The sequence below is a fragment of the Helicobacter sp. 13S00401-1 genome, from assembly GCF_002272925.1.
Lineage (GTDB): Bacteria > Campylobacterota > Campylobacteria > Campylobacterales > Helicobacteraceae > Helicobacter_I.
Genome location: NZ_MLAR01000003.1, coordinates 115,344 through 172,783 on the forward strand (window position 1 = coordinate 115,344; position 57,440 = coordinate 172,783).

The 57,440-nt window shown below is 35.0% G+C and carries 64 protein-coding genes (2 of these 64 cut by a window edge); 14 read left to right on the plus strand and 50 right to left on the minus strand.

Going from position 1 to position 57,440, the window contains the following annotated elements:
* The 17 genes in view from rplF to rpsJ are tightly spaced (at most 13 nt apart) and all read right to left on the minus strand, a layout consistent with a single transcriptional unit that may run on beyond the window.
* On the minus strand, positions 1-54 hold the start of the coding sequence (gene rplF, locus BKH43_RS02815) for a 50S ribosomal protein L6 (protein ID WP_095228331.1). Its footprint begins 483 nt before the window's first position; the window shows 54 of its 537 coding nt (coding positions 1-54); its start codon is at positions 52-54; its stop codon lies beyond the left edge, outside the window.
* 9 nt (positions 55-63) lie between these two features.
* The gene (gene rpsH / locus BKH43_RS02820; RefSeq protein ID WP_095228333.1) at positions 64-459 is read right to left on the minus strand and encodes a 30S ribosomal protein S8; all 396 of its coding nucleotides are present in this window, start codon (positions 457-459) and stop codon (positions 64-66) included.
* A gap of 9 nt (positions 460-468) precedes the next feature.
* On the minus strand, positions 469-654 hold the full coding sequence (locus BKH43_RS02825) for a type Z 30S ribosomal protein S14 (protein ID WP_095228335.1): 186 nt from the start codon (positions 652-654) through the stop codon (positions 469-471).
* Positions 654-1,199, minus strand: coding sequence for a 50S ribosomal protein L5 (gene rplE / locus BKH43_RS02830; protein WP_095228337.1), 546 nt, complete (start codon positions 1,197-1,199; stop codon positions 654-656). Before rplE ends, BKH43_RS02825 begins: the two co-directional genes overlap by 1 nt.
* Positions 1,199-1,432: a 50S ribosomal protein L24 gene (gene rplX, locus BKH43_RS02835; RefSeq protein WP_095228339.1), complete on the minus strand. Its 234-nt coding sequence runs from the start codon at positions 1,430-1,432 to the stop codon at positions 1,199-1,201. Before rplX ends, rplE begins: the two co-directional genes overlap by 1 nt.
* Positions 1,433-1,801, minus strand: a complete 369-nt coding sequence (gene rplN, locus BKH43_RS02840) for a 50S ribosomal protein L14 (protein ID WP_095228341.1) — start codon at positions 1,799-1,801, stop codon at positions 1,433-1,435.
* Positions 1,798-2,064 (minus strand): 30S ribosomal protein S17, encoded by a 267-nt coding sequence (gene rpsQ / locus BKH43_RS02845; protein ID WP_095228343.1) that lies wholly within the window; start codon positions 2,062-2,064, stop codon positions 1,798-1,800. Before rpsQ ends, rplN begins: the two co-directional genes overlap by 4 nt.
* On the minus strand, positions 2,064-2,282 hold the full coding sequence (gene rpmC, locus BKH43_RS02850; RefSeq protein ID WP_095228345.1) for a 50S ribosomal protein L29: 219 nt from the start codon (positions 2,280-2,282) through the stop codon (positions 2,064-2,066). Before rpmC ends, rpsQ begins: the two co-directional genes overlap by 1 nt.
* Complete coding sequence (rplP, locus tag BKH43_RS02855) at positions 2,269-2,694, minus strand: 50S ribosomal protein L16 (protein WP_095228347.1); 426 nt, start codon at positions 2,692-2,694, stop codon at positions 2,269-2,271. The genes rpmC and rplP overlap by 14 nt, the downstream gene beginning before the upstream one ends.
* A gap of 2 nt (positions 2,695-2,696) precedes the next feature.
* Entirely contained in the window at positions 2,697-3,395 is a 699-nt protein-coding gene (gene rpsC, locus BKH43_RS02860; RefSeq protein WP_095228349.1) for a 30S ribosomal protein S3, read from the minus strand.
* Entirely contained in the window at positions 3,396-3,755 is a 360-nt protein-coding gene (gene rplV / locus BKH43_RS02865; RefSeq protein ID WP_095228351.1) for a 50S ribosomal protein L22, read from the minus strand.
* Between the two features lie 10 nt (positions 3,756-3,765).
* Positions 3,766-4,047 carry a 30S ribosomal protein S19 gene (rpsS, locus tag BKH43_RS02870; protein WP_095228353.1) on the minus strand — a complete coding sequence of 94 codons (282 nt, stop codon included), beginning with the start codon at positions 4,045-4,047 and terminating at the stop codon, positions 3,766-3,768.
* Between the two features lie 9 nt (positions 4,048-4,056).
* A complete protein-coding gene (gene rplB / locus BKH43_RS02875; RefSeq protein ID WP_095228356.1) occupies positions 4,057-4,884 on the minus strand; it encodes a 50S ribosomal protein L2 in 828 nt (275 codons plus the stop codon).
* A gap of 12 nt (positions 4,885-4,896) precedes the next feature.
* Entirely contained in the window at positions 4,897-5,193 is a 297-nt protein-coding gene (locus BKH43_RS02880; RefSeq protein WP_095228358.1) for a 50S ribosomal protein L23, read from the minus strand.
* Between the two features lie 3 nt (positions 5,194-5,196).
* On the minus strand, positions 5,197-5,811 hold the full coding sequence (gene rplD / locus BKH43_RS02885; RefSeq protein WP_095228360.1) for a 50S ribosomal protein L4: 615 nt from the start codon (positions 5,809-5,811) through the stop codon (positions 5,197-5,199).
* 13 nt (positions 5,812-5,824) lie between these two features.
* On the minus strand, positions 5,825-6,397 hold the full coding sequence (gene rplC / locus BKH43_RS02890; protein WP_095228362.1) for a 50S ribosomal protein L3: 573 nt from the start codon (positions 6,395-6,397) through the stop codon (positions 5,825-5,827).
* Between the two features lie 12 nt (positions 6,398-6,409).
* Entirely contained in the window at positions 6,410-6,718 is a 309-nt protein-coding gene (rpsJ, locus tag BKH43_RS02895; RefSeq protein WP_095228365.1) for a 30S ribosomal protein S10, read from the minus strand.
* A gap of 303 nt (positions 6,719-7,021) precedes the next feature.
* Between rpsJ and BKH43_RS02900 the strand changes: the two genes are divergently transcribed.
* Positions 7,022-7,891, plus strand: a complete 870-nt coding sequence (locus BKH43_RS02900) for a hypothetical protein (RefSeq protein ID WP_095228367.1) — start codon at positions 7,022-7,024, stop codon at positions 7,889-7,891.
* Between the two features lie 196 nt (positions 7,892-8,087).
* Positions 8,088-9,233: a methyl-accepting chemotaxis protein gene (locus BKH43_RS08705; protein WP_275542195.1), complete on the plus strand. Its 1,146-nt coding sequence runs from the start codon at positions 8,088-8,090 to the stop codon at positions 9,231-9,233.
* Positions 9,234-9,367: 134 nt separating this feature from the next.
* On the opposite strand, the gene recO is transcribed toward BKH43_RS08705, so the two are convergent.
* The 3 genes from recO to BKH43_RS02920 are packed head-to-tail and all read right to left on the minus strand — an operon-like array spanning position 9,368 to position 12,402.
* Positions 9,368-9,985, minus strand: coding sequence for a recombination protein RecO (gene recO, locus BKH43_RS02910; protein WP_095228372.1), 618 nt, complete (start codon positions 9,983-9,985; stop codon positions 9,368-9,370).
* A 15-nt stretch (positions 9,986-10,000) separates the two neighbouring features.
* Positions 10,001-11,788, minus strand: a complete 1,788-nt coding sequence (gene glmS / locus BKH43_RS02915; RefSeq protein WP_095228374.1) for a glutamine--fructose-6-phosphate transaminase (isomerizing) — start codon at positions 11,786-11,788, stop codon at positions 10,001-10,003.
* A 53-nt stretch (positions 11,789-11,841) separates the two neighbouring features.
* On the minus strand, positions 11,842-12,402 hold the full coding sequence (locus BKH43_RS02920) for a hypothetical protein (protein WP_095228376.1): 561 nt from the start codon (positions 12,400-12,402) through the stop codon (positions 11,842-11,844).
* A gap of 74 nt (positions 12,403-12,476) precedes the next feature.
* Here BKH43_RS02920 and dapF point away from each other — a divergent pair, with 74 nt between their 5' ends.
* Both dapF and BKH43_RS02930 read left to right on the plus strand, forming a co-directional pair.
* The gene (gene dapF / locus BKH43_RS02925; RefSeq protein WP_095228379.1) at positions 12,477-13,250 is read left to right on the plus strand and encodes a diaminopimelate epimerase; all 774 of its coding nucleotides are present in this window, start codon (positions 12,477-12,479) and stop codon (positions 13,248-13,250) included.
* 37 nt (positions 13,251-13,287) lie between these two features.
* Positions 13,288-14,412 (plus strand): metallophosphoesterase, encoded by a 1,125-nt coding sequence (locus BKH43_RS02930; RefSeq protein ID WP_095228381.1) that lies wholly within the window; start codon positions 13,288-13,290, stop codon positions 14,410-14,412.
* 12 nt (positions 14,413-14,424) lie between these two features.
* Here the strand turns inward: BKH43_RS02930 and BKH43_RS02935 are convergent, their stop codons facing one another.
* From BKH43_RS02935 to hisC, 8 genes are all read right to left on the minus strand, one after another.
* Entirely contained in the window at positions 14,425-15,345 is a 921-nt protein-coding gene (locus tag BKH43_RS02935; RefSeq protein ID WP_095228383.1) for a methionyl-tRNA formyltransferase, read from the minus strand.
* Between the two features lie 124 nt (positions 15,346-15,469).
* A complete protein-coding gene (gene dtpA / locus BKH43_RS02940) occupies positions 15,470-16,939 on the minus strand; it encodes a dipeptide/tripeptide permease DtpA (protein WP_095228386.1) in 1,470 nt (489 codons plus the stop codon).
* Between the two features lie 451 nt (positions 16,940-17,390).
* Entirely contained in the window at positions 17,391-18,434 is a 1,044-nt protein-coding gene (gene recA / locus BKH43_RS02945; RefSeq protein WP_095228388.1) for a recombinase RecA, read from the minus strand.
* Entirely contained in the window at positions 18,435-20,327 is a 1,893-nt protein-coding gene (gene dxs, locus BKH43_RS02950) for a 1-deoxy-D-xylulose-5-phosphate synthase (protein WP_253248031.1), read from the minus strand.
* 126 nt (positions 20,328-20,453) lie between these two features.
* The gene (gene fliH, locus BKH43_RS02955; protein WP_095228390.1) at positions 20,454-21,248 is read right to left on the minus strand and encodes a flagellar assembly protein FliH; all 795 of its coding nucleotides are present in this window, start codon (positions 21,246-21,248) and stop codon (positions 20,454-20,456) included.
* Positions 21,235-22,266 (minus strand): flagellar motor switch protein FliG, encoded by a 1,032-nt coding sequence (gene fliG / locus BKH43_RS02960; RefSeq protein WP_095228394.1) that lies wholly within the window; start codon positions 22,264-22,266, stop codon positions 21,235-21,237. The genes fliH and fliG overlap by 14 nt, the downstream gene beginning before the upstream one ends.
* A gap of 41 nt (positions 22,267-22,307) precedes the next feature.
* Complete coding sequence (gene fliF, locus BKH43_RS02965) at positions 22,308-23,999, minus strand: flagellar basal-body MS-ring/collar protein FliF (protein ID WP_095228396.1); 1,692 nt, start codon at positions 23,997-23,999, stop codon at positions 22,308-22,310.
* A 13-nt stretch (positions 24,000-24,012) separates the two neighbouring features.
* Positions 24,013-25,110 (minus strand): histidinol-phosphate transaminase, encoded by a 1,098-nt coding sequence (gene hisC / locus BKH43_RS02970; RefSeq protein ID WP_095228398.1) that lies wholly within the window; start codon positions 25,108-25,110, stop codon positions 24,013-24,015.
* 259 nt (positions 25,111-25,369) lie between these two features.
* Here hisC and BKH43_RS02975 point away from each other — a divergent pair, with 259 nt between their 5' ends.
* Positions 25,370-25,621 carry a FeoA family protein gene (locus tag BKH43_RS02975; RefSeq protein ID WP_095228400.1) on the plus strand — a complete coding sequence of 84 codons (252 nt, stop codon included), beginning with the start codon at positions 25,370-25,372 and terminating at the stop codon, positions 25,619-25,621.
* Positions 25,622-25,738: 117 nt separating this feature from the next.
* Complete coding sequence (nth, locus tag BKH43_RS02980; protein ID WP_172402299.1) at positions 25,739-26,371, plus strand: endonuclease III; 633 nt, start codon at positions 25,739-25,741, stop codon at positions 26,369-26,371.
* 155 nt (positions 26,372-26,526) lie between these two features.
* Here the strand turns inward: nth and BKH43_RS02985 are convergent, their stop codons facing one another.
* The 15 genes from BKH43_RS02985 to glyS all read right to left on the minus strand — a co-directional run bounded on the left by BKH43_RS02985 (position 26,527) and on the right by glyS (position 40,417).
* Entirely contained in the window at positions 26,527-26,820 is a 294-nt protein-coding gene (locus BKH43_RS02985; RefSeq protein WP_095228402.1) for an SEL1-like repeat protein, read from the minus strand.
* A gap of 34 nt (positions 26,821-26,854) precedes the next feature.
* Positions 26,855-27,547, minus strand: a complete 693-nt coding sequence (locus BKH43_RS02990; RefSeq protein ID WP_095228404.1) for an MqnA/MqnD/SBP family protein — start codon at positions 27,545-27,547, stop codon at positions 26,855-26,857.
* A 1-nt stretch (position 27,548) separates the two neighbouring features.
* Positions 27,549-28,742: an MFS transporter gene (locus BKH43_RS02995; protein WP_095228406.1), complete on the minus strand. Its 1,194-nt coding sequence runs from the start codon at positions 28,740-28,742 to the stop codon at positions 27,549-27,551.
* A gap of 89 nt (positions 28,743-28,831) precedes the next feature.
* Positions 28,832-29,302 carry a cyclic pyranopterin monophosphate synthase MoaC gene (gene moaC / locus BKH43_RS03000; protein ID WP_095228408.1) on the minus strand — a complete coding sequence of 157 codons (471 nt, stop codon included), beginning with the start codon at positions 29,300-29,302 and terminating at the stop codon, positions 28,832-28,834.
* Between the two features lie 18 nt (positions 29,303-29,320).
* Positions 29,321-30,934: an anthranilate phosphoribosyltransferase gene (gene trpD, locus BKH43_RS03005; RefSeq protein ID WP_095228410.1), complete on the minus strand. Its 1,614-nt coding sequence runs from the start codon at positions 30,932-30,934 to the stop codon at positions 29,321-29,323.
* Entirely contained in the window at positions 30,934-32,391 is a 1,458-nt protein-coding gene (locus BKH43_RS08650; protein ID WP_253248029.1) for a L,D-transpeptidase family protein, read from the minus strand. The genes trpD and BKH43_RS08650 overlap by 1 nt, the downstream gene beginning before the upstream one ends.
* Before the next feature lie 31 nt (positions 32,392-32,422).
* Positions 32,423-33,355, minus strand: coding sequence for a GTPase Era (era, locus tag BKH43_RS03015; protein WP_095228413.1), 933 nt, complete (start codon positions 33,353-33,355; stop codon positions 32,423-32,425).
* Positions 33,356-33,385: 30 nt separating this feature from the next.
* Positions 33,386-34,837 (minus strand): cytochrome c oxidase accessory protein CcoG, encoded by a 1,452-nt coding sequence (gene ccoG / locus BKH43_RS03020; RefSeq protein WP_095228415.1) that lies wholly within the window; start codon positions 34,835-34,837, stop codon positions 33,386-33,388.
* A gap of 474 nt (positions 34,838-35,311) precedes the next feature.
* On the minus strand, positions 35,312-35,662 hold the full coding sequence (rplQ, locus tag BKH43_RS03025; RefSeq protein ID WP_095228417.1) for a 50S ribosomal protein L17: 351 nt from the start codon (positions 35,660-35,662) through the stop codon (positions 35,312-35,314).
* Between the two features lie 10 nt (positions 35,663-35,672).
* Positions 35,673-36,671, minus strand: coding sequence for a DNA-directed RNA polymerase subunit alpha (locus tag BKH43_RS03030; protein ID WP_095228419.1), 999 nt, complete (start codon positions 36,669-36,671; stop codon positions 35,673-35,675).
* Positions 36,672-36,682: 11 nt separating this feature from the next.
* Positions 36,683-37,309 (minus strand): 30S ribosomal protein S4, encoded by a 627-nt coding sequence (gene rpsD, locus BKH43_RS03035; RefSeq protein ID WP_095228421.1) that lies wholly within the window; start codon positions 37,307-37,309, stop codon positions 36,683-36,685.
* A 9-nt stretch (positions 37,310-37,318) separates the two neighbouring features.
* A complete protein-coding gene (gene rpsK / locus BKH43_RS03040) occupies positions 37,319-37,714 on the minus strand; it encodes a 30S ribosomal protein S11 (protein WP_095228423.1) in 396 nt (131 codons plus the stop codon).
* Positions 37,715-37,724: 10 nt separating this feature from the next.
* Positions 37,725-38,087: a 30S ribosomal protein S13 gene (gene rpsM / locus BKH43_RS03045; protein ID WP_095228425.1), complete on the minus strand. Its 363-nt coding sequence runs from the start codon at positions 38,085-38,087 to the stop codon at positions 37,725-37,727.
* 3 nt (positions 38,088-38,090) lie between these two features.
* The gene (rpmJ, locus tag BKH43_RS03050; RefSeq protein WP_095228427.1) at positions 38,091-38,204 is read right to left on the minus strand and encodes a 50S ribosomal protein L36; all 114 of its coding nucleotides are present in this window, start codon (positions 38,202-38,204) and stop codon (positions 38,091-38,093) included.
* Positions 38,205-38,443: 239 nt separating this feature from the next.
* Complete coding sequence (gene glyS / locus BKH43_RS03055; protein WP_095228432.1) at positions 38,444-40,417, minus strand: glycine--tRNA ligase subunit beta; 1,974 nt, start codon at positions 40,415-40,417, stop codon at positions 38,444-38,446.
* Between the two features lie 77 nt (positions 40,418-40,494).
* On the opposite strand from glyS, the gene BKH43_RS03060 reads away from it, so the two are divergent.
* The 4 genes from BKH43_RS03060 to BKH43_RS03075 all read left to right on the plus strand — a co-directional run bounded on the left by BKH43_RS03060 (position 40,495) and on the right by BKH43_RS03075 (position 44,974).
* Positions 40,495-41,139 carry a hypothetical protein gene (locus BKH43_RS03060; protein WP_143429018.1) on the plus strand — a complete coding sequence of 215 codons (645 nt, stop codon included), beginning with the start codon at positions 40,495-40,497 and terminating at the stop codon, positions 41,137-41,139.
* 80 nt (positions 41,140-41,219) lie between these two features.
* Positions 41,220-43,754 carry a DNA gyrase subunit A gene (gyrA, locus tag BKH43_RS03065; RefSeq protein WP_095228436.1) on the plus strand — a complete coding sequence of 845 codons (2,535 nt, stop codon included), beginning with the start codon at positions 41,220-41,222 and terminating at the stop codon, positions 43,752-43,754.
* Between the two features lie 49 nt (positions 43,755-43,803).
* On the plus strand, positions 43,804-44,517 hold the full coding sequence (locus tag BKH43_RS03070; RefSeq protein WP_095228438.1) for a tetratricopeptide repeat protein: 714 nt from the start codon (positions 43,804-43,806) through the stop codon (positions 44,515-44,517).
* Between the two features lie 31 nt (positions 44,518-44,548).
* On the plus strand, positions 44,549-44,974 hold the full coding sequence (locus BKH43_RS03075) for a tetratricopeptide repeat protein (protein ID WP_095228440.1): 426 nt from the start codon (positions 44,549-44,551) through the stop codon (positions 44,972-44,974).
* 81 nt (positions 44,975-45,055) lie between these two features.
* Here BKH43_RS03075 and BKH43_RS03080 read toward each other — a convergent pair whose 3' ends face one another.
* Positions 45,056-45,781 carry a rhodanese-like domain-containing protein gene (locus tag BKH43_RS03080; RefSeq protein WP_253248032.1) on the minus strand — a complete coding sequence of 242 codons (726 nt, stop codon included), beginning with the start codon at positions 45,779-45,781 and terminating at the stop codon, positions 45,056-45,058.
* Between the two features lie 153 nt (positions 45,782-45,934).
* On the opposite strand from BKH43_RS03080, the gene BKH43_RS03085 reads away from it, so the two are divergent.
* Entirely contained in the window at positions 45,935-46,405 is a 471-nt protein-coding gene (locus BKH43_RS03085; protein WP_095228445.1) for a tetratricopeptide repeat protein, read from the plus strand.
* Between the two features lie 79 nt (positions 46,406-46,484).
* On the plus strand, positions 46,485-46,835 hold the full coding sequence (locus tag BKH43_RS03090) for a sel1 repeat family protein (protein WP_095228447.1): 351 nt from the start codon (positions 46,485-46,487) through the stop codon (positions 46,833-46,835).
* A gap of 34 nt (positions 46,836-46,869) precedes the next feature.
* On the opposite strand, the gene BKH43_RS03095 is transcribed toward BKH43_RS03090, so the two are convergent.
* A complete protein-coding gene (locus tag BKH43_RS03095; protein WP_143429019.1) occupies positions 46,870-49,167 on the minus strand; it encodes a Smr/MutS family protein in 2,298 nt (765 codons plus the stop codon).
* A 473-nt stretch (positions 49,168-49,640) separates the two neighbouring features.
* Between BKH43_RS03095 and BKH43_RS03100 the strand changes: the two genes are divergently transcribed.
* Complete coding sequence (locus tag BKH43_RS03100) at positions 49,641-52,517, plus strand: autotransporter outer membrane beta-barrel domain-containing protein (RefSeq protein WP_095228451.1); 2,877 nt, start codon at positions 49,641-49,643, stop codon at positions 52,515-52,517.
* A gap of 178 nt (positions 52,518-52,695) precedes the next feature.
* Here the strand turns inward: BKH43_RS03100 and galE are convergent, their stop codons facing one another.
* Positions 52,696-53,724, minus strand: coding sequence for a UDP-glucose 4-epimerase GalE (gene galE, locus BKH43_RS03105; RefSeq protein ID WP_095228453.1), 1,029 nt, complete (start codon positions 53,722-53,724; stop codon positions 52,696-52,698).
* An 84-nt stretch (positions 53,725-53,808) separates the two neighbouring features.
* On the opposite strand from galE, the gene BKH43_RS03110 reads away from it, so the two are divergent.
* Positions 53,809-54,279 (plus strand): acyl-CoA thioesterase, encoded by a 471-nt coding sequence (locus BKH43_RS03110; RefSeq protein ID WP_095228455.1) that lies wholly within the window; start codon positions 53,809-53,811, stop codon positions 54,277-54,279.
* A 102-nt stretch (positions 54,280-54,381) separates the two neighbouring features.
* Here BKH43_RS03110 and BKH43_RS03115 read toward each other — a convergent pair whose 3' ends face one another.
* The 4 genes from BKH43_RS03115 to BKH43_RS03130 form a co-directional block, all read right to left on the minus strand.
* Positions 54,382-55,125, minus strand: coding sequence for an acylneuraminate cytidylyltransferase family protein (locus BKH43_RS03115; RefSeq protein WP_095228457.1), 744 nt, complete (start codon positions 55,123-55,125; stop codon positions 54,382-54,384).
* Complete coding sequence (neuC, locus tag BKH43_RS03120) at positions 55,074-56,213, minus strand: UDP-N-acetylglucosamine 2-epimerase (RefSeq protein ID WP_095228459.1); 1,140 nt, start codon at positions 56,211-56,213, stop codon at positions 55,074-55,076. The genes BKH43_RS03115 and neuC overlap by 52 nt, the downstream gene beginning before the upstream one ends.
* 65 nt (positions 56,214-56,278) lie before the next feature.
* Positions 56,279-56,611: a hypothetical protein gene (locus BKH43_RS03125; RefSeq protein ID WP_095228461.1), complete on the minus strand. Its 333-nt coding sequence runs from the start codon at positions 56,609-56,611 to the stop codon at positions 56,279-56,281.
* 10 nt (positions 56,612-56,621) lie between these two features.
* On the minus strand, positions 56,622-57,440 hold the 3' portion of the coding sequence (locus BKH43_RS03130) for a DUF814 domain-containing protein (protein WP_095228463.1). 444 nt of this gene lie beyond the right edge of the window; the window shows 819 of its 1,263 coding nt (coding positions 445-1,263); the start codon falls outside the window, past its right edge; it ends in the stop codon at positions 56,622-56,624.

Here is a 57,440-nt window from a genome sequence, read left to right on the forward strand (position 1 = left end):
ACTCACTTCAATTCCACTTGGAATATTAATTGGCTTCTTACCTACTCTTGACATATATATCTCCTACCAAATACTGCAAAGCGCTTCACCGCCGACATTTAACTTATAAGCTTCATCATTTGCTATAACACCTTTTGATGTACTAACAACTATGATTCCATAACCGTTTTTAAATCTTTTTAGTTCATCTTTTGATCTATAAATTCTTCTTCCAGGCTTACTTATCCTTTTTAGCTCACTAATCACGCTATTGCCCTTATCATCATAGGCTAGTTGAACAAAGATGCTTTGCTTGTTATCTTTATCATCAACGCGATAGTCTTTTATGAAATTTCTTTGTTTAAAAACTTCTAGGATGCTAACTACTATCTTCCCATAATACAATTGGGTATTATCAAGCTTTCTCATAGAAGCATTTCTAATGCGTGTTATAGAATCTGCAATTATATCATTTACCATGCTCTCACCTTACCAACTAGCTTTTCTAAGGCCAGGGATTAAACCCTCATTACCCATCTTACGCAAACAAACGCGACATATACCAAAGTCTCTATAAACAGAGTGAGGTCTCCCACATATTTGACATCTTGTGTAACCTCTAACTTTAAATTTAGGCTTTCTCTTCGCCTTAGCTATCATAGACTTCTTTGCCATTATCTTCCTTTCGCAAACGGAATACCGAATAATTCCAATAATTTATATGCCGACTTATCATCATTTGCAGTAGTTGCAATAGTTATATTCATACCATGGGTTACCATAATATCATCATAAACTACTTCAGGGAACATTAACTGCTCTTTTAACCCAAAACTATAATTACCCCTGCCATCAAACCCATTTTGAGGAACACCTCTAAAGTCTTTAACGCGAGGAAGAGCTACAACTATTAATTTTTCTAAGAAGTTATACATTAACTTGCCCCTTAAAGTGACTTTAACACCCATAGGCATACCTTCTCTCATCTTAAATCCAGCAACAGACTTTTTTGCCTTAGTAATTAGAGCTTTTTGACCTGCTATCAAAGATATAGTATCTGCTATGTTTTGCATAATCTTTGCTTCTTTAGCGTACTCACCAGCTCCTACACTAATAACTATCTTTTCTATCTTTGGTATCAACATAGTATTAGTAATGCCAAGTTCTGCTTTTAATTTTTCTTTTATCTCAGTTTTATAGAGTTCTCTTAACGCAAACATTATTTCTCCTCTATCTTTTTAACATTTGATATATCAAGAGGCATTTCTTTTGCGATAAATCCACCCTTTTTATTCTCTTCATCAGGCTTTATAGCTTTTTTTGCTAGGTTGCAACCTTTTACAACAACCTTTCTTTCCTTTGGAAATACAAAAAGCACTTCACCACTCTTACCTTTATCATCACCAGTGATAACTTTTACGTTATCACCTTTTTTTATTTTGCATTTAACCACTTATAATACCTCCGGAGCTAACGACACTATTTTCATAAAATTTGCATATCGCACTTCTCTACTAACAGGACCAAATATACGAGTGCCCATAGGCTCTCTTTTATTATCTAAAATAACAACTGCATTATCATCAAATCTAATCAAAGACCCATTTTCTCTATGAATCTCTTTTTTAGTTCTAACCACAACAGCTTTTAAAACTTGACCTTTTTTTACTTTACCATTAGGTATAGCGCGTTTTACAGACACAACTATGACATCGCCTACGCTTGCATACATTCTGTGACTTCCACCTAATACCTTAATACACATTACTTCTTTAGCACCACTATTATCAGCAACACTTAGTCTTGTAAAACTCTGTATCATTCACCCACTCCTACAACAACTACATCTTTTAATTTAAAAGACTTACTTTTTGAAATAGGTCTGCATTCAATAGCAGTTACAACATCACCAACTCTAGACTTGTTTTCTTCATCATGAATTATGTATTTTCTAAATCTTTTAACGATCTTTCTATACTTTGGATGCACAACCCTTCTTTCCACAAGTACCACTGCACTTTTATCACCAGCGATACTAACTACTCTACCTTGTATGACCCTCTTGTGGGCTTGTTTTTCACTCACTAGCTATCCTTTTTCTCTGTATCAGACACAGTTTCTTTTAATAAGTTTAGTGCTGTATAAATTTTAGCTATATCTTTTTTTACTATAGATATCTCGTGTGACTTTGTAAGTTGCATAGTCTTAAGTTTGATTCTAAGAGTAAAAAGCTCTCCTTTTTTTTCCTTCAAAAGCTCATTTAATTCATTCAAGCTCTTATTTTTTAGATCAATAAATTTCATTTTCATTCTCGCTAGTAACAATCTTAGTTTTAAAAGGTAATTTACTTTGAGCTAAAGCTAAAGCTTCTCTCGCAGTAGCCTCATCTATACCCAACATTTCATATATGATTCTACCTGGTTGGATATTCATAACCCACTTATCAACACTTCCTTTACCTTTACCCATACGAGTTTCTAAAGGTTTAGCAGTTAAAGGTTTATCTGGGAAAACTCTAATCCAAACTTTTCCAGCCCTTTTTGTGTGTCTAGTCATAGCAACCCTAGCAGATTCTATCTGCCTTGAATCTATTCTTCCATGCTCTAGTGCTTTTATACCAATATTTCCAAATGCAAGGCTAAAACCGCGATAAGTAAGGCCACGGTTTCTACCCTTCATTTGCTTTCTGAATTTGCTTCGTTTTGGCATCAACATAGTTATTGTCTCCCTTTCCTAGCTCTTGCTCTTCCATCTTGTTCTTCAGCTTCTTTTTCTACATGCAAGCCTTTTTGAAGAACCTCACCTTTAAATATCCATACTTTTATACCTATGATTCCATAAGTAGTGGCAGCCTCAGCAAAGCCATAATCTATCTTAGCTCTAAGAGTATGTAAAGGAACTCTTCCTTCCATATACCACTCAGTTCTTGCCATCTCAGCTCCAGCTAATCTTCCAGAAACCTTTACTTTTATACCTTTAGCACCATTTTTCATAGCAGCTTGCATAACTTTTTTCATAGCCCTTCTAAAAGCTACACGCTTTTCAAGTTGAGTTGCTATATTTTCTGCTGCAAGTTGTGAGTTAGCTTGTGCTCTTTTAACTTCTTTAATATTAATAGCAACATCTTTATCCACTATCTTTTTAAGAGTTTCTTTAACTTCTTCTATAGCAGCACCTTTCTTACCTATGATAAGACCTGGCTTTGCTGCTACAACAGTGACTCTAAGTTTTGAAGCTGCTCTTTCTATGATAATCTCACTAATACCAGCATAGTAAAGTTCTTTTTTTAGGAATTTTCTAATAGCGTGGTCTTCTCCTATATTTGTAGGAGTTTTTCTACTATTTGGAAACCATCTAGAGGCCCAATTTCTATTTATACCTAATCTTAGCCCTATTGGATTAACTTTTTGACCCATCTACTTAACCTCGCCTTTACTTTTTTTGCTAGATTTTTTCTCTTTTACTTCATCCACTTCAACAAAAATATGTGCCATAGGTTTTCTGATAGGAGTTGCTCTTCCTCTAGCGCGTGGCATAAAACGACGCAAAACTGGGCCTGCATCAACTCTGCAAGAGATAACATGCACGCTGCTTGCTTCAAATCCACCATTTGCAACAGCTGATGCTATAGTTTTATAAATTAGTTTTGCAGCCTTATTAGGAGTAAACTCTAGGCTTGCAAGCGCTAACTCTGCATTCATGCCTTGAACTTCTCTAGCTATAAGTCTTGCTTTAGTAGGCGATAATCTAGTGTATTTTAATGTTGCAGTACTCATTCTCACCTACCTACTTTCCAATTTTCTTTTGGACACTACCCTTGTGTCCTTTGAAAGTTCTAGTAGGAGCAAACTCACCAAGTTTATAACCTACATGATTTTCAGTTACATAAACTGGGATAAATGCTCTTCCATTATGAACGCTAAATGTTAATCCTATCATCTCAGGCAAGATAGTGCTTCTTCTTGACCATGTTTTGATAGGTTTATTATCTTTTGTCTCTTTTGCTTTGACTGCTTTCTTTTCTAAGTGGGCATCTACAAAAGGACCTTTTTTAATTGACCTTGCCATTTACAATCCTTACTTTTTCTTTCTTGAAATAATTAGCTTATCGCTAGCTTTTTTGCGTCTTGTCTTAAATCCTTTTGCAGGAGTTCCCCAAGGAGAAACTGGATGTCCACTAGAACCAGTCTTACCTTCACCACCACCGTGAGGGTGATCTACTGGGTTCATGGCGCTACCTCTAGTTTGAGGCCTTACACCTAGATGTCTATTTCTTCCTGCTTTACCTATAGAAATGTTTGCGAAGTCTTCATTCCCAACAACACCAATAGTAGCCATGCACTCTTCTAAGATGTATCTCATCTCACCGCTAGGCATTCTTAAGATGATATATTTTCCTTCACGACCCATTATCTGTGCGCTTGCTCCTGCACTTCTAGCTATGCTTCCGCCTGCTCCTGGGTGAAGTTCTATATTATGAACTATAGTTCCTATAGGTATATTTTTAAGCTTCATAGCAAAACCACTTTTTATGTCTAAGCCACTTTCAGCTGAGATTATAGTATCACCTAGTTTATTGCCACTTGGCATGATGATATAACGCTTATCACCATCTTTATAGCTAACTAAAGCTATACGGCAGTTTCTATATGGATCGTATTCAACAGAAACTATCTTACCTTCGATGTTGAACTTATTTCTTTTAAAATCTATGATTCTATAAAGTTTTTTAGCTCCACCTTCTTTATGGCGACTAGTTATTCTTCCGTTGTTATTCCTTCCAGCACTAACTGGTAGCTTTACTAGTAAGCTTCTAACGCTTGGCTTTGCAGTTATGTCTTTTGAGCTAAGGTTGCTCATAAACCTTCTGCTAGGTGTATATGGTTTATATGTTTTTACAGCCATACTCTTCTCTCCTTACACTGAAAGCGAATCAATGTTCGCACCTTCTGGAATCTTCACATAGAACTTTTTAAAGTTAGCTCTAGTTCCCATTGCCTGCTTGCCATCTTTTGACTTAACTCTTTTTGATTTACCATCTTGTCTTAGAGAGTTAATCCTCAAAGGTGTAAAGCCAAAATAGTCTTTAAAAATTTCTTTTAACTTATTTTTTGTCACACGAGTAGAAGTTTGAACTACTATCACTCCACTTTCTTGTAAGTTTAATGATTTCTCTGTGTATAAAATAGTTTTTATATCAGTAATATCTGCCATATATTAATCCTTTTTCACTATCTCGTCGAATGCAGCTTGTTCAAATACAACAGATCTAAAATACGCAATGAGATAAGCATTAAGCGAATTAAGCTCTACAGGGTAACATTGACTAATGTTTCTGTAAGCTAAAAATGTAGATTCACTCATATCTTTCAAAACAAGTAAAGTAGTTCTCTCGCCTAGTCTATTAACTATCTTATAAGCATCTTTTGTCTTACCACTATCCACGCTAAGGCTAGGTTTGATATACAACTTGCCTTCGTTTGCTTTTTGGTTTAAAGCGTACTCAAGTGCTAACTTTTTTTGTTTTCTATTGATTTTAATATCATAGTTTTTATTATTGCTTGGTCCATGACTTACACCACCACCTACAAATATAGGAGAAGTGATACTTCCAGCCCTTGCTCTACCGCCACCTTTTTGTGCCCATGGTTTTTTACCACCACCACTTACATTGCCTCTAGTCTTAGCTGATGCATTATTGCTTCTGCAACTGGCCAAATACGACTTTATATACAAATACAAATTGTGTTCATTTATATCTGTATAATGGGCTGGCAACTCTACTTCACTAACTTTTGCTAGTCCATCATCTAATATAATTGCTTTACTCATCTCTTACCTTTGCCTATAAAATACTTATTTTTCCATATGCACTGTTAAAACCTGGAACTGAACCTTTTAATACTAAGATACTACTATCTTTATCAAAAGAGATAATTTGGCTTTTAACGCTTACTAATTCGTTTCCATACTGACCAGCCATTTTTTTGCCTTTTTGAACACGACCTGGCCATTCTCTATTTCCTATAGAACCTGGGCGTCTATGGAATCTACTTCCGTGACCTCCTGGACCACCTTGAAAGTTCCATCTTTTCATAACACCACTAAAACCTCTACCTTTTGTATTAAAAGATACTTTTAGTGCTTTACCGTTTTGAAGCGCTTCTAAGTCTAGGTTACCAGCTTCAGTATTAGCAACTTTTAAAGTAGCAAATGCATTAAACTCTTTGCTTAAGTTGTACTTTTTTTGCTGACCTTCTATGACTTTGTTCATATGTTTGCCTTTTGGGTAAGCAACAAGCGCCTTGCTGTCTTTTACGCTGCAAACTTTAGTATTTAGAACCTTTAGTAAAGTCACTGCCTCACTAGGAGTGCTTATAGTTCTACTCATTCCAATTTTTTGTACTATAAATTCCATCGCTTCTAACCTCTACTTTAAAGTCATAACTTCTACGTCTACTTCAGGGGCTAAATCAAGCTTCATCAGACTTTCCACTGTGTTTGGAGTAGCAGACATAATGTCTATTATTCGACTGTGTTTTCTTATCTCAAACTGTTCTCTAGAATCTTTATTAACGTGAGGTGAGCGTATTACAGTGTAGCGTCTTTTGCGTGTAGGCAATGGCACTGGTCCTATTATCTCAGAACCTGTACGTTTAACAGCATTAACTATAGAAGATACTGATCTATCCAGCACTCTATGGTCATAGGCTCTAAGCTTAAGTCTAATCTTTTCCATATATGTCCTTATGAATTTATGCAAAGTTTTGCGTTTTGTAAAGACGTTATTCTACTTCAAAGCCTAAGACTTAGTCAAGTAAAATGTTAAAATATTTCCTTGTATAAAGGACAATATTTACTAGATTCCAAACTTTCAAAAACTCTTGGAAAGTATCCATTTTATGAAGGCATAAGATGTTGAAAAATAAAATCTAAAAGATTATAATCACATCCACTTTTACTAAATATTTTTATATATTTTAAGCCGCTTAGTTTTTTAAAAACTCAAACTATAAAATACTTCAAAAAGGTTACTTACAAATTGGAAAAAGATGAAAGAGTAAAACTAGCAGATGTTGTCTCAGAGATAGATGACCAAAAGGTATTTTTAGAGTTTATATCAAAAATAGACACCATAAAAGAAGCTTGGCAGATAGAAGAGATCTATGATAAAGAAAAGCTAAGATTTAAAGCTTATATGGAATCTAAAAATGAAGAACTTCAAAATAAAGAAGAAGAACTAAAGCTAATAACTAAAGACATATTAGAAGCTAACACCTTATTAAAAGATGCTCATAATGAGCTAAACCTACTTAGGATGCAACTTGCAGACTTGCAAAGTAAGACTAGGATTTATAAGGCTAAACTTGAAAAAGAGAGTATGGATGAGGGCTTTGAATCTAGCCTTGCAGATAAAGATATCTTAGATATAGAATCTTTTTTCAAAGAGTTTACTCCTCTAGAGATAGTTAATGTACACATTAAAAATGGCAACACAGCAAGGGCAAGAGTAGCTCAAAAAGTCTATCCTCCTGAACTTTATAGCTATTATAAAAAAGGCATAGTTAAACTTATAAATCTAAAAGATAAGGTCTTAGAGTTAGAACTAACTAACTCTAAACTTGAAGTTGAGCTTAAAAACTTATACATGGAAGATACTTATAAAGAAAATATCTTAAACAAACTAAGCAAAGACTGCCCACAAGAAGATTCTATGCTTATTGCACCAAATATAGAGCTACTAAACGAAGTTAAAAATAGGGAAGAAGAAGAGAGTATAAATCTAAGCGATATAGATTCTAACATAGAAGCCATACAAGACATAAGCATAGTAGCAGCTGAAGAAAATATAGAGATACTAAGAAAAAAAGAAGCCTTAGAAAAAATCTTTACTGAGCTAAATCAAAAATAGTTTAAAAATATAACTCTTAAGCTTGTGCTTATAAAACTCATTCTAAATTAAAGAATCTAATTACCAAACAGTAAAGTTTTAATTAGATTTTATGCATTTTCTAAGCACTTTGCATATAATCAATATTGCATTAATTTTTTTATCCTATTTTTACTTTATATCAAAAGAAAAACTTTACTTAACAAAAGGCTTATACATGAATATTAGGTCACTTTATCAAAGAATGAGATTTATACACATAGTTGGAATCATAGTTTTAGTGATTAATGGCTACTTTTTTACAGATAACATCATAGGAGAAATAGTCCAGTATATAGGGGCATTTTTACTACTTGTGCATGACTTAGATGAGAATAAATGGGGCACAAAGATGTCAAAGACTATATCATCAGAGCTAGGAAACTTAAAACTTGATAGAAAGATTAACGCTGATACTAGATGGAGTGAAGAAGTAAGGATGGTCTTACATCATATAGAAGAGTTTAAAAACAGTCTTAATGGAACCATAAGTCTAGTAAAAACTAGTATTAATAATGGCACATCCCTTGCTAACAGACTAGGTAGTATCTCAGAATCAGCCAGCGAGTTAACAAAGCAAGAAGAAGCTATCATGCAAAAGATTTCTACTAGCACTACCCAATCTCAAAAAAGTTTAGAAAGATTTGTAAAAGGCGTCCAAGAAAATAAAGCTAGAAATGAAACCATGCTTCAAGACTTTAAAACTTTAGAAGATGCTATGAGCTCTTTAAGGGCACATACAAAAGAAACTTATGACCTTGATGAAGAAGTTATAACTAATCTTGCTGAGCTAAACAAAAAAGCAGATGGCATAAAAGAGATTCTTACTATCATCCATCAAATAGTAAAACAAACCAATCTTTTAGCGCTAAATGCAGCCATAGAAGCAGCCAGGGCAGGAGAGCATGGTAGAGGTTTTGCCGTAGTTGCTGATGAGATAGGTAAACTTGCCCAAACCACACAAAGCAACCTAGGCGCTATTGATGGCAATATACAAGATATGATAGAAGGAGTAACTTCAAACTATCAAGCTATGAATGCTAATAGAAAAAGTCTAGGTGAAGTCTTAGAAAAAGCAAACACTGTTGGGGATAATATAACAAAGATAGATTCTAAGTTTCAAGAAAATATCAAGACTATACTTATCATATTAAGCGCTGCTGATAATATAAGCACTACTATAAAAGATATAAATATCGAAGTAGAAGAAATTAAAACTGTTATCAATCACAACGTAAATAACTCACATAGCATACAAGATATAAGTCATATGATACAAACTAACTTTTTAGATCTAAAAAGGGATATACAAAAGTTTGTATAAAAACTTATAAGCCACTGCCTTTAGTTATTAAAAAGGCAGTAGCAAACACTAAGCCTTACAAAAAGAGTTATTAGCAACAACTCTTAAATAAAATCTTTTAAGCACTAAGTTATCACACCAATAAAAACTTTTTGTCAAATCCCAAAGAGCAAAGTTTTATAAAGCCCATTTATCTCATGCTCATCTAAATGCAGACAAGAGCCAGACTGAAGGTACTTAAAAAAATGCTTTTTTTGTAAGCTAAAAGACTTAGGCAAGCATTTAGTACAGGCTAGATTAAAGCCTTGTGTTAGTGCTACAACTTCACCTAAAGGCTCTTCACAAAGCACGCACTCGCTAGCATTAAAATCCCTTCCTTCATAGTTTAAAAGCTTAGCGTGCATCTGCAAGATAAGACTTTTTGCCTCCTGCTTTAAAAGAGCCTTTGCGCCAAACTCAAGTAAATCATAATAAAAGCTTGAACACTCACTTATATCTTCTAAATGGCGATTTAAAAGTCCTAAATAACGCTGCCACACATACATCTTTTCTAAGTCAAGCTCAAAGTTATGATTTAAATGCATGATATTTCTAAGCTTAAGCATATGAAGAGAGTTTGATTCAACCTCAAAGTCTATCTTTCGCCCAACATACAAGATACTATGCCTTGCGCCATAGAATCTATAAAGGGTTAGCATCTTATGTTTACTTAAGATTCTAACTATCAAATCCTCCCTAGTAGATTTTATGATAGCTAGGATATAGCCTTCCATCTAGATTCTAAATCCTTACTCTACAGTTACACTTTTTGCGAGATTTCTTGGCATATCCACGTCATTACCCAGTCTTACAGCTATCTCTAAGGCCAAAAGTTGCAAACAAACCATCATGGAAAAAAACTCCTCCATATAGCTTTTAAACTGAGGTATAAGCACTAAGTCATCAGCTAGCTCAAACTCTAGTGGACTTAAAGCACAGATAGTAGAATCTCTAGCTGCTAATTCTTCTACATTGCTTTTAACTTTGTCATAAAGTAGATTTTTTGGGATTAAGGCTAGGGTAAACAGTAAACTATCAGCTAGGGCTATAGGACCATGCTTCATTTCCCCACTTGGATATCCTTGGGCATGAAGATAGCTTATCTCTTTTAGTTTTAAGGCCCCTTCTAGTGCTAAAGGGTAAAATACATCTCTTCCTATAAAAAAGAATCCATGTCCATGCAAGTAACGTTTACTTAGACGTTTTAACCTCTCGTGCATTTTAGATTCTACATGAGTTGCTTTTATACAGCCTAGCATAGCTTTTATCTCACTTTTTAGTCCTTTTTTATCTATATTTCCTTTCTTTAAGCCTAGATAAACACTTAGCATCCAAAGCACCATAACTTGAGTTGCAAAGGCCTTAGTGCTTGCTACTCCTTTTTCTATGCCAGCCCTAGTTAAAAGACAAGCATCACTTAGCCTAACTATGGAGCTATTATCAACATTACATATACTTAGAGTTTTAAGCCCTTTATCCTTAGCTAGCTTTAAAGCCTCTAAGGTATCAGCTGTTTCGCCACTTTGACTTATGACTACAAAAAGCTCATTTTTACACACTATAGGCTTTGCGTACCTAAACTCACTTGCTATCTCTGTGCTTGCTTTAATCCTAGCTTTACGCTCTATTAAGTACTGGCCAACTAAGCCTGCATGATAACTAGTCCCACAAGCACATATCCTTATAGAATCTATGCCTTCTAGCAACTTAGAATCTATCTCTTCTAGATTGATGCTATCTTCACCAACTCTCCCAAGCATGCACTCTAGCAGTACTTTTTCTTGCTCATAAATCTCTTTTTCCATATAGAATCTAAAGCCTTCTTTTTGCGAGCTTTCTTTGCTTCCACTTAAGGGTTTTATATCTTTTAAGCTTCCAAACCCACCAAGCTTCATCTCTCCTATATCACCATCTTGTAAGTAAACAACTCTATCTACCTTGCCTATAAGAGGAGAATCTGAACTTGCAAAGTAGATATCATCCTCCCTGCCCTCACCTATGACTAAAGGGCTTGCATTTTTTGCATAAAAAATAGAATCTGGACTAGCCTTAGTTATAAGTAGTATGGCATAAGCTCCTTTTAACTCTTTTATAGTTTTGATAAAAGCTACCATAGGGTCATGAAGCTTTAAGTTTTCTTCAAAAAGATGCACTATAACTTCAGTGTCAGTTTGACTTACAAAGCCATGTCCTTTTTTTATCAAGTCTTCTTTTAGTTCAGCGTAGTTTTCTATGATGCCATTATGAACGACGTTACTAAAGCCTGCTGTGTGGGGGTGGGCGTTAAGCTCTGTAGGTTTTCCGTGTGTTGCCCATCTTGTATGGCCTATGGCAACTCCAAAGCCCTCTGAGTGAAAGTCTTTAGCTTTTTGTTCTAGATTGCTAAGTTTTCCAACTGCTTTATAAACTATTAGCTCATTATCTTTAAGTACTGAAAGCCCGGCACTATCATAGCCTCTATACTCAAGGTCTTTTAGGCCTTCTAAGATAATGCTTTTTTTTTCTTTATCGCCTATGTAGCCTATTATTCCACACATTCTTATCCTTTATGTTGTAATAGTTTTTTTGATATTTTATCTTTTTATATCTTTTACCTTGGACACTGAACTTCTAGTCTTGCAGGTCCTATATCATCAGGTAGGCTATCTAGGTCTAAAAGTAGGGCATGTTTTTGTTGTCTTTTCCCTTCAAAAGTCCTAGTTAGTAATAGATTGCAGTTTTTTAGACTTTTTGGCATGGGAGTTATTACATAAAACTCGCCACTTAGTCTTGAGACCAAGAAGGTGTTAGGAGAGATTCTAGCATAGAGGTCTGAAGGTCTTTGAGTGTTTCTATAAAGCTTTATTTCTTGATTGCTAGATTCTACAGCAGTTGATTTCCCATCCATATCATAAATCTTTTGTGTTTTAGCACTTGGGTAGTTTTCTAAGGTGCTTAAAATACCTTTTGAAAGATGAAGTAGTCTTCCTTGTGGGGTATCTACTAAGAAGTTATTAGATAAAGGGATGATGTTTGAAACTACAAAGTAAACCTCTTTTTCATTTTTTAAGTTTGGATTAGGAGGGAGATTTTTACTCATAAAGTTATCTGCCTCTAGGCTAGTAAGCAAGGCTAGTGTTAGCATGGATATGATTTTTATAAGGTTTTGCATAGAATCTCACTTTTTAGTTAAGGTATTATAATAATATCTAACGTTTAAATCGGCTTTTTTAATAGGAGATAGTTTTGCAGCTTAGCAAGTACAGTGCTAGTGGAAATGACTTTTTAATCTTTCATAGCTTTATCTCAGAAGATAGAAGTGCTCTAGCAAAAAGTCTTTGTGATAGACACTTTGGCATAGGGGCTGATGGCCTAGTAGTTTTACTCCCACCAGATTCTAAAGAAGTAAGCTATAAATGGGAGTTTTATAATGATGATGGCTCAAAAGCTAACATGTGTGGGAATGCTTCAAGGTGTGTTGCATTTTATGCTGTACTAAATGGCCTAGCAGATTTAAAACATAGTTTTTTAAGTGGGGCTGGAGTGATAGAAGTAGAAGTTTTCCTAAAAGAAGGCTTAAAAGCAAATATTCTAGAAGTTAGTTCAACACTTGGTGAAGCTAAGGTTTTAAGCACTCATCAAGAAGAAGGTTTAAACTTTACTTTAGTACTTATGAATATACCTCATCTTGTGCACTTTGCAAGCAGTAAAGAAGAGTTTTTAAGGCTTAAAAATGACCTTAACTTTTTAAGCCGATTAAGAAAAAAGTATGATGCTAATGTTAACATTGCCTTTTTAGAATCTAAAGTAGATGTGCTTTATGCAACCTTTGAAAGAGGGGTTGAAGCTATAACGCTAGCTTGTGGGACAGGGGCTTGTGCGGTTTACTCCTTGCTAAAGTCTAAAGAAACTAAAACATTAATACCACCAAGTGGTGAAAAACTTAGCGTTTTTAAAGTTGGCGAAAAGATAGCGTTTAAAGGAAGTGTAAAAAGGATATGCGATATCAATCTATCCTAGTAAGGGCTTTATAAAAATAGTTGAGAGAAGGTAAAACTTGTTTTTTAAAATAATCTTTGTATGTGTAGCTGTGATCTTACACATCTTTATCTACTTTGCATTATTTAGATACGCTGGGGTTTATGCACCACTTAGGCAAGTATTTAAAGTGCTTATAGCTTTAAATGCCATATTTTTAATAGCCAACTTTGTTGGGTCTAATATAAGACTAAGCTCATGGCTAAATACACTCTTTGCTTCCAGTATAGGCATCATGTGGATTTTTTTAGTAGTAAGCATAGTATGTATAATTATCATGCTTATAGTTAGAGTAGCCTTTGGTTACTACTACTATTACTCTCTAAGCCCCTACATCGCCACTATCTTAATAGTTATAGCCATACTTGCTACCATAGTTAGCTTTTATGAAGGATATAGGCTTCCTGTTGTAAGCGCGCAAACCATCAAACTTCATGGTTTAAAGCAAGATTTAAAAGTAGCAGTTATAGCTGACTTACACATAACAAAGCTAGTAAAGCCAGCTGAAGTAGAAAAGATAGTTAGTGAGGTTAATCAACTAAAGCCAGACTTAGTCTTTTTAGTAGGAGACATCATAGATGCCTACTATGTAAATGCTAAAGATTCTGCTAGCAAGCTTAAAGGCTTAAACGCCCCACTTGGAATCTATTACGTATTAGGGAATCATGAATATCACTATGATATTAACAACATAGTAAGAGCCTTTAGTGATATGGACTTTAAAGTACTTATGAACTCTGAAGTTACCCTTGATGACGCAAGGCTTAATATCGCTGGTATCTCAGATATGTCTAGTGCTAGATATAAGGTAGATCCAAAAAGTGACCTAGCCCCTAATCTTGATAAGGCCTTAGAGTTTGCTAATCCATCTTATCCAACCATACTACTTGCCCATCAACCAAAGGCTATAAGACTAGTAGGTGACAAGAAAGTAGACTTAGTAGTCTCTGGGCACACTCATGGCGGACAGATCTTTCCTTTTAACTTCCTTGTGCCCTTGCAGCAACCCTATGTTAGAGGGCTTCATGAGTATGCAAAAGGTAAGTTTGTATATATAAGCGTAGGAACTGGTCAGTGGGGAGCGCCTATGAGACTTTTTGCTACTAGAGAGATAACACTTTTAAATCTTAAAGCAGAAAACTAAAAGGCTTTTAGTTTAAACTAACTTATCTCCTACTTTTAGCTTTTTAGACTGCAAGTAACTACTTGCTAACATCTTACTTTTGGAATCTGGCGTTAAAGACCCTATGATAAGACTTCCTTTTTTGCAGCCTACAACTATGCTAGTGCCTAGCATTTCAAGTATAACTCCAGCTTCATTTATAGAATCTAGCTCTTTTAAACTCACATCATGAAGCTTAAGATTAGATTCTAAAAACACCCCAGGCCATATAAAAAAAGCAAGATATCTTTTATAGATATTAGAAGCATCTTCAAAGTCTACTAGACCATCACTTTTAGCTATCTTTTTACAGTAAGTAGCCTTAGTCTCATCTTGTTTTATAGGAGTTATAAAATCTATATTATCTATAACCTCACTTAAAAGCTTGCTGCCTTCTTTAGCAAAGAGATTAAAAAGCATCTCTAAGTTAAAGTCTTTTACTTCACTTCTTTGTACACTCCAAGTCCCTAAGATATCCCCACTATCAAGCCCATAATCCATCCTTATAACACTTAGGCCATACTCTTTATCATCACTTAATATCATCTGCTGCATAGGTGAAGCGCCCCTATAACTTGGAAGCAAAGACCCATGTAAGTTAATGCAAGTAAAAGTATCTATAAAGCTTTTAGGCAGTATCTGACCATAGGCTACAACTACTACTATATCAATCTCTAAGTGGCTTAAAGATTCCATGACTATCTCTAAGTTAGGCGACTTTAGATTAGCTGGCTGAAAGGTTTTAATGCCTAAACTTAAAGCATACTCTTTTACAGGAGGAGGAGTTAGTACTCTTTTACGCCCCACTCCTTTATCTTGCTGGGTTAATACGCCAACTATGTTGTACCTTTTACTTAAAAGCTCTAAGACATCTTTAGCAAACTTCGGTGTCCCACAAAATAAAATATTACGCATGTTTTCGCCCTTAAGGTTATGGAATCTTTTTTATAGTTATTATATGTAAAAAGGCTTTTTTAAGTTTTAGATTCTAAAGTCTAAGTTTTAAAAAGCCTCTTTTAGATTTTTAAAGCTACTAGATTTAAGCATTTTCAATTTTATCTTGCATCATGGAGTTAAGCTTAGGAGCGCTTATAAGCATGATAACTGCTATAACTGCTGTGACTATGCCAATTTGCAAAAATACATGGCCATATATCTTTAAAGACACCAAAGCATCACTAACATGCTCTGGCACAGCCATCATGCTAGCTACATAACCACCAACTATATTTGCCCCAGCTGAAGTTAGAAAGTAAGCCCCCATGATAAAGCCCATAAGCCTTTCTGGCACAAGCTGGGCTACCATGGCAAGTCCAAGACCTGATATCATAAGCTCCCCTACGCTTTGAAAAAGATAGCTAAGCACAAGCCAGCTTGAAGACACTATGCCTAAGTGGTTTGCAAACTTTGTGCCAAGAGGAAGTATCAAAAAAGCTAAGGCACAAAGCACCATGCCTATAGCAAACTTCATGGTTATAGGTAGCGTGTCACCTAACTTGTTATACATGATGGCAAGTATAGGGCTAGCTATGATTATCCAAAAAGGATTTAGCGCTTGGTATTGCTCAGGTTGAAAGTGGATTCCTAAAATAGAGTGTGAGACATTATGCACAGCAAAGAAGTTTAGTGAAGTTGGCATCTGAGCATAGAGTACAAAAAAGATAAGAGATTCTATCATCAAGATAAAAGCTAGTATCATCTTTTTTCTAGCTACACCATGCAAGGAAAAAGTCTCTTTAGCAAAGATTATAATCACAACTATGGCGATTAGCCCTAAAACTATGCGTGCTATGTGTTGATAGTGTAAAAGCCAAGTTGCAATAGCGATTAAAACTATAATGCCTATGATAGTAAGCCCAAGCTTGTAAAGATTGATAGGTTCAAAGTCTGGTTTAGAGCCATAGTCTTTAACCCAACGCTTTAAGAAAAGAAAGTTAATGATGGCTAATAGCATGCCAACTACACTTAAAGAAAAAGCAACACTCCAACCATAGTGGTTTGCAAGCACAGGAGTTGCTAGCATGGAGAGAAATGAGCCTATATTAATAGACATGTAATACATCGTAAAAGCGCCATCAAGACGCGGATCATCTTTTTTATAACAAGTTGATAGCAGGGCTGAAGGGTTAGCTTTAAAAAGGCCATTACCAATAGCAATAGTTGCCATGCCTACATAGATTATATTAGCATTGTGCCCCGAGTAGGCCACTAGTGCGTAGCCTATACCTAAGATTATAGCTCCTAAAAGTATAACCCTCTTTGTACCAAGCACCTTATCTCCAAGCCAACCACCAATGGCAACTAGGCCATAAACTAATGCAGCAAATGAAGAAAAAAGAGTTATAGAGGCCGCTTCTGATAAGCCAATCTGCCTTACTAGATAAACAGCCATAATGGCTTGTAGCCCATAGTAACCAAAACGCTCCCACAACTCTATGGAAAAGATAAGGTAAAAAGCCCTAGGTTGATGAAAAACGTTCAAGTTTGATGGGGGTTTTGGGCTTGACATCTTGCCTCCTTTTATCTAGCTTTACTCTCTATAGCTTTTATAATATACGCCATGGCTATACAGTATAGCAACTTTTTTAGCTTCATAATATTAAAATACCTACTTAGATGGGAATGTTAAGAGATAAGATATTAAAAAACCTTAGCCTATCTTTGACTGCAAAGACTAGCTCTAAGAATGCTTTTTATGAAGATAATAAGTATAAGTTTTTTACAAGTTTTATGTTTAGTTATATTTTAAGGATTATGTAGATGATGCTGCAATCTCTAGAAGTAAATATGGAATCTAAATATTAAATCATCACGCAATCTTTTTATAAAAATACAAATCTTTATAATATTTATGAGATTTTTAGATGCCTATTTATCTCTAGCCTTGCAAAAGAAGGCTAGTACGTGATGGATAAAGCCTAGATAACACAAGATGCTATCTTGAAGTGAAAAATTACAGCCTAGCTTTCTTCATCAGTTGGCTCATCTGGCAAAGGTAGTATCTCATCACTCATGCCAATTTGCTCTTTTATCTTATTTTCTATTTCATTAGCTATGTCTGGGTTATCTTTTAAGAAAAGCTTTGCGTTTTCCCTTCCTTGCCCTATCTTTCTATCGCCATAACTTAGCCAAGCGCCACTTTTATCTATGATATCAAGCTTTATACCGTAATCTATAATCTCGCCTTGCTTGCTTATCCCTTGACCAAACATGATATCAAACTCAGCTTCTCTAAAAGGTGGGGCGACTTTGTTTTTAACGATTTTTACTTTTACTCTGTTGCCTATGACTTGCTCAGCTTGCTTAAGGCTAGCTATACGCCTTATATCTATACGCACACTTGCATAAAATTTTAAGGCATTCCCACCAGTTGTGGTTTCTGGACTTCCATAGCCCATCATGCCTATTTTCATCCTTATTTGATTGATAAAGATTAGAGTTGTGTTCATCTTAGACAAGGCCCCAGCTATCTTTCTTAAAGCATGGCTCATAAGTCTAGCTTGAAGGCCTACGTGCTGATCTCCCATATCTCCATCAATCTCAGCCTTAGGAGTAAGGGCAGCAACGCTATCTACTACTATTAAATCTATAGCGCCACTTCTAGTTAAAGTTTCTAGTATCTCTAAGGCTTGCTCGCCATTATCTGGTTGGGTGATATATAAGTTTTCAGTATCAACGCCTAGGTTTTTAGCATAGTAGACATCAAGGGCGTGTTCAGCATCTATAAAAGCACATATGCCTCCTTGTCTTTGGCACTCAGCGATTATCTGAAGGCTTAAGGTAGTCTTACCACTACTTTCAGGCCCATAAACTTCTATAATACGCCCCTTTGGAATCCCCCCTATACCAAGGGCTAGATCAACTCCTAAAGACCCCGTAGGTATGGAATCTATCTTTTCTACTTGCTTATCTCCTAGTCTTATTAGCATGCCTTTTCCAAAGGCTTTATCAACTTGCTTTATAGCTAACTCTAATGCTTTTTGTTTGCTAGGATCTATACCCATTTATGCTCCTTTAATATTTGTTAAATTTAAAATCTTCTCACCTAGAGAGGCAGTATCAAGCCCAATTGATCTTTCAACTAAGCTAGTAGCGCCGTGTTTTACAAAGATATCATCTACTTCAAGACTTACTATCTTAGCCTTTGTTAACTTGCCTTCTAATAAAAGTTCGCTTTGAAGCTCGTTTAATGCACTTCCAACTCCACCTAATTTATAACTATCACTTAGTACTACTATATACTCATAGTTTTTAAATGCTTCTAGCAAGCTTTCTTTATCAAGTGGCTTTAGATACACTAAGTCCATCACATCTACAATTATGTCTTTTTCTTTTAAGGAGTCTTTTACTTTTAAAGCCCTGCCTACGCCATTGCCATAGCCTACTAGTAAGATTTTAGAATCTGTGTTTTTTACTAAGCTTTGAGCTTTTTTAGATTCCAAACAAGCTGCATAATCTTTTATAAATAAGTCATCTTGCAAGGCAAAACTTCCCCTTGGATATCTAAAGGCAAAAGGGGCGTTATTAACCGTGCACGAAAAGCTAACAACTTCTTTTAAGGATTCTAAACTTCGTGGGGCAACTAGTATCATATTAGGAAGGCTTCTTAGATAGGCCACATCAAGCAAGCCTTGATGGGTTTCTCCATCTTCTCCTACTATCCCAGCTCTATCTATACAAAACCTAACTGGCAAACTCATGATACAAACATCATGCACTATCTGATCATAAGCCCTTTGTAAAAAAGTAGAATAGATTGCAACATAAGGCTTAAATCCTTCTTTTGCAAAAGATGCCATAGAGGTTACGGCGTGTTGCTCAGCTATAGCTACATCAAAGAAGCGATTTGGAAACTCTTCTAGCAAGCTAGCAAGACCAGTGCCATTAGGCATGGCAGCACTTACTCCTACAACTTTAGAATCTTTTCTTGCAAGCTCTATTAAACTTTGACTAAAAACATCAGTTGGAGAAAGTGCTTTTTTAACGCTTAAGCTTTTACCTGTGACTATATCAAAAGGCCCGACGCCATGCCACTTTTCGTGCCTTCCTTCAGCTATCTTATAGCCTTTGCCTTTGATAGTTTGTGCGTGGATTATAACTGGCTTATTAAGTGTGCTAGCTACTTTTAAAGTTGATATTACTTCTTTAATATTATGACCATCTATAGGGCCTATGTAGTTTAGTCCTAACTCTTCAAATAAAATCCCCGGAGTGATAAGCTTAAACCCATCTTCAAATCTATTAGCAATGTAAGCTGCACTTTGGGGCACTTTAGTTAGTATCTTTTTAATCTTTTCTCTAAAAGATTGATAAAAGGGGCTAGCTATACTAGTTGATAAGATTCTAGAGATAGCTCCTATAGGCTTAGCTATGCTCATCTCATTATCATTTAAGATAATTATCATAGGATACTTTCTATCCCCTAACTCATTTATAGCTTCATAGATTAGCCCCGCACTCATGGCACCATCGCCTACTAAAACTACTGGCTTGTTAGGATTGTTTTCTAACTCCCTAGCCTTAGCAACGCCAACGCCTAAGGATATAGAGGTTGAACTATGGCCTGCTATAAAGTAGTCTTTAGGGCTTTCAAAAGGGCTAGTAAAACCACTTATACCATTAAAGCTTCTTAGGGTTTCAAACTCTTTATAACGTCCAGTTAGTAATTTATGTGCATAGGTTTGATGACTTACATCATAGATAAAAGGACTTTTAGAGCAGTCAAAAACTGCATGCATCCCTACTATTAACTCAACTGCACCAAGAGTTGAGCTTAGATGGCCGCCATTTTTACTAACCACTTCTAAGATTCTATGTCTTATGGCTGCGCTTAAGTCTTCTAAACTGGCGATATCTGCATCTTTTAGCTCATCTGATATATCTATATTATTAAGCATGTCAACTACAAGCTTATTTGTTTTTAAGTCTTTAGTTTTAACTTCTTTGGAGATATCTAAAGGCATAGTCTCTTTAGAGGTATTAGTCTGTGCTAATATATCTCTTTCTTCCATGTAGTATCATCCTTATGCTTTTAGATTATCCAGCACTGACTGCTTAAGCACCTTATATCTTGACATGATATTTCCATCAAGACTTCCAAGATTAGATGATATTACAACGCCTCCTCTTGAGATAGCATTATCTGCTTCGAGCTGAACTTTTTCTAGATTCTTCAAATGCTCTTTTAAGTAGACATAATCAGTTGGATTAACCTTTATCACTACATGAGTTGCATCCATGATACTACCAAGCAAGTACTTTGCAAGCTCTAGTGCTACTTTTTGTGAACTTTCATCTATCTCTTTTATAATAACTTCTTTTGCCATATCTATGGCTATAGAACTTAGTTCTTTTTCTAGTTCAACTATATGAGTTTGAGAGGCTTTTAAAGTATCTTCTAAGGCCACTATGGAGTTAACTATCTTTTCTTTTTCCATATTTATAGTATGTTCTAGCTCAACCTTAGCTATATTTTTACCTTCTTCTATACCTCTTTTATAACTCTCTTGACTAGCTTTTTCATAGTTTTCTTCAGCCTTTTGTGCTTGTATCTCCATACTAGCAAGCCTAGTGCTTAACTCATCGCTTTTTTGCAAAAGCCTATCTATTAGCTCTTTTTCTAGGGATGATGCAAAAGCTGGTTTTTCTTGTTTAGAATCAGTAGTAGTGATAACTTCAGGTGTTTGGGCCTCATCTAAAGTAACAGTCTCATTTGGTGAAGATGGTGTCATAGGACTTATAGACTTAAACTCATACTTTTCTACTCTATGGTCTTGCATATCCTCTTTTTGTATGAGATTTTGCTTAGTTGACAACATCTTCTTCTTCTCCTATCTGGATTAGCCCTTGTTCTGAGAGACTTTGTACTGCTTCGATGATCTTTCTTTGTGCGGCTTCTATATCCCTTACCTTTACAGCTCCTAAAAACTGTATCTCTTCTGCAAACTGTTCGCTTGCACGCGAACTCATGTTATCCATAAACTTTTGTTTTAAACTATCTGGAGAGGTTTTTAAAGCTAGGGCTAGCTCTTTTTTGTCTACAACTTTTAGTATCTCAAGTATAGCACTCTTATCAAGTTTAGAAATATCTTCAAAGGTAAACATCATCTCTTTAATGTCATTAGCAAGTTGCTTATCTCTTTGTTCTATCTGAGCTAGTGTAGCTTTAGATGTCTTTTGACCCATACGGTTAAACATCTCAGCAACAGCACGAGGCCCACCAACTTCTACTTTATAACTAGTTAGAGATTCTACTTGTTGTTCTAAGACAGCTGATACTCTTTTAACTACTGAAGGAGAGATATCGCCAAGATTAGCCATCCTTATAGATATCTCAGCTTTCATCTCATCTGTAAAGTAGCCTAGTGTTTCAGCCGCCCCACCAGAATCCATATGCGCCAAGATTAAGGCTATAGTCTGAGGGTGCTCATTAACTATAAAGTCAGCAAGTTGTTGAGGTTTAACCTTATCAAGATAGCCAAAGTTTTTAGTGCTCTGCATAGTTTTAGCTAGTTTATCTAGTATCTTTTTTGCAATGTCTGCACCTAAAGTTCTAGTTAAAAGCTCTCTTGCATAGTCTATACCACCAGAGTTTATATACTGGTTAGATTGCAGTATGGTATAAAACTCTTCTAAAACTGCACCACCTACAGCCTTATCAGTACCACCAAGCTGCATTATCTGCTTGCTTATCTCAGTTATGGAATCTAGATCTAAATTGTGAAATATCTCACTAGTTATCTCTTCACCAACTTGTATGAGTAAGATTGCTATCTTTTCAGACATGGACAACTCATCATACTGTGCTTTTTGCTTTGCGTTTAAATTAGTCGCCATTTCACAACTCTCCTTTAAAAAGTCAACTAGAGAAAATTAACTTATTTTATCTCAATTTCATCTTTTATAAGAGCTTGAAAAAGACTTGCAACCTCATCTGGTTTTTCTCTCATAGCATCTTTTAGTTTTTCTAATAAGACATCATATTTAACCGCATCTTCATTAAAGCCCTCTCCTATACCAAGTTGCTCTTCTACTTTCTTACGCATCTCATTAGCACGGTTTAGTGCGTCTTCATCTTCTTCATAATCAAATATACTCTCAGTCTTATCCTCTTCTTCTTCATGCACTTCAAGCATACGCTCTGCAAATGGTGCAATAACTTTTTTGTAGAAGAAAAAGAGGATGATGATAACTATCACATATCTTAGTAGAGGCATGAAAGGGCCAAGGTATTTTTGTATAGCCTGGGTAGTTCTTTCATAACCGCTAAGTACTACTTGTTTTGAAGCAAGTGGGTTAAACTCAAAGTTACCAACGGTTACTTCATCGCCACGAGCTTGGTTGTAGCCTATGGCTTGTTTTACAAGTGCATTAATCTGAGCTAACTCTTTTTCACCTAGTGGATGATAAACATACTTTATAACTCCATTACTATCGCTTTCTTGATACTTGCCATCTACTACTACAGCAGCACTTAAGCGAGTAAGTGTTCCATACTCACCTTTTATCTCACTTACTGTTTTTCCTACTTCATAGTTTGTAGTATCTTGGTTTTTTTCATATTTTTCTTGGCCATTATCATCGAGGCCTTGCACGGGGCCTATGTTACTCACAGCACCAGGCACACCACCTACTTGCTTAGGTGCAGGACCAGTTCTTTTTTCTTCTAAGTTTTGTTGACTTCTTATAACGTTATTTGGATCAAAGGTTTCTTGGGTGCTATTTTTTTGAGAGAAGTCAAAGTCTGCATTAACCTTAGCTACTACTTTATGGTTACCACCAACTATAGGAGAAATGATGCTTATGATTTTAGATTCCATATCTCTTTCATAGTTTTGCTTGTACTTAAGCTGAGCTAGAGCTTTTTCCCTAGTAGTTGAAAGATCATCATCCTCACCTAGTGGATCACCGTTTTCATCTACTACTTTTACATTATCAGGAGTTAGTTTACTTACACTTGCAGCAACTAGATTTTTTATACCAAAGATTTGTTTTGGGCTTAAGACCATGTTAGGTTTTAATGCTAGCACCACTGAAGCTGTAGGGAGGGCCGCACGACTTACAAAGACAGTATCTTCTGGTAAAGCTATCTTAACGTTTGCACTAGATATAGGCGCTAAAGATTCTATAGTTCTAGAAAGTTCTCCTTCCATAGCCCTTAAAAACTTTATCTTTTGCTCGCCTTCTGTGCTACCAAAGTCCTTATTATCAAAGATCTCAAAACCTACTCTACTATCTTTTGGTAGACCTTGACTTGCCAAGGCTATCCTTTCTTCATAAACCTTATCTTTTGGTACAAGTATAGTTTTATCATCAGGTAGTTTATAAGGGATTTGCTTTTTTTGAAGGTACTGCAAAACTAGCGCGCTATCACTTGGAGTCATGCCTTCAAAAAGCACAGAGTAGCCATCTACACTACCTTTTTTCTCTCCAGAACCTATGGAAGAGACTATAAGGTAAGCAAGAAATGCAACTATAACAATTACAGTTATTAATATTGCAATTTTTTGCTTTTTGTTCAGCTTTTTGATTAAATTGCTAATTTGAGCAAATATAGCTTTAAAGTCCAACTAAAGGCCTCCCCTAAATCCTATCGTGTAAAGCATCTTTAAAGCAATCCAAAACTTTAATGTTCTGACTGGCAGTGCCAATAGTAAAGCGTAAAGAGTTCAAATTATAGCTTTTCAAGTTCCTAATTATAATGCCTTTGCGTAATAAACTATCAGCAACCTTTGTAGAATCTACTTGTAAGTTAAAGGTTATAAAATTCGCATAACTTTTTATGTACTCAAGCGAGTTAGCCTCTGCAAAGCTTTCATAAACTTTCATCTCTTTTACATTAGATTCTAAAACTTCTTTTAAAAAAGCCTTATCTTCTAAAGCAGTGATGGCTGCTTGTAAACTCAAAGTTGTGATATTAAAAGGGGCCCTAAGCTTATGAAGTAAAGAGATAATTTTTTCATTTGCTATGCCATAGCCTACTCGCATACCACCTAGACCATAGGCCTTGCTAAAAGTACCTAGATAAAGTACATTTTCATACTTTAATATATCTTTTGGTTTTATCTCATACTTCTTATCAAAAGCTGCAGCATACTCCATATAAGCACCATCTATAACAACTAAAGTATCTTTACTAACTCTATCAAGAAAAGAAAAAATATCCTCTTTAGTCTGAGTATCTCCTAAGGGGTTATTAGGAGTGCATATAAACATAACATCTATCTTTTCTTTTATGCTTATATCTAGCATCTCATTTAAGTCATATAAAAAGCTATTAGTCTTTACTACTTTAGCGCCTATTTGCTTGGTGTATATCTCATACATAGCAAAGGTGTACCTCGCCATTAAAACCTTAGAATCTTTATCACACTTTGAATGTAATGCATACTCTATGATTTGATCACTACCAGAACCTATGATGATGTTTTTAGATTCTACATTGTGATGCAAACTTAGGGCATTTTTTAACTCATAGTAAGAATCATCAGGATACACACTAGCAAACTTAGCCTGCTCTTTTAACACCTCTTGTACCTTGCTTGAGGTGCCAAAAGGGTTTTCATTACTACCTAGTTTTATAATATCTTTTTCATCTATACCAAACTCACGCATAAGTAGTGACGTAGGCTTACCCGCCTCATAAACTGGCAAGTCCTCTAAGTGTGAATTGAATTGCATCTAACAACCTTAAAATCTCAAGCTTTTTTCTTAACTTTCATTGTAACATAAAACACTTTTGTGTAACTTTTAAGCTTAAAAACTAAAGGTAAAAAACTAATAATCGTAAATTTTTTAAAGCTTTTGTTATAGAATGCTACCTGTCATCTTTCTTAGTTAAGAATGACAATTATTTCTTAAATAAAATACTCTTTTATAAGAATGGAAATCATTTCTTATAATACACTTTTCATTAAGAGCTTGACAGTAAGGAGCTAACATGACTTTAATAAACGCAGTGCACGGAAAATACTACAAAATCGACAAAATCGACACAAAAAACCAAGAGTTAATAAACCGCTTCATGAGCCTAGGAGTTTATGAAGGTACTGTTGTAACTCCAGCTTTTGAAACCTCACTAAAACAAACCTACTCTGTTTATATAGATGGTATGCAAGTAGCTCTGCGTAGATCTGAAGCTAAGATAATCTACATAGAAGAAGTTGTTGGAGAGGCTGTAGATAACGCCTAAGTTTAAGATAAAGTAAAAAAGTGATAGAAAGAAATATAAAGTTAGATAGTGAAAGAAAAAACCCAAAGTAAAGAAGTAGTAGAAGTACTAGCCCAAACTAACCCAATTTCTAAAAAGATAGGCAAGAAAGAGCGTATACTTTTGATAAAGTCTAGAATCTTAGAACACTACAAAGATGCCACAACTGCGCTTAATCATACAAATATCTACGAGCTACTAGTAGCAGTTATGCTTTCAGCCCAGTGTACTGATGAGCGAGTAAATTTAGTTACACCTAAGTTTTTTAAGGTCTATCCAAGCACAAAAGAACTAGCTAGAGCAGATATAGATTCTATAAAAGAGCTTATAAAGAGCATCAACTTTTTTAACAACAAAGCAAGATATCTAAAAGAGATGGCACAAGAAGTAGAACAAAACTTTGATGGTAAGATACCAACCACTCAAAAAGAACTTATAAGTCTTAGTGGTGTTGGACAAAAAAGTGCTAATGTAGTATTAGGTGAGTTTTTAAACCAAAACTTTATGGCTGTTGATACCCACGTCTTTAGAGTATCTCATAGACTAGGCCTAAGTGATGCAAAAACTCCAATAGAAACAGAAAAAGAACTTAGTGCTATATTTAAAACTAATCTAAACTCTTTGCATCAAGGACTAGTACTTTTTGGAAGACATATCTGCAAAGCTAGAACTCCTCTTTGCACACTTTGCTTTTTAGAAGACCTATGCAGTAGCAGTGATAAAAGGATATAGTTTAAAAGCACTTATTGTGATTGTGCTTTAAAGCCTTAAAGCACTTAAACTAGCCTAGGCATGAAATATAAAATATTAGATTCTACAAAGCTTTTACTTTAGCTTACTATACAAGCTACCTTATATAAAACCTGGTGCATATTAAGCTAGCAAAACTACCACTTAGTGCTATTACAAGCGCTACCATCTCCAGCATCACAAGCTTTTTGATAAAACTTTTTAGATAAACCCAAATCAGATTTAACGCCTTTGCCACTTTGATACATATAACCTAGACTTGAACAAGCCTTAGCATCATTAGCATCACAAGCTGCAGTATAAAGGCTAAGTGCTTTTTCATAGTCTTTTGCTTGATAGGCCTTATTAGCCTCATCTAAGTTAGCAGCACTCAAGTTGCTAAAAAAAGCTAAACCACCAATGGCTGCCACTAAAACTAAAATCTTTTTCATCATAACTCCATTTCCTAACTTAAAAAGTCTTATTCTAATATCTTTTTACAGGCTTAATCCTTTTTAGCCTTAAGTCTCTATAAAACCTACTTAAGCCTAGGGCTTCTTTTTTGCCTATAACATAGTAAAGATTATCTAAGTATGCCCTCATAAACTTAGGCTTTAATCCTAGTCGTTTAGCATAAACATCCATAATGTAACTAGGTATAAAGATTTTAGGATTCCTAGCAAAAGCTTTAGCCATCTTGTTATAAAAGCCTTCATTTGCATTACAACAAAGTCTACCATAGACAAAAGGTAGCCTTTTTTTATCTAGCCACGCCTTGCCCATATCTATAAAGTCACACTCTTTGTTCTCATGATAGTATCTTAAAGCCCTATCGCCTATTAACACCTCACCTTCTAACCCTAAAACTTTGCATAATGCATTAGAAGTAGCTGACTGATAGTCACTTTTAGCCTCCCTCTCTAAGCATAAAACACTCCACACCTCACCTTCTGTGATGATGCCAAGCCCTAAGGGCTTAACTTTGAAGTGAGATGGTCTTGCTACTACTGAAGAGATAAAGCCTGCATCAATACGTCTAAATAAAAACTCATGATTTAGCTTTGAAGGGTAGTTAGTGTGCAAGGATAAAATCTTTTTAAAACTAGAACTTGCACCATATCTTTTAGAAAAAACATCAAAAGGTGCTAAGTTTAAATACTCTATCTTTCCAAAACGCATGTTATATCCTTTTAATCTTGGTAATCCTAAGTCCTAAAAGCGTCAAGACTAAACTACAAATACAAATAAATATGATACCTGGCACAAAGGAATGGAAAAGATCATTTAAAAAGCCAACTATAAAAGGTCCAGTAGCTGCTATAAGATAGCCTCCAAATTGTGCAAAGCCTGAAAGAAAAAGACTAGTAGGGACATCTTTAGCGCTTAAGGCTATAAAAAGTAAGCCTAGGCTAAAGCCTCCTCCTACTGGTATAGACACTATAAAAGTCATAATAACATCTAAAGTAAGACTGCTACTTGGGATAAAAAGCATCAGTCCTGCTACCAAATAGCAAAGGGCAACTATGATAACTACAATCTTCCTAGCTGGTGGTCTAACTCTAGCAGTTAGACGAGGAACTAAAAAGGCTGAAAAGATGGCAAAAAACTGCATCAAAGAGTTTATGTTTGCAGACGTGCTAAGACTTACGCCCTTGCTTTGAAGTATAAGAGGATACCACGAAGCAAAAGTGTAAAATAAAAGACTTTGTAAGCCCATAAAAAACACTATCACCCAAACTTCAAAGTTAGCATAAAGATTAATGGTGCTTTTTTTCTTTTTCAAGATAAACTTTGCACGCCATCTTCCATGCTTTAACATAGGTATCCAAGCTAGTAAAACTATAAAAGCTAAGATCGCCCACACAGCAAGGGCTGCCTTAAAGTCGAGGACATGACTTATAGGAAGGCTTATACTTGCTCCTAGGAAGGCTGAGATACATAAGGCTGAGCCATAAAGCCCTGTAATAAGCCCTAACTTTTTAGCAAAAAACTTTTTAATCAAAACTGGAACTAAAACGTTTTGTACTGCTATACCAAGACCTACTAAAAAAGTCCCTATAAAAAGATAGATTCCAAAACTGCCAAATCCACTAAAAATATCAACACCATAAGACCTTATAACTAGCCCTACAAAACAACAAACAATGGCTAAAAAGATCATCTTTATATAATTAAATCTTAAAGCTACTAATGATCCAAAACCAAAAAGAACTAAGACTATACCTGCTAAAAGACCTGCTAACGTACTAGAGTGAAGCACATCTGTGATATCGCCCATCAAAGGACCAACGCCAGTTACTGGCGCACGAAGATTAAGACTTATTAGTATGATAAGGATTAACAAGATACTTGTTGGTTTAATCTTAGCCTTCACCGTAAGACCTTTGAGATAAGATATTTATATGAAACTAGAGATAGTTTAGAATCTTATTACTTTAATTCAAGTATTTTTTGAAATCTAGCTTATATTTTTGCTTTATAGGCACCGCTTTTGCCACCAAGCTTTTCTAAAAGTTTAATATCACTTATCTTCATACCTTTATCTAGTGCTTTTAGCATGTCATAAATTGTAAGCAGACTTATACTTACTGCGTGGAGTGCTTCCATCTCAACACCAGTTTTACCTTCCATAGCAACACTTGCTTGAACTTCTAGCACACCCTTACTTTTAGGGGTTATGAGTATTTCTACATTGTTTAGATTTAAGTTATGACACATAGGTATGGCATGGCTTGTATTTTTAGCAGCCATAACTCCAGCTACTACTGCACACTGCTCTACTGGACCTTTTTTAGCAGTGTTGTTAATATAAGCATCATAAGCAGCATCATTCATACTTATACAACCAGAGGCTATAGCCACCCTTTTAGTTATGTTTTTATCACCTACATCTACCATGTGAGGATTATTGTTTTCATTTACGTGAGTTATCATTTTTGGCTTCTTTTATATTTAGTTTTTAATATGAGTTAGATCTATAAAAGCTTTTAGTGTAGCAAGGGAGTTTTTAGTTTTTAGATACTCTAGGGCTTGGATATAGCCTTCTTTTATACTTCTTGCTTTATCACATATATAAAGGCTAGCACCTACATTTAGCGCTACTAACTTAGTTCTAGCTAATGTTAGCTCATCATTTTTAGATTCTAAGATATCTTTTAAAATCCTAGCATTTAAAGTACTATCACCACCTTTTAAAGTCTCATAGCTTATATACTCTAAACCTAACTCAAGCTTAGGGTCAAAAATATAGGTGCTAACTTTGCCATCTTTTAACTCACTAACCTTAGTCTTTTCACTAATGCTGAATTCATCATAACCACTTTCCCCACTTACAACAAGTGCTCTTTTTACACCAAGATTTTTAAGGGTTAAAGCTAGTATCTCACAAAGTGAAGCATCAGAAGTACCAAGTAGTATATGAGTTGGATTAGCCGGGTTACAAAGTGGACCCAAAAGATTAAAGATAGTTCTAAAGCCTAGTGTATTACGCACAGCTTTTACATGGCGCAAGGCACTATGAAAGTTTGGGGCAAAAAGAAAGGTTAGGTTTAAGTCTTTAAAACATTTTTTACTAGTTTCTAAGTCCATATTTATATCAATACCTAGCTTACTTAAAACATCAGCACTTCCACTTTTGCTAGTTACTGCTACATTACCATGCTTTATAACAGGTACTCCCATACTAGCTAGGATGATACTAGATGTGCTAGAGACGTTAAAAGTCTTATATGTGCTTCCACCAGTTCCAACTATATCAAACACTATGTCAGTTTTTTTATCTGTCTCAAACTTTAAAGCCTTGCCTTTAAGAGAGAGTGCAAAGCTTGTAAGCTCACTAACACTAGGCTTTTTAATAGCATAGCTAGTAAGTATGCTAGAGACTTCAGCATCACTTAGCCTTCCTTCAGTTAAAGCCTCCATCACTTCAAAACTACTCTTAGAATCTAAGTCTTTAAGACTTACAAGTCTCTTTAAAATAGCTTTTACATCAAGACTATCTTGCTTGTAACTAAAAAAGTTCATGAGCATCTTTTCACCTAGCTCTGTGCCTATAGATTCTGGGTGGAACTGAAGACCTAAGAGTGGATAGTCTTTATGAGAAACTGCCATAACTTCGCCATCTTCACTAGTAGCGACTATATCAAAACATCCCGGTATATCCTTAGCTTTAGCTACTAAAGAGTGATATCTTGCTACATTTACTCCTTGAGGCAAGGAGGCAAAAAGACCTTTGTTACTATGAGTAAGGCTGCTTAACTTGCCATGCAAGATAGAATCTGCATTAACTATAGGAACTCCAAAGGCGTGCAAGATGCACTCATGGCCTAAGCAGATTCCAAGTATGGGATACTTTCCTTTTAACTCATTGATAACAGTTGTACAAAATGGTACTTCACTAGGAGAGTTAGGACCTGGGCCTAGCACTATGTGGCTTGGAGAAAGAGCTTTTATCTCATCTAAACTTAGCTTATCACTTCTTCTTACTACTACTTCATAGCCAAGATTCTTTATAGCTTGATAGATATTGAAGGTAAAAGAGTCATAGTTATCAATGAGTAAGACCATCACTTCTCGCTTAATATACTAAACTTAGAATCTTTTAGCTCTACATAAAGCTCTTTTCGTCCATTACTAGTAAAGCTTAATTTGCCATTATGAAAGGCTTTATAGTTTTGGTTAAAAGTTATAAGAAATATATTTTTCCCTAAGTCGTTTGGATAAGGAGAGATATCTATATTGCTTATATGTATATGTTTATCTTGCTTTTTAGCAAAGATCCTCTTTTTATACTCTGCAAAGGCGTGATACTTCATTCTGTCATAGCGTATAAAATCTGGTGAGTAAAAGTTGATATAGTCTTTATAGTCACCTTTTTCCCAAACATCTTTCCACTTATAGAGGTTAGCAAGCAAAGTAGCTATATCTTCTTTTGAGGCTGGCTTAAATACATCTTCATAAGTTATAAGCTTAGAGTGTTTTAAATCTATACTTTTATCCATCTTGCTTAGCATGTTGTTATCTATAGCTATGCAGCCTCTAGTTTTCTCATTTTTTCTATGGCCATCTAAAGGAAGTCCATGTATCCAGATTCCATATCCTGTTTTATTAAGAGCTTTATCAAAAGAGTTAGGATAGCTAGTAGTTAGGGCTAGTGGACCATAGTACTGATTAAGCCCAGTTAGTTTTTCTAAGATGTCATAAACTCCTATAGGTGTAGCTAAATCCCCTTCTTTAATCTTATTGCCCTTGCCTTTTCCAACTAGGGCATTTATAGTATCTAGCTGCACAAGACCCTTACCTTGAACTTTATATAAAGTTAGGTTAGGTATAGATTTATTAGCAACAAAAAGATACTTAACACTCTCATAATAGCCAAAGTTTACATCATAGCCTTGTAGGTAGTTAAGCCAAAAATCTTTGCTAGTTAGATACCCATCTAGTATGCTTTGTACCTTATCTATACCATGTTCTTTGTAGGTTTTTAAAAGACTAGTCATGGCATCTGCTAGAGCCTGTTCTGATTTGTTTTGGCTTGATGCAGTATTAGCTTTTACATCTTTAGGTAAAGAAGTTTGACTAGTTGGAAGTGGGGTAGTCTCTATCTTAGCTTCTATATTAGTTTCTACTTTGGGCATACTAGTTTGCGAGACTTTATCTTTAGGTGTGCTTACACTCTTAAATGTATCCATAGTTTTTGATGCACTTGAAGCTCCCGTCTCATCTGTAACGTTAGCAGTCTTATCTACAGTGCCTTTGGTCGTGTTAGTTGGACTTGGATTAGGTGGGGTAAACTGACTACTTAGATCTATTTTTGTATCCATAGCAGGCTTATTTGATGCATCTTTATCAAGATTAGCACTACCTACTTTTACAGTGTTTGTATTTACTCCACTTGTATTTGCACTTCCTTGCTCGCTTGTGCTTACTTGGGCATCCTTTGCACTAAGTGCATTCCCTATAGATAGACTAAGTAGCGAACTAAGACTTAGAGCTATACAACCAACTTTTAACAACTTTAACACTATTATCTCCTTAAATCAAAACTATATTAAACTACAAATCAAAGCTATAGCCAAAACTTTTGAGATTTTTTTCATTCTTATCCCAACCTTTTTCTACTACAACGTCTAATTTTAAATAGACTTTTTTGCCAGCTATTAACTCACATTTTTTTCTAGCAGCTATAGATATATCTTTTATAGCACTAGCACCCTTCCCAACGACCATTTGCTTTTGTGTTTCTTTGTTTACAACTATTTGGGCAAATATGGATTCTAAGGAATCTTTTTCTACAACCTTTAGCACCCTAACATCGCTTTCATAAGGTATCTCTTCACTCATCCTATCAAATACGCACTCTCTAATGGCTTCTTTATATAAGTCTTTCATAGTGGCATCGCTTAAATCTTCTGGGTCATAAAGGAAGGGCCCTTCAGGGAGATTTAAGCTTAAGATATCAAGTAAAGATTCTATGTTTTTGCTAGCCTTGTTTGGTTTAGAGGCAGAAAGGGGAATTATAGCTAGAGTGTTTGAACTAAGGTTGCTATATCTTTGCAAGTCATTAAGCAAGTCTTTTTGATCTAAAAAATCCATCTTGTTTAAAACTAGTATATGAGGTTTATCGCAAAGTTTTAAAAAGTCTTTATAGTGTTTTACTTCATCATCTTTTTTACTGGCCACGCTTATGAATATGCAAATATCACTGCTTGATATAGCCTTTAAAGCCTCTTGCATCATGTATTCATTTAGTAGTCTTTCTTTGTGGTGAAGTCCTGGAGTATCTACAAAGATGATTTGAGAATCTATTTTTACGTTATCTTTAATAACACTATGTTGCAAAAACATATTCAAACGCTTCCTTGTAGCATTAGCCTTTTTTGAAACTAGAGCTAAAGGCGTATTAGCTAGTGCGTTTAAAAGGGTGGACTTACCAGCATTAGGCCTGCCTATAAGTCCTACATATCCACAAGTAGTAATAGTCTTCATAACCACCTTAATCTTTGAGATAACTTCACTTTAGTAGTCTTCTTTTTTTAGTTTTTTGACAGTTCTATTTAACCTATCAGTTGTTGGATACATAAAGATGCTATCTTTTATGATAGATATCTTTGGATCATCAACCGCATAGCTTTCTACTTTTATAGGAAGCTTAGTGTCAGCATCTTGTTCTTGTGAAAGATTTTTATTAGTCCTTAGTACTAAAACTATGATTCTAGAATCTTGGGCTGCTACTTCAAAACTATCATCTTTTGGGCTTATAACATAGATATCTTTACCTAAATCTCCAACTACTCTAATCTTAAAGTTATGTGGTTTAGAATCTGTATTTTCTATAAGTACCTTATAAGCATTATCAACTGCACCGCTTCTTCTTATCTCATAAGTTTCTTGGGTTCTATTAATGTTTAATAAAGTATCTTTCTTGTTAAAGGCTAAGACTATAGCAATTATTACAATTAAGATTAAAACTACTATGTAGCCTATAGTTTTTGGACGGAAGAATCTAATCTTATTGCTTTTAGCTATGGCATTAGGCGAGCTCCAAGTTACAAGACTTTTTTTACCCATACGTCCCATAACATTGGTACAAGCATCAACGCATTCAAGACAGTTTACGCACTCTAACTGCATACCCTTTCTTATATCTATATGAGCTGGACAAACCTGCACACAACGCAAACAGTCTATGCAATCATGATCATTCCCACCTTGGAAGTTATTAGGCTTGCCATCAGGCATATAAACTGCCCCACCTCTATTTTCATTGTAGATTGCCATAATGGTGTCATTATCATAAAGCACGCTTTGAACCCTGGCGTAAGGACATATATATACGCAAAAATTTTCAGCTATAAAGCAGCCATCTACAAATAAAAACAAGCCTATAACTATCCAAAAGCCTAAAAAGACAAAGTGATCAGTTATGTTTAAAATAGAATGCCAAAAATCAATTGGCGCTACAAAGTAAAAAAGAAAGTCAGCACTAGCAATGGCTGAGATTATAAAAAATATAACTAGACCTAAAAAGTAGCGAAACTTCTTGCTTGCTGTGTTTAATACTAAAGGTTGTTGTTTGTTTGAGATCTTTTTTCTAAGACGTAAAATCTTAGTCTGGATTAAATCCCTATAAATCACTCTAAAAATAGTCTGTGGACAACCCCACCCACACCATACACGTCCTCCCATAGTGGTCATAAGAAATATACCAACAAAAAGCAATATGGTTAAAAACGGAAGGACATAAAGCTCTTGGAAGTTAAAGTTTACAAAAAAGAGATGCAACTCACCTCTGGTAAAAGAAAGTAGGAATATATGAATTCCATTTATGGTTATAAAAGGTGCGACTAGTAACACTATGGTTAAAATCACATACCATACATAACGTTTTTTTCTAAAAAGTTGCAATCCTTTAGGGATAAATTTTTCCGTCTTGGGTTTTTTTATAGCTGTAGTCTGAGCAGTTTCCATTTAGCTCTCCCTTATCTTCTTAAAATGCATTAGCGTTAAAAGCGACTTGGACTTAATTATATTTTACCAAGACGACAAAAAACTAAACTATGATTAAGTTTTTCTTAGTAAAACAAGTTTTTATGAAAGTCCCCGCCTAGCTTTATATCTCCATGAAGCCTTAAACTTTTTATAAGATCTTACAAGCTAGCTTGCATGATAAAAAAACTCAGCTAGTTAAAACAACCTTTACATAAATGCACTTTCTTGGCAAATCTTAGCATAATTAGCGCCATCTAAACATAACAATCGTTATTTTTAACTACTCTTATATCTATAAAGGCTTAATATTGAGAATCTTATCTTTAGTAGTTTATATAAAGATGATATTTAAAGGGTGATTGAAATATTTTTGTGTGTAAAAACTTAGATGAAAAACTAAAAAAAGATTAGAGCCTTCTAGTTCCATAAGAAACTAAAGGGCTTTTTATAAAATTATATTAACTCTATAACTGCTAAGGTACTAGCATCGCCTTTTCTAATGCGACTTCTTTGTATCCTTGTATAACCACCATTTCTATCTTTATAGTTTGGCGCTACCTCAGTTATAAGCTTTTTGGTTGCTTCTTTATTTTGAAGCTCGCTAAAAACTGCTCTATGGGTGTTAAAGTCTGCATTTTTAGCTGGAGTGATAAGTTTTTCTATATAGCTTTGAAGTTCTTTTGCTTTAAAAATACCAGTTTCAATCTTTCCATGCTTTATAAGAGCTATAGCAAGATTTTTAAGCAGTGCTTTTCTATGAGAAGATGTTCTTCCTAGCTTTCTATAACCGTGTCTATGTCTCATTGTCTTTTCCTTACTTTTGCTTACTTAATCGTTTATTTAATGTGTTAACTAATGTCGCAGGTAGCTCTGTTCCCACAGCAAAACCTATATCTGCAAGCTTTTGTGCTATCTCATCATAAGATTTTTTACCTAGGTTCTTAATAGATTTAAGCTCTGCTTCATCCATCAAAACTAGTTCGCCAACGTATTTGATGCCTTTGTTTTGCAAGCAGTTACTTGGTCTATGCTCAAGATTTAGTATCTCTATAGGAGACATTAAAACATTTAGCTCTGGACTATTTTCTATACCTGCAGAGTTATTAACTGGCTCTGAACTTAAGTCTGCACCAAAAACTTTCATCTGTGAGTGCATAGTAGAGATAGCTTCTTTAAAAGCATCCACTGGACTTATCTGGCCATTAGTTTCTATGTCAAAAACTATCCTCTCAAAGTTAGGATCAGATTCTACAAGTACGTTTTCTATCTCGTAATTTGCCAGCCTAACAGGTGTAAAGAAGGCATCAAGTGGTATAAAACCGCTAGGAGTGCTTTCTCTTATGTTCTCACTAGGCACATAACCTATACCTTTTTGGATTACAAGGCTAAACTTGAAAGTGGTATCTTTGTTGATGGTAGCAAGATGAAGATCTTTGTTAATAATCTCAACTAAATCATTATCAAGATGCTTTCCAACCAAAGTTAGTGCTCCATCAAACTCATAGTCTACTTCGATTCTATCTACTTGCTCACCTTTTATCTTAAACTTTAAGTTTTTAATATTTACTATAAAAGGTGCTACGTCCTCAACTATACCACGCACAGAATCAAACTCATGCGCAACACCTTCTATCTTGATAGCAGTAGTTGTATAACCAGCACAGCAAGATAAAAGTAGTCTTTTTATAGGATGTGCAAAAGTTATGGCATAACCTTGCTCAAAAGGAAAAACATTAATGCGAACTCTATTATCAGCTACATTTTGCACTTGAAGTTCTGTAGGTTGATATGGGCTTGTTTTGATACTATTCATGTTACTTCCTATTATTTAGAATACAACTCAACAATTAGTCTTTCTTCTATTGGTATTTCAACTTCAGTTCTTTCTGGGTATCTAGTTAAGATTCCAAACTTTTTATCTTTATCTATGTCAACCCAAGGGGCAATCCCTACTTGCTCAGTTAGGCCTATAGCTTTTAAGATTTGAGGATTGTTTTTACTTTTTTCTCTTACTTCAACTTTTTGACCTTGTTTTACTACATAAGAAGGGATATCTAATCTTTTGCCATCTACTAAGATATGTCCATGAGTTACTAACTGTCTTGCAAATCTTCTAGTGGTAGCAAAACCCATTCTATAAACTACATTATCAAGTCTAGTTTCTATAAGGCGAATTAGATTTTCTCCAGTGTTGCCTTCTTGTCTACTAGCTTCAAAGAAAGTCGAACGGAACTGTTTTTCGCTTATGCCATACATAAACTTAGCTTTTTGTTTTTCTCTAAGCTGTAAGCCATAATCTGAAATCTTACCTCTTCTTTGCCCATGTTGTCCTGGGCCATAACTTCTTTTATCTAAAGAGCTTTTACCGGCGATTCTTCTTTCGCCCTTCATATTTAAAGAAACGCCAAATCGCCTTTCGATCTTTTCAACTGGTCCTGTATATCTAGCCATCTACTCTCCTTATACTCTTCTTCTTTTAGGTGGTCTACAACCATTATGCGGTAAAGGTGTGACATCTTTTATCCAAAGTACTTTTATACCTTCAGTAGCACCAACGCTTTTTATAGCAGTTTCTCTACCACTTCCAGGACCTTGTACTTTTATACCAACTTCTTTGATGCCATGCTCTTTTGCCTTACCAAGTGCACTTTCTACTGCTTGCTGAGCAGCATAAGGAGTGCTTTTTTTAGATCCTTTAAAACCAAGGCCTCCAGCAGTTGCCCAGCAGATAACATTGCCCACTTCATCAGTAACTGTTATGTTTGTATTATTAAAAGAAGCAGCTATGCAGACTATGCCTCTAGCTATATTTTTCTTGACCACTCTTTTTTTAAGTGTTGTATTTTTCTTTGCCATTAACTACTCCTTACTTACTACCAACAGTTTTTTTCTTACCCTTGCGAGTACGTGCGTTGTTTTTAGTTGTCTGACCACGTACTGGAAGACCTTTCCTGTGGCGAAGCCCTCTATAGCTTCCTAAGTCCATTAAGGCTTTTATATCCATCGTTACTTTTTTTCTTAAATCACCCTCGACCATGTAGTCAGATTGTATTTTCTTAGCAATCTTTGAGACTTCATCTTCGCTGAGATCAAAAACTCGCTTATCAAAAGATATATCTACGCTTTTCAAGATATCTCTTGAGGTCTTAAGACCTATACCGTAAATATAAGTTAGAGCGTATTCAACTCTTTTCTTTTTTGGCAAATCTACACCAGCAATCCTAGCCATATTTTATCCTTGTCTTTGTTTATGTTTAGGGTTAGAGCATATAACTCTCACAACACCTTTACGTTTGATAACTTTGCACTTATCACACATTTTTTTGACCGAAGGTCGAACTTTCATAATTTCTCCTTGACTGCCCTAAGCACTAAATGATGTTTAAATTAAAGGGAGTTTTTAGTGATCAATACATAAGTATTAAGCTTTGCATTCTATCATTTTTTTATAAAAAAAAGCTTAACTACACCTGCCTCCTCCATCACAACTAACGAAGTTAGCAAGATTAAAGGCTAAAGCGCTAGGCTTTAAGATTTAAAAAAGCTACAAAAGAAGTAAGGCTTTAAAGAAACATCAAAACTCTCTTAAGCACTTATAAGTCTAACATCAGCTACTTGCAAGAAAAGCCTTAGTACTCTTTGAATTAACTTGGTTCTATTAAGCCTTAAGGTCTTATCTTCATCATTAATTAGCACTTTTTCAAAAAGCGTGTCTAGTAAGCTAGTTAGGCTAAATATAGCCTCTACTTTTAAATCTATATCCTTATAGTCCTTGCCTTCAAGCTCTTTTAGTCTAGCAAAGAGGTCTTTTTCGCACTCTACCATTAAGCTTTCATCTACATCTAAGTTATCACTACTTTCACTAGAAACATTAGCCAACCTTTTAAAAGTAGACTGCAAGGCACTTAGTGAGTTGGCTTTTAGATACTTCTCTATGGCGTGTATATTTTTAAAAGTACTTGCTACATCAAAGTTTAAGCTAACTACAGATCTAACCACGCTTGGATTTATACCAGGTAAGATTCCAAAGTAGCGCTCTTTTATAAAACTTAGCAGTCTTTCATCTTCTATAATGTCTTCTAGCTTTAAGTTCAAATCAAACTTTTCTAAGATTCTAAGCAAGCTTGCAGCATTACGCCTTAAAGCAAAAGGATCTTTAGACCCAGTTGGAATCTTATCTAGCTTAAAAAGCATATTTAGCGTGTCTATCTTTGTGGCTATATTAACAAGTGCGCTAACTTCTGAACTAGGCAAGGAAGCATCAAGTCCATTAGGAAGATACTGCTCTTTTATAGCCCTGCAAACTTCTTCATTAAAACCCGCTTCTTTAGCGTACTTTGCTCCTATAACTCCTTGAAGTTCTGGGAACTCATTAACCACTTGGCTCAAAAGATCGTTTTTAGCTAAATCTAGCGCAGTTTGTGTATCCTTACTATCTAAGCCTAAAAGCTTACAAAGTTTTATAGCTATCTCTTTTTCGCGCTCACACTTTTCTTGTAAGTTGCCTCCCCCACTTACAAAACCTATAGTGGAAAGATCACCAAAGTTAAGTTTAGATTCTAAGTCGTTTAAGTAAAAAAACTCAGCATCTTTAAGCCTAGCTTTTAGTACTTTTTCATTACCACCTATGATTAAAGAGTAGTCATCATCTTTTAAGAAAGCATTACTAACTACTACAAAGGAGTTATGAAGCACTCCATCTTTAAAGGTAGGGAAGTAACGTTGATTTTCTTTCATGGAAGTAATTATTACTTCACTAGGAACTCTTAAAAAGCCCTCTTCAAAGCGTCCTAAAAGTGCACATGGATACTCAGTTATAGCAACTACTTCATCTAGCAAGCTAGTATCTAGGTCTATAGTTATATCATGTTTTTTTTCTAAAGCTTTAAAGCCTTCTTCTATCTTGGCTTGCCTTTTATCTTGATCTAGTACTACGCCAAAGTTTTCCAAACCTTTAAAGTACTCTTCTATGCTATTTACTTCTAAGATAGGTACTCTAGACTGCCTGTGAGTAAAGGTCATGCTTTTAGATTTTAGTCCATAGCCTTCAAACTCTAAAGTTTTAGAATCTAAAAGGATTAATACATTTCTTATAGGGCGTATAAAGCTTTCTTTATTATCCCCCCACCTCATAGACTTGCCAAAGTTAAGCCCTTTTAAGAACTCTAAAACTAGGCTAGGTAGGATTAAACTAGTATCTTTTGGGCTCTCTTCTTTTTCATAAAAAAGCACTTCTTTGCCATCTTTTAGTGTAGTTTTTACTTCATCTTCAGAGATGTTGTTTTTCTTTAAAAACGCAAGTCCTGCATTAGTAAGTTTGCCATCTTTATAGGCTATCTCAACTGGGGCACCATAGCTTTGTACTACCTTTGGTGCGCTAAACTCTGGAAAGCTTTCAGCAAAAAAAACCAACCTTCTAGGTGTATAGTAAAACTTAAAGTTAGTATCGATATTGTTTTCTATCAACAAGTTCTTAAAACCAGAGGTTATAGAATCTAGATTCTTAAGCAAAGGGAAGGCTGGTAACTCTTCAGTTAATATCTCGATTAAGGCTTTCACAGTACTCCTTTTTTGTTTTAAGTATAATACAGATTTATCAAAGGTATAGAGTGCTAAAGAAAGTTTTAATCTTCATAATGTTTAACATTTTGTTAGTCTTTGGGACTGAGCTAAACTTCAAAGTAGAACAAAAATGCGTTAGTCTACACGAGTTTAGCAAAAAACAAATAGATGTTTTACTGTATGCCTATTTATATGGGAAAGAACATGGTTTTGGCTACACTATGGCAGCTATCGCCTGGCAAGAATCTTGTAGTGGAGAGTATCTTCTTAACTTTCAAGATCCAAGTGCTGGGATCTATCACGCACTAGTTCCTGGTGTGATTAAAAAATATACAAAATATAAAGATTCTAACTTTTTACGCAATATTATAGGGCAGATGCTTATATCTAATCCAGAGTTTGCAAGCTCTATAGCTTTAGATGAGTTAAAGTACTGGCAAAGAGTGAGAAAAGGGAACTTTAAGTCCATCATTAAAAGCTACAACAAGGGCTTTTCGTGGGAAAAAAACCACCGTGCTAATAGGATAGCTACTAACTACTATCATGATATAGATAGAAAGATAAAAGCCCTCCAAACCTTCATCCCAAAAAAACTAAAACACTATGACTACAAAACACCTAGTCTTGAATTAGACTACTCCATAAAAAAAGAAGCCAAATTTAACCCTTATAAAAAAGATTCCAAAACTCCTACCTATTATCTATTAAAAGAAAAGTGACTTAGTCAAAGGAGGAAGTGTGATACGCCCTAAGAAAGGCATGTTTCTAGTATAATAAAGCCTAGTTTTAAGGAGAATTAATGGACAACAATGTAAAAGAGATACAAATTGATCAATCCATGAAGGAAAGCTACCTTGACTACTCCATGAGTGTCATAGTAGGAAGGGCTTTGCCTAATGCCAAGGATGGATTAAAACCAGTTCATAGACGTATACTTTATACTATGAGCGAGTTAAATATAACTCATAAAACGCCTTATAAGAAGTCAGCCCGTATCGTTGGGGATGTTATGGGTAAGTATCACCCACATGGTGATAGCTCTATCTATGATGCTTTAGTAAGGCTTGCTCAGCCTTTTTCTATGAGACTAGAGCTAATTGATGGGCAGGGTAACTTTGGATCAATAGATGGCGATAAAGCCGCTGCTATGCGTTATACAGAAGCACGTATGACACTAGCTAGTGAAGAGCTACTAAAAGATATAGAAAAAAATACAGTTGATTTCACACCAAACTATGATGATACCTTAAAAGAGCCAGATGTTTTACCTACTAGGATTCCAAACCTTTTGATAAATGGTAGCAGTGGTATAGCTGTAGGTATGGCCACTAATATACCACCTCACAGAAGTGATGAAGTAATAGACTGTCTCTTACACTTAATAGATAATAAAGATGCTAACTTAGAAGAGCTTATGCAATTTATCGCAGGACCGGATTTCCCAACTGGGGGGATAATCTATGGTAGAAGTGGAATCTTAGAGGCTTACGCTACAGGACGTGGACGCATAAAGATACGCGCTAAAACCCACATAGAAACTAACAAGCATAAAGATTCCATCATCATAGATGAGATACCTTATCAAGTCAATAAAGCTAGATTAGTAGAACAAATTAGCGAGCTTGCTAAAGAAAAGATTATCGAAGGTATAAGCGAAGTTAGAGATGAAAGCGATAGAGAGGGTATGCGCGTAGTTATAGAACTTAAAAGAGAAGCACTAAGTGAGATAGTACTAAACCACCTCTTTAAGTCTAGTCAACTAGAAGTCACTTTTGGAATCATCATGCTTGCTATTGACAATAAAGAGCCAAAAGTTTTTACATTAATAGAGCTTTTAAATCTTTTCTTACAACACAGAAAAACTATCGTTATAAGAAGAACTATCTTTGATCTAGAAAAAGCGCGTGCAAGGGCACATATCTTAGAAGGCTTAGTTATAGCACTAGATAATATAGATGAAGTTATAAAGCTTATAAAAGCTAGTAAGGATGCACAAAGTGCAACTGAAGGGCTAATGGAGAAGTTTAAACTTAGCGCCCTTCAAGCAAAAGCCATCTTAGAGATGAGACTTCAAAGGCTTACTGGTCTAGAAAGAGATAAGATAGAACAAGAGTATAAAGAAGTCTTAGAACTTATAGAAGAGCTTAATAAGATTCTAAAAAGTGAAGAGCGTTTAAATGAAGTCATAAAAGAAGAACTTTTAGAATCTAAAAAGCTTTTTAGCACTCCTCGCCTTACTCAGATAGAAGATAACTATGATGCTATAGATGTCTTAGATCTAATCCCTAATGAGCCAGTAGTTGTCACTATGAGTCATAGAGGCTATGTAAAACGTGTGCTTCTTAAAAACTATGAAAAGCAAAACAGAGGTGGTAAGGGCAAGATTGGTGCTAATACTCATGATGATGACTTTATACAAAGCTTCTTTACAGCTAATACTCATGATACGATTTTACTTATCACTAATCGTGGTCAGCTTTACTGGCTAAAAGTTTATAAGATCCCTGAAGCTAGCAGAACAGCCATAGGCAAGGCTGTAGTTAACTTAGTTAATCTTCAACCTGATGAAAAGATAACTACAACTATCACGACTACAGACTTCTCAGATGAAAAATCCCTAGTCTTTTTCACTAAAAAAGGTATAGTAAAAAGAACTAATCTAAATGAGTACAGCAACATTAGAAACGTTGGAGTAAGAGCTATAAATCTTGATGAAGATGATGAGCTAGTAAGCACTCATATAGTTGATAAAAGCACTAAAGAGCTTTTCATAGCAACTTTTAAAGGTATGTGTATACGCTTTGCAGTTGAAGACTTAAGAGAGATAGGTCGTGTAAGTCGTGGAGTTACAGGCATAAGATTTAAAGAAGAAGGAGACTATGTTATAGCTGCTACTACTTTAAAAGGTGATGGAGATAAGCTTTTAAGTGTCTCAGAACTAGGCATAGGAAAGCAGACTACTGCAGGCGATTATAGAATCCAAAATCGCGGTGGCAAAGGCGTCATAGCCATGAAGCTAACTAATAAAACTGGCAACCTAGTAAGTGTAGTAAGCGTCGAAGATGAAAGCCAAGATCTAATGCTACTTACAAGCCTAGGCAAGATGATAAGAGTAGATATAGCACACATAAGAAGTGCAGGACGAAACACTAGTGGTGTGAAAATAGTAAATGTAGTAGCTCCAGATAAAGTAGTCTTTGTAAGTCTTTGTGCTAAAGAAGACTTACCAGAAGATGAACTAGGAGAAGACTTAGAAGGAAGTGAAGAAAGCCCTTTAAGTAATACTAACAGCCAAGGAAACAACAACTCTAGTAATGAAGGTGGGCTGTTTTAACTAACTAAAGGCTTAAACTAAAAAGCCTAAGCGCCGCAAGGATAAAAGTATGAAAAAATTAGCGATCTTAGGTACACTAGTAGCCATATCTTGTCTTTATGCAACCTCTTTAGAAGAGCTAACACAAAAGTGTGATAGTAAAGATGCTAGTAGCTGCAAAGAAGTAGCAAGGATGTACTATAACAGCAAGGATATGCCTACTAACTATGAAAAGGCTCTAAACTACGCTAAAAAAGGCTGTGACTTAAAAGATTCTAAAAGCTGCCTCATGGTAGGCTCTCTTTATGAAGATGGAGATGTTATAAAAGCTAACCTTCAAAAAGCTACTAAGTACTATAAAAAAGCTTGCGAGTTAAAAGATGGTGCAGGCTGTGACTTAGTAGGTCAGATGTATGCACAAGATGCCTTAGCTAAAGAAGCCCTTACAAAAGATGGAGTAAAAAAAGATGCAAATCTAAAAAGCTACAGTGAGGCTATAGAGTTTTTTAACAAAGCCTGCATACTTAATAGCGCTAATGGCTGCTATAACCTAGGTGTATCTTATAGCTTTGGTAAAGGTGTAAAGCAAGATTATAATAAGGCTGATAGTTTATATAAAAAAGCTTGCGAGCTTAATAGCATTAGTGGCTGTTATAATCTAGGTGTGTCTTATTTAAAAAAAGCAGACCTTAAAAAATCACAAGTAGCAAAACACTACTTTAAAAAAGCTTGTGGATTAGGGGATGAGCGATCTTGTGATGACTTAAAGCTTATAGGGCGCTAAAGTTTTTTAGATTCTATAAAAAGGCTAGATTATGAAAAAAGATATTTTTCTTGGGGCACTTATATATTTTATCTTAAGTGGCAGTAATCTTGTGAATGCTGCTTCGTTGTCTGAGTTTTTTAATCCATCTAATATGAGTGCTAGTGAGAGGGCTATAAATCCAAACAAAGATGATGAGATACGCTACTACAAAAGAGACTGTGCTAACAACAACGCCCTAGCCTGCAACACCCTAGCAAATCTTTACTTTTCTGGTAGTGGTATAACTAAAGACTATCAAAAGGCTAATGCACTTTATAACAAGGCCTGCACTCTTGGTAGTGCTTCAAGCTGTGCAGCACTAGGGGCTATATATAAAAATGGAGTTGGTGTAAAAAAAGATTCTAATCTTGCTAAAAGCTACTATCAAAAGGCTTGCAATTTAGGAGATAACTACTCTTGCAAACAGCACAACTAAGAAAGACTTAGAATCTAAGCTAAAAACTAGGCTAAAGCTTTTAATCCTTTAGTTTTTTAAACTAGCATTTAGCCTATTTATCTACTTAACAAACTTAAAGTCATACTCCAAACTGCCATCTAGTGAGTTATATACATTTTTAAAGCCTAGTTTTGTCAATCTTTCTGACATAACTTGACTTTGAGTGCCTGTATAGCAGTGAACTACAAACTTTTTGTCTTTGTTTTGTTCTAGTATAGGAAGGTAAGGCTTCATGTCGTCGTTTAAAGGTATATTTATAGCGCCTTTAAGATGTCCTGCTTCATAGTCTTTTTTAGCCCTAACATCTATTATCAAACTATCTTTTTTACCTACACTTTTTTCTACATCATCACCTAGTATATTAGTATAAGTGTAAAGTTTATAGCCTTTAAACTCATCATATCCTTGTGCTATCTTTACATCTTTAAAGTCTAGTTTTTTAAGTATTTTAAATGCTTTTTGTGCATCTTTAGCCCTATCAGATATAAGCACGATAGGGAAGTTTTTGTATTTATTAATAAAATCTCTATCTAGATGCTTTAAGGCATGATCATTTCGCCTTATGGCAAACTTTAAGTGCCCTTTTTTATACTCTGACTTATTTCTTACATCTATAACTAAGATCTTTTCTTTTAAGTCCCTATTATCTTGCATATGCTGTAAGGTTTCTCCTGAAAAGATACCACTTGCTTTATCTTTAGCGCTTGCTAGGTTCATAAAAGTAGCTGCTAATAAAAAGGCTGCTAATAGTTTTAGTATCACTTGTGTCACTGGTGTTTTTAACATCTTAGTCACTTACTTTCCTTTTATCTATAAGTTTTATTTTGCTGATTTATAAGTCTAGCATAAGCTTTAATTTTTACATATCACTAGATATTGCTAATACTTTTGGATTTTAGTTAGTATGCAAGATACAAAAAAACAAAAAAGGAAAGTAATTTGCAATATAAAATCTTAAGTAGGCTTATCATAAGTTCTTTACTAGCTGGAAGCATAGCCTTTGGAGCATCTTTTAAAGACTTAGAACAAAAATGTGGTAGTGGTGATGTTAACTCATGTGGAATCTTAGGTAAGCTTTATTATAGTGGTCAAGAAACTCCAAGAGATGTCGCTAAAGCAATACAGTATCTTAAAAAAGCTTGTGATGGTAATGTAGCAGATTCTTGTAATGCACTTGGTTACTTTACTGAGTATGGAGATAGTATCGCTCAAAGTTATGAAGGAGCTTTAAAGCTATATCACAAAGCTTGTGAGTTAGGCAGTGATAAAGGATGTTTTAATGTGGGAGTGTTTTACTTTAAAGGGATAAAAGTTAACAAAGATCCTATAAAAGCAAAAGATTACTTTAACAAATCCTGTGAGCTAGGTAATAAAGAAGGCTGCAGAAACGCTATTTTTGTAGATCATTAAAAAGCACTTTTAAATAGCTTGATGTTTGCAAATGCCTTTTGCACTAACATTAGCCTTAAGTGCTAAATAAGGATATAAGATGATATTTAAAATCTCAAAAGGTTTGCTTTTAAGTTTAATAATAGCTAGTGGGTCTTTATATGCTACTTCGATAAAAGACTTAAAACAAAAGTGTGCTAATAAAGATGGGAAAAGCTGTCACATATTAGCAGCCTACTACTATGATAAAAAAGACTATGGAAAATCCACTAAGTACGCTTTAAAGTCTTGCAGTCTAGATGAAGCTATAGCATGTGGAGTGGCTGGTCGTGCTTATGAAAATGGGGAAGGTGTAAAAAAAGATACTAAAAAAGCAAAGCTTTATTATAAAAAAGCTTGCAACTTAGGGCTAAGTAAGGGCTGTGAGAATGCTAAAAAGCTAGAGGGATAGCTTTCTTAAAAGTCTAAGATTCTATGTACAAACTTTAAAGATAAACAAGCTTGCCGCCACTACCCCCTGCGTTAAATGGAGCATTTACAAAGCCTTTTACAAACTTACTTTTTTCTAAATAATTTGTAACTAGGCTTTGTAAGATCTTATTACCCTTGCCATGCACTATTAAAACCTCGCTAAAACCTGCCATTAGCGCGTTAGATATAAAACTATCCATAGCTTCTAGGGCTTCTTCTTTAGTTAAGCCGTGCAGATCTAGTTTAAGATCACCTTTTACCTCAGCACTTAGTGTATAACTTATAGTAGTTTTATTAGGGCGCAAGCCTTTAGGCGCACTTAACTCACTAACCCTAGCATTAATCTTTATGCCATTTTCTAACTCTAAAATATACTCACTTTTTAAAACTTTTATAACCTTAGCCTTGCTTCCTTTATACTCAACTATCTCATCTAGCTTAAAGTTTTTATGTTTGTTTGTAAGCTCTAACTTAGCTTCTTTATTACTAGCTTCCCTCTTATCAACCTTAGTTAAAGCCTTGTGTATAAGCGTGCTTTCATTTGACTTAGTAGGTAGCTTTTTAAGTAGCATCTTTAGTTCTTTTATGCTTTGGTTGTACTCTCTTTGAAGCTCAAATTTTAGATTTTGATAAACACTTTTTAGCTCTTTACTTTGAGATTCTAAACTTTGGATCTTTTTAGCATAGTCTTTTTTAAGCTTTTCTAACTCAAGATTATTTTGCTTTAACTTAGTTATCTCATAGGCGTGAGTTTCTATCAAGTTATCAAGCCTTAAGGAATCTTCTCCATGAAACTCTTGTGCTTTTTTAACTAAGCTTAGTGGGATTCCATACTTTAAGGCACTTTCAAAGGCGTAACTTTTACCTATACCTTCTATAAACTCATACTTTGGCAAACTTTTTTCTATATCAAACATAGCAGCGATTAATGCCACTTTTGGATTGCTCGCTAGCAGGCTTGCTAACTCTTTATGGTGAGTAGTGATAACTATCTTAGAATCTTGATTTAACATGTGCTCTAAGATGGTCTTATAAAGACTAGAAGCCTCTTTAGTGTCAGTGCCTATTTCTATCTCATCTATACCTAAGATCATATGGTTTAGATTAAGTATCTTTGTGACTTCTTTTATACGCCCTGAAAAAGTGGAGATATCTTGCTTGCTATCTTGTGGGTCTTGGGAGATAAGCTCAATATGCTTTATATAAGGAATCTTACTTAAAGTAGCATTTATAGCCATAGGTATAAAGTACTTAGCACAAAAGCTAGCACTTAGGATACTTTTTAAAAGCATGGTTTTACCGCCGGCATTAACCCCAGTTACTAAAAGCAGTTGTTTATCAAAACTTACATTAAAAGACTTAGCATTTTTAATGCTTGGATGTTTATAGTCTTTTAAGACAAAATCAAAGTTTGCCAAATCGCTAGAGTGTACTGCCTTTACAAACTCATAGTTATAAGCCCTAGCAAAGCTTAATCTAGCTAGGGCTGCATCTAAAAAGTCAAACTCCCTATCTAAAAAGTTCACAAAAGGCATATGGCGCCTTAAAGCAGCGCTTAACTCTTTAGCTATAGATTCTAAGACTAGATGAAGCTTATCTTCAAGGGCGTGCACTTGGCTTAGTGCATGTTCTGTGCTACTTGGCACTACATAAAAAAAGCCACTACTTGACCTTGATATAACGCGCGCTTTTAAGACGTTACTAAACCCGGCCCTTAATAAAAGTGCTTGCTTGCCTTCTATTAAGTGTACTTGCTTATCTACAAGATACTCTTGCAAAGTAGCTTGATTAAGCACAGAAACAAGGGCATCTTTAAAGCGTTTTTGTGCACTTTCTAAGGCTAGATTTATAGAATCTAAGTCTTTATTAAACCCTTTCTTAATGTTGCCTTCTTTATCAAAAGCCTTTAACACTTCTAATATATCTAGTGGAAAAACTATACGATTAAAGTAGTCTTTTAAGCCCTCATCTAAGTCGCTTCTTCCTTGCCAGGCTAAAAAGTAGCGTATGATTTTTACAAACTCATAAAGGCTTTTTAGATCTAAGTAACCTCCTTTTTTAAGGCTTAAAAAAAGAGGGTTTAAAACTTTTATCTTTGGAGCGTCTTCAAAAGTGTACTTTTCTAAGTAGGTAACTAGGTCTTGAAGCTTAGGCATATTAGCCACGTTAAGGTGTTTTACAAGTTTAGCTTCTAAAGCCTTTTTTTCTTCTAACCCTTCTTCTAAGATATCTAGTTTTAAGTCTTTTTCCCTAGCAAAGAATCCTAAAAAAGATTCTAAGAAGCTACCTAACCCTAGTCTATTGATATGCATATCTTTTATTGACACCTTTTATATAGTCCTTATAGCTTTAACTTTTTTAGTCAAATTATAAAGCAAATTTAAAGACTTAAAAGAAATATCTTTGCTTGTAGTTTTATTATCTTGTGACTGCAGTTTTTATAGCATTTGTAATCTTATCTTTATGAAAAAAGCACATTGTGTGTTGCTAACTTTTGCATGCTTTAACATAAACTAGAATCTAGCTTTAACTAGGATCACTACAGCTATCTTCATCTAAAACACTAGGCTAGCAAACTCTAAAAGTGCGTGTACTAGATATCTTATGAACACAAAAAATAACATTAATACTTAAAATAATAATTATTATTATTTTTATCTAATATAAGATATAATGCCCTTTATTTCCAAAAATATAATCTTAGATTTGATTCCATAGTTTAGGGCTAATAGCTTTTGAAAGTAAAGAATCTAAAAATCACAAACACTTTAAGAAAGGTTTCTCAATGCACCATGTAGATTCCACACATACAAATGATAGTTTTAATACACAATCACCTAGTCCATTAACCCAGTCTAATTTGCAATATAAACTATGCAAGCTAGCCAAGCAAACCATGTTAGCTCCAGTTTTGTTCTCATCCCTACTTTTAGGAGCTGAAGGTCCTGTTGTAGCTATGGAAGAAGAGCCTAGCGGTGAAAGTAAAGCTCAAGCTATCAAGTTTAAAGATACTGACACTATAACTATAAAAGATATCAGCGGCTCTAGTGATAAAGTCCAAGTTGAAGTAAAAAATGGAGAAAGTAGTCCGAGCAAAACTACAAATCTAGATTTAATACAAGATGGCAGTAATAAAAAAATAGTCATCACTTTAGAATCTAACCCCACTACCCCAGCAAGCACACGCGCTACAGAATCTACAGACATCCCTTTTGCTAAGCTATTTAACACTAGCTCTAGCACACTAGGAGATTTAAACATTAATGGCGGTAAGGTTGATGGCCTAGAGCTAACTTTAGGGAAACAAGAGCGTAGCGGTAGGATAAATGGTAATCTAGAGCTAAATAAAACTGAGCTTAAAGCACAAAAGATAGATGGTGCTCGCATAACTATCAAGCTAAAAGATGGATCAAATATCACTGCCCCTGAGATAAGAAATGTATTTAAGCTAGTTACTGAAGGAGGAAGCAAGGATGCTCCAAACATCATAAAAGCAACTGAAAGTATAAGTGGAGGAGAGAGGGGTTTAGCCCTCATAGATGAAGCTAGTTTTAGTCCTTATACAAACATAGAAGTGGGTCAGCAAAGTAACTCAGATATAGCCTTTGGAGTGAGTAATCCTACTTTTTACTTTGACACTACAGAATCTAGTTTTGATATAGCAACTATTAAATCAAGTAATCCACTAGGATCTAATGTAATCCTCCAGCCTTTCTTACTTGATGGAGGAGATATAGAACTAACTAATCTTAAGATAGAAGCTACAAATATAGATACATCTAAAAACCATTTTGAAAAGTTTTTTGAAAAAGTAAGCGATAAAACAACTACAGCACTTTTACTTAAAGAAGCCATGCTAGAAAGTAAGGGCAGGATACTTTTAGGTGGAGAACGTATCCCAGTAGTAGAAGAAGTAAGTGATTCTAGGTTAGATTATGCAGATGGTGGTTTAAAAGGCAAGGAGTATTTTGATACTAAAGAATATGATGCTAAAGGCCTAGATGGAACCACTGATAAAGGCAAGTATAAGCTAGGTAAAAAGAACTTAGAATCTAATTTCACTTTAGTGAATTTCTACTTTGGTAAAAAAGTAGGAGATGAGAGCGAGGAAGATAAAAAGATAATAGAGGCAAATAAAAATATAGATGAAGAAAATAAAAAGATAGTAGAAAGCAACAAACAAGTAGCTGAAAATAACAAAAAAATAGATGAAGAAAACAAACCAATCATAGAAAGGAATAACAAGATAGCAGAGGAGAATAAAAAAATAAGAGAAAGAAATAAGGCAAAGGCTGAGGGAGAAGAAAAAGAAGCATTAAAGCCTATTACTGAATTTCCAAAACAAAGAGAAAGAACCAAACCTCTACAAGAAAAACAACAAATCTACGCCAAAAAACTAAGTCTACTTGCTAAATATAATGAAACAGGGCTAGTTGATATAGTAAGCAAAGAGGACAAACCTTCTTTTGATGATAGCCTGCAAGTAATACTAAAAACTCCAAGTGATAACCTAAAAGATCTAGCCTTGCAGATAGGCAAGTCACACGGAAGGCTTAAGGCTAACTCTACAAGCGCAAAAGTCTTTGATAAATTTATATTTATAGAAGGTAGCTCACAGGGTGAAGTAAAACAAAATGTAGAAGCCTTGCTAACTGACTTGCTACCAAGTGATTTAAATAACACTGTTCAAAACTATGCTTTAGAATCTAATCTAAACACAATCTATACGCTAGATAACATAGTCTCTACCTCTTCCCTTGCTAACTTACTAAAAGGCTTTAATATCAGTAAGCTAAAGTTTGCAGAGGCTGCCTTAACAAACATAGCTAGTGATGTAAACTATGAGTATGTAAGTTACTCTAGTATAGAAGCCTACGCACAAGCACTTTATACTAATATCTATCAAGCTGCTAGAAGTGGGGTAAAAAGTTATACATCTAATGGCTTTGGCGTTATAGCCGGAGTAAACTATAGACCTGAAGGTGTGCTTGAAAATCTAATGTTTGGAGCCTCTTTAAGTTATCTTTATTCAAGGACTGACTTTGATGCTAACTACAACACCTTAGCCCCAAGAATTTATGCCTACTCATTAGGAGAAGGCTTTGTCTATCAAGCTTCACTTGGCTATGCGCTCCATCTTATAGGCCAAACTAGGATGCAAACTAACTGGAATGCAAAAGCAAGCTCTAGTTATGCAGCAAATGAGATTAATGCCTCTTTACTACTAGGCTATAAGCTAAACTTTGATAAACACACTATCCTTCCAGCCTTGAGACTTAGCTACTCCCTTTTAGCTCAAGGGGCTTATAGTGAGATAGGAGAGTTTGGTTTAAAAGTAGGATCTAAAACACAAAACGCCCTCTTACCCTCCCTAGGCATAGGATATGAACTAAGTGCAAATGAAAGTTTAAAGCTAGGGGCTGCTTTTTATGTATCTTATGATGTTATGTCTAGTAATCTTATTAGCAATGTTTCTTTTTTAGATGAAGAGATAAACTTTGATGTTATAACTCTAGCTAACACTCCACTAGGAGCTAATATTAATCTAAATGCTAGATATAACATAGGAGAAAGTAGCAATCTAGGACTTACTTACATAGGCACTTTTAAGCAAGACTTAATAGCTACTACATTAAGTCTTAGATATAGCTATAGTTTTTAATGCGCTTTATAGCTATATAAAGATTATAGACTTTGCTTTTTGCTTACTACTCATGGGCTTTATTGGTTATGAATCTAGACAAACTAGATTCTAACACCAAAGCCCATGTTTATAAAAATAGCGATATCTAGGCAGTTACTTTAGCAAAACCAGGGCTTTGCTAAGTTGTATAAAATCTTTATATATTAATATCAGCATTATGTACTAAAAGATACTTTTCCCAAAGATAAGCGCCCATAGCTATCTCTTCTAAACTAGCATGTTTTGGCTCCCAGCCTGTGGCTTTAAGCTTAGCATTATTAGCTATTAAGATAGCTGGATCTCCTGCCCTAGGAGGTGCAAGCAAAACTTTAAAGTTTACTCCACTAACCCTTCTTACACACTCTACAACCTCTTTTACACTAAAGCCTGAGTTATACCCTACATTATAAGCAGTGTTTATGCCTTTATTGTCTTGCAACATATTAAAAGCGCTAATGTGTGCGTTAGCTAAGTCATCTACATGTATATAGTCTCTTATACAAGTACCATCTTTTGTTGGGTAGTTATCCCCAAAGATACTCATACTTTCTCTCTTGCCAACAGCACATTCACAAGCTACTTTTATAAGATGGGTTGCATTCTCACTTCTTTGACCTAGGGCTATATCTTCATAGTTATTACCACTATAAGCACCAGCAACATTAAAGTAGCGAAGGGCTATATAGTTTAAACCATAAGCTTTTTGACTATCTCTTAATATCTCTTCTATCATCTTTTTTGAGTTTCCATAAGGATTGATAGGAAGGAGGGGTTCTTCTTCAGTAACTGGTACATTTTGCGGGTTGCCATAAACTGCTGCAGTTGAAGAAAAGATAAAGTTTTTAACGCCATACTTAACACAAAGTCCTATAAGCATAGCAGTGCCACCAGTGTTGTTAATATAGTATTTGAGAGGATCTTTTACGCTTTCTTCTACTGTAAGAGAAGCTGCAAAGTGCACTACACAATCTATCTTATAATTTGAAAATACATCCTCACAAGTCTGAAAGTCCATCTCTTCAAAAACTACTCTTTCTTCAAAAAGATGTCTTAAAAGTTTATAGTTTTCTTTAAAGCCTGTAACTAAGCTATCTACTATGACTATTTTATGGTCTGTGTTTTGTAAAAACGCCATCGCTGTGTGAGAACCTATATATCCGCACGCTCCAGTTATAAGTAAAGTCATAACATCTCCTTAAAATCTTGGTCTAGCCAATATTATAGCGTCTTGATTTCGTTATAATTTTCGTTTTTAATTTAAGGAATAATAATGATAAATGATAATGAAATATTTGATAGTAGGATTTTACAACTTAGTGTGTTAGTAACACCGGATATGGCAAACTTTAGTGGCGTTATGCACGGAGGAGACTTACTTAGAATCCTAGATCAAGTAGCCTACTCATGTGCTAGTAGATACACAGGAAAAAACGTAGTTACTTTAAGTGTAGAAAGAGTGCTTTTTAAACACCCTATCCCTATTGGCAACCTTTTACACTTTTTAGCAAACATCAACTACACTGGCCGCACAAGTTGTGAAGTTGGTATAAAAGTTATAACTGAAAATATACAAAATCACTCAGTTATCCACTCTAATAGCTCTTATTTTACCATGGTAGCACTAGATGAAAATGGTAGACCTACACCTATCCCACCACTTAACCCTCAAACTGATGAAGAAAAAAGACGCTTTGCAGATGGCTTAAGAAGAAAGCAATCACACAGCCCAAAAAATTTCTAACTTTTAGCTTTTCTAACTACGCAAATAACTTTAAAGCCTATTTCAAAAATAGGCTTTAAACTACATTTTTAAACCTAACTTTTTTTTAATAGCAACCCTTCTTTAAAGCCTAAACTTAGAAAGACTTTCCATAACAAGACTTGCTAGTAAAAAATCACTCTCATCATCTATATCTATACCCTTAAATGAAGGCATCAAGAAAGGCTTTTTGTTGTGATTTAATTTAGAATCTTGCCTTAGCTTACTTATATCGTTTATATAAATAGCACCATTAATCTCATAAAGGCTTTCATAGTCTTGGCGTCTAGTAGCCTTGCTTTCACTCACACTTTCTAAAAATCCTTTTTCATCTAGTTTTCTAAGTAGATTTATATGCTTTCTAGCCTTGCACACACTTACTACATCTTCTTTAGATTCTAAGTACTGCTTAAAGGCTGCTTTTATATCACTAGCTTGTCTTAAAGGACTAGTAGGCTGCAAAAAGATCAAAGTTTCAAACTCTAACCCTAAAGCTTTTAAGGACTTCAAACTTTCAGTTATAACTAAAGTGCTATTTGCAGTATCACTTGAAGCCTCTTTGCTTCTTAAAAATGGTACCTTTGCACCATAATCTATAGCAATATCTGCATACTCCTTACTATCAGTACTAACTAAAGTGTAGTCACATACGCCAGATTCTAAGGCTGCTTGTATAGTATAAGCAAGTAAGGGCTTACCACAAAGTGGCTTTATGTTTTTATGGGCTAATCCTTTTGAGCCACTACGTGCTGGGATTAAAGCTAGTGTTTTCAAGACTACATGCCCCACTTTAAGTCTATAAAGTTCTTTTGTATCTTTAAGTCCCAAAGCTCCTTGCTTTCTAAGGCTGTTTTAAATCTAAGGCTAGCCTTACCGTCTCCAAACTCACCTTCACTAAAGTTACTTTCAATCTTACTTCTATCTTTTAATGCCTTCAAAGCTGGCAGTAAATCTTTTGAAGATTCTATATGTGTTATAAGAGGATTAGCATCATATCTATTAGTCTGTCTTGAGCCTATGTCTATGCTAGGAGTACCAAAGATAGGGGCTTCTCTAACTCCAGCTGAGCTATTACCAACTATAGCCTTTGCGTGTTTTAGCAAGGTTAAAAACATCTCAAAACGTATAGAAGGAAAAACTTTAAAGTTTACTAGTCTTTTTAAAGGCTTAATGTTTTTTAAGATTATCTCACTACCTAAGTCATTATTAGGATAGATAACTACAAAGTTTTCCTTACTTGCTTTAAGTGCTTCTATGGTAGCTATCATGTTAGCTTTTAGTGAAGATATATCAGTAGTTACTGGATGTAAAGCAAGGATGATAAAACTTTCAAAGTCTATCTTATAGTAGTCTTTTGCATCTTTTAAGGAAGGCAAGTTTTCACCTAGCATGATATCTATATCAGGACTGCCTATCTCATAGATGTAGTTTTCATTTTCGCCAAGTTGAAGTAGTCTTTGTTTAGCCTTAGCATTTGCCACAAAGTGTATATGAGAAAGCTTACTAACTGCGTGTCTTATGCTTTCATCTATAGTGCCACTTACCTCACCGCCTTCTACGTGAGCTACTAAGATATTATTAAAAGCGCCAACTATAGCCCCACTTAAAGCCTCTAATCTATCACCATGAACTACTATCATATCAGGCTTACAAGACCTTACAAACTTTGAAAAGTCCGCTATGGTGTGACTTAAGTTTAAATCCATAGATTCAGATCTTTTATAAGGCTTACCTAAAAAAACATCTTCAAATCCATCCTTATAAATCTCCATATAAGTAAACCCGTGACTTCTTAAAAGGTGCATACCACAAACAAAGATATGCACCTTAAAGTACTTAGAATCTAAAGCTTTTATAAGAGGTTTCAGCTTGCCATACTCTGCCCTAGAGCCGGTTAGAAATACTATCTTTTTTATTGAATCCTTCCTTTAAATATAGCTTTTAAGTAGGTCTAGATTCTATCTTTTTAAACTAGTAAAAGCTAGCCGCTTATATCTAGTAAGTGTCTATCTGGTTTTAAAAGCATATCTTCTTCTCTAGTAGCTTTGGCATAGCTATACTTTTTATGTGGCTTTGGCTCTTCTCCAAGCTGCTCTTTTGCTTCTTCATCAAACTCATGTTTGGCTGAGTCTCTATCTGGATTTAAGGCTTCACTTTCTTCAGCTGGCCTAACTTCTTGGACTTGATTTAAAGCATCAGCAAAAAGCTGTTGATTTACTGGGATGGGATGAGTTATGTTGTTAGCTTGTAAGTTAGCAGTTACTGAACTAGCTTGATTTATATAGGTTAGGTTACCTAGTGGACTTACTGCCATGACTGCTCCTTTAAAGAGTTACATAGATTGAAGAGTATTTATTATAGGTTACAAAGGCGTTACTTTGTACTTTTAAGTCTCTCCTGTAAGTATAATCGACCAAAAATCGTCCCGTTTCTAAACCGTTAAGCCGACAAAGCAACTCACCTGCATACTTTAGTAACGTATAGTCAGCCTTTGAGGTATGAAGTATCATGTGAGATGAAGGCCTATCTTTTAGGTGCATCCATATATACCTAGCTTTAGCATCTTTTAAAAGCTTGACATTTTCCTCTCGACTTTTCCCTACGCTTATCTTTACATCCTTATAAAAAAAACATCTTGTCTTTTTGGAATCTTGATTATTAGCTTTTTGAGTGTGCTCTAAGACTTCAAGCATGTTTATATTTTCACAAAGGCTAAGTTTTTCTTCTAAAAGCTCTATTTTAGATTCTAAGTTTCCCCTCTGTAAGGATATATTTTTAAGCTTTCTTTTTAGCTTTTTAGCCTTACTAAACTCAGCGTTTGCTAGCTCACTTGATGAAGGATAAGCAGCTATCTTATAGCTTTTAGATTCCATAACTAGGTTTGTAGCATAAGGAGGGATAGAATCTAGGTTAGATAAAATAAAGTTTGCTAGAGCATAGCTTAACTTCATCTCATCTTCTAAGGCTTTATCACTTGGAAGGGCGTTTAAAACTTCTTGAAGTGTGTTAAGTTGCTTTTTTATCTTAGCTTTAAAGCTAGCTTTTTTTTGACTTATAAGTGCTTCTTGGGCAGCTAAATATCTTTCTTTAAGACTAGATTCTATAGCTTCTAAGTTAGTATTATCTACTAAAGTTTTATCAAA

What these genes read in the sequence shown, in the direction of transcription:
- BKH43_RS03100 (WP_095228451.1), top strand. Translation starts at nt 49,641, where the DNA reads ATGCACCATGTAGATTCCACACATACAAATGATAGTTTTAATACACAA.
- rplE (WP_095228337.1), bottom strand. Translation starts at nt 1,199, where the DNA reads ATGTTTGCGTTAAGAGAACTCTATAAAACTGAGATAAAAGAAAAATTA.
- rplB (WP_095228356.1), bottom strand. Translation starts at nt 4,884, where the DNA reads ATGGCTGTAAAAACATATAAACCATATACACCTAGCAGAAGGTTTATG.
- rpsS (WP_095228353.1), bottom strand. Translation starts at nt 4,047, where the DNA reads ATGGCAAGGTCAATTAAAAAAGGTCCTTTTGTAGATGCCCACTTAGAA.
- rplQ (WP_095228417.1), bottom strand. Translation starts at nt 35,662, where the DNA reads ATGAGACATAGACACGGTTATAGAAAGCTAGGAAGAACATCTTCTCAT.
- BKH43_RS03110 (WP_095228455.1), top strand. Translation starts at nt 53,809, where the DNA reads ATGATAAATGATAATGAAATATTTGATAGTAGGATTTTACAACTTAGT.
- rpsD (WP_095228421.1), bottom strand. Translation starts at nt 37,309, where the DNA reads ATGGCTAGATATACAGGACCAGTTGAAAAGATCGAAAGGCGATTTGGC.
- recO (WP_095228372.1), bottom strand. Translation starts at nt 9,985, where the DNA reads ATGGAAGGCTATATCCTAGCTATCATAAAATCTACTAGGGAGGATTTG.
- rplN (WP_095228341.1), bottom strand. Translation starts at nt 1,801, where the DNA reads ATGATACAGAGTTTTACAAGACTAAGTGTTGCTGATAATAGTGGTGCT.
- BKH43_RS03095 (WP_143429019.1), bottom strand. Translation starts at nt 49,167, where the DNA reads ATGCATATCAATAGACTAGGGTTAGGTAGCTTCTTAGAATCTTTTTTA.
- BKH43_RS03090 (WP_095228447.1), top strand. Translation starts at nt 46,485, where the DNA reads ATGATATTTAAAATCTCAAAAGGTTTGCTTTTAAGTTTAATAATAGCT.
- era (WP_095228413.1), bottom strand. Translation starts at nt 33,355, where the DNA reads ATGAAGACTATTACTACTTGTGGATATGTAGGACTTATAGGCAGGCCT.
- BKH43_RS03075 (WP_095228440.1), top strand. Translation starts at nt 44,549, where the DNA reads ATGAAAAAAGATATTTTTCTTGGGGCACTTATATATTTTATCTTAAGT.
- BKH43_RS02825 (WP_095228335.1), bottom strand. Translation starts at nt 654, where the DNA reads ATGGCAAAGAAGTCTATGATAGCTAAGGCGAAGAGAAAGCCTAAATTT.
- BKH43_RS08705 (WP_275542195.1), top strand. Translation starts at nt 8,088, where the DNA reads ATGAATATTAGGTCACTTTATCAAAGAATGAGATTTATACACATAGTT.
- rplV (WP_095228351.1), bottom strand. Translation starts at nt 3,755, where the DNA reads ATGAGTACTGCAACATTAAAATACACTAGATTATCGCCTACTAAAGCA.
- moaC (WP_095228408.1), bottom strand. Translation starts at nt 29,302, where the DNA reads ATGATAACTCACGTAAATGAAAACAATAATCCTCACATGGTAGATGTA.
- BKH43_RS02920 (WP_095228376.1), bottom strand. Translation starts at nt 12,402, where the DNA reads ATGCAAAACCTTATAAAAATCATATCCATGCTAACACTAGCCTTGCTT.
- BKH43_RS02990 (WP_095228404.1), bottom strand. Translation starts at nt 27,547, where the DNA reads ATGCGTTTTGGAAAGATAGAGTATTTAAACTTAGCACCTTTTGATGTT.
- BKH43_RS02880 (WP_095228358.1), bottom strand. Translation starts at nt 5,193, where the DNA reads ATGGCAGATATTACTGATATAAAAACTATTTTATACACAGAGAAATCA.
- dxs (WP_253248031.1), bottom strand. Translation starts at nt 20,327, where the DNA reads ATGCTTAATAATATAGATATATCAGATGAGCTAAAAGATGCAGATATC.
- BKH43_RS02975 (WP_095228400.1), top strand. Translation starts at nt 25,370, where the DNA reads ATGACTTTAATAAACGCAGTGCACGGAAAATACTACAAAATCGACAAA.
- rplC (WP_095228362.1), bottom strand. Translation starts at nt 6,397, where the DNA reads ATGGAATTTATAGTACAAAAAATTGGAATGAGTAGAACTATAAGCACT.
- ccoG (WP_095228415.1), bottom strand. Translation starts at nt 34,837, where the DNA reads ATGGAAACTGCTCAGACTACAGCTATAAAAAAACCCAAGACGGAAAAA.
- fliH (WP_095228390.1), bottom strand. Translation starts at nt 21,248, where the DNA reads ATGTTGTCAACTAAGCAAAATCTCATACAAAAAGAGGATATGCAAGAC.
- BKH43_RS03125 (WP_095228461.1), bottom strand. Translation starts at nt 56,611, where the DNA reads ATGGCAGTAAGTCCACTAGGTAACCTAACCTATATAAATCAAGCTAGT.
- rpsJ (WP_095228365.1), bottom strand. Translation starts at nt 6,718, where the DNA reads ATGGAAAAGATTAGACTTAAGCTTAGAGCCTATGACCATAGAGTGCTG.
- rpsK (WP_095228423.1), bottom strand. Translation starts at nt 37,714, where the DNA reads ATGGCAAAGAAAAATACAACACTTAAAAAAAGAGTGGTCAAGAAAAAT.
- hisC (WP_095228398.1), bottom strand. Translation starts at nt 25,110, where the DNA reads ATGCAATTCAATTCACACTTAGAGGACTTGCCAGTTTATGAGGCGGGT.
- glmS (WP_095228374.1), bottom strand. Translation starts at nt 11,788, where the DNA reads ATGTGTGGAATAATAGGCTACATAGGCGATAAAGAAAAAAAAAGCATT.
- BKH43_RS02935 (WP_095228383.1), bottom strand. Translation starts at nt 15,345, where the DNA reads ATGCGTAATATTTTATTTTGTGGGACACCGAAGTTTGCTAAAGATGTC.
- BKH43_RS03060 (WP_143429018.1), top strand. Translation starts at nt 40,495, where the DNA reads ATGTTTAACATTTTGTTAGTCTTTGGGACTGAGCTAAACTTCAAAGTA.
- BKH43_RS03030 (WP_095228419.1), bottom strand. Translation starts at nt 36,671, where the DNA reads ATGAATAGTATCAAAACAAGCCCATATCAACCTACAGAACTTCAAGTG.
- rplD (WP_095228360.1), bottom strand. Translation starts at nt 5,811, where the DNA reads ATGAGTAAAGCAATTATATTAGATGATGGACTAGCAAAAGTTAGTGAA.
- galE (WP_095228453.1), bottom strand. Translation starts at nt 53,724, where the DNA reads ATGACTTTACTTATAACTGGAGCGTGCGGATATATAGGTTCTCACACA.
- rplP (WP_095228347.1), bottom strand. Translation starts at nt 2,694, where the DNA reads ATGTTGATGCCAAAACGAAGCAAATTCAGAAAGCAAATGAAGGGTAGA.
- rpsH (WP_095228333.1), bottom strand. Translation starts at nt 459, where the DNA reads ATGGTAAATGATATAATTGCAGATTCTATAACACGCATTAGAAATGCT.
- gyrA (WP_095228436.1), top strand. Translation starts at nt 41,220, where the DNA reads ATGGACAACAATGTAAAAGAGATACAAATTGATCAATCCATGAAGGAA.
- rpsM (WP_095228425.1), bottom strand. Translation starts at nt 38,087, where the DNA reads ATGGCTAGGATTGCTGGTGTAGATTTGCCAAAAAAGAAAAGAGTTGAA.
- trpD (WP_095228410.1), bottom strand. Translation starts at nt 30,934, where the DNA reads ATGGTCTTACTCATTGATAACTATGACTCTTTTACCTTCAATATCTAT.
- rpsC (WP_095228349.1), bottom strand. Translation starts at nt 3,395, where the DNA reads ATGGGTCAAAAAGTTAATCCAATAGGGCTAAGATTAGGTATAAATAGA.
- fliG (WP_095228394.1), bottom strand. Translation starts at nt 22,266, where the DNA reads ATGGCGACTAATTTAAACGCAAAGCAAAAAGCACAGTATGATGAGTTG.
- recA (WP_095228388.1), bottom strand. Translation starts at nt 18,434, where the DNA reads ATGGGTATAGATCCTAGCAAACAAAAAGCATTAGAGTTAGCTATAAAG.
- BKH43_RS03080 (WP_253248032.1), bottom strand. Translation starts at nt 45,781, where the DNA reads ATGTTAAAAACACCAGTGACACAAGTGATACTAAAACTATTAGCAGCC.
- rpmJ (WP_095228427.1), bottom strand. Translation starts at nt 38,204, where the DNA reads ATGAAAGTTCGACCTTCGGTCAAAAAAATGTGTGATAAGTGCAAAGTT.
- BKH43_RS02985 (WP_095228402.1), bottom strand. Translation starts at nt 26,820, where the DNA reads ATGAAAAAGATTTTAGTTTTAGTGGCAGCCATTGGTGGTTTAGCTTTT.
- BKH43_RS03070 (WP_095228438.1), top strand. Translation starts at nt 43,804, where the DNA reads ATGAAAAAATTAGCGATCTTAGGTACACTAGTAGCCATATCTTGTCTT.
- rpmC (WP_095228345.1), bottom strand. Translation starts at nt 2,282, where the DNA reads ATGAAATTTATTGATCTAAAAAATAAGAGCTTGAATGAATTAAATGAG.
- dtpA (WP_095228386.1), bottom strand. Translation starts at nt 16,939, where the DNA reads ATGTCAAGCCCAAAACCCCCATCAAACTTGAACGTTTTTCATCAACCT.